At 65.5% G+C, this 56373-nt stretch carries 53 protein-coding genes (2 of these 53 running past the window's edge); 27 read left to right on the top strand and 26 right to left on the bottom strand.

Going from position 1 to position 56373, the window contains the following annotated elements; translation table 11 throughout:
* On the bottom strand, positions 1-1949 hold the 5' portion of the coding sequence (gene uvrB / locus ASE00_RS01065) for an excinuclease ABC subunit UvrB (RefSeq protein WP_056377046.1). Its footprint begins 235 nt before the window's first position; the window shows 1949 of its 2184 coding nt (coding positions 1-1949); the start codon lies at positions 1947-1949; its stop codon lies beyond the left edge, outside the window.
* Between the two features lie 56 nt (positions 1950-2005).
* On the opposite strand from uvrB, the gene ASE00_RS01060 reads away from it, so the two are divergent.
* From ASE00_RS01060 to ASE00_RS01040, 5 genes are read left to right on the top strand one after another with little or no spacing between them, the layout of a single operon-like run.
* Positions 2006-2836, top strand: coding sequence for a 2OG-Fe(II) oxygenase (locus ASE00_RS01060; RefSeq protein ID WP_056377044.1), 831 nt, complete (start codon positions 2006-2008; stop codon positions 2834-2836).
* 60 nt (positions 2837-2896) lie between these two features.
* Entirely contained in the window at positions 2897-3349 is a 453-nt protein-coding gene (locus tag ASE00_RS01055) for a DUF3617 domain-containing protein (RefSeq protein WP_056377042.1), read from the top strand.
* Entirely contained in the window at positions 3340-4173 is an 834-nt protein-coding gene (locus tag ASE00_RS01050; protein WP_056377041.1) for an arylamine N-acetyltransferase family protein, read from the top strand. The genes ASE00_RS01055 and ASE00_RS01050 overlap by 10 nt, the downstream gene beginning before the upstream one ends.
* 13 nt (positions 4174-4186) lie before the next feature.
* Positions 4187-5476, top strand: a complete 1290-nt coding sequence (locus ASE00_RS01045) for an MFS transporter (RefSeq protein WP_200957862.1) — start codon at positions 4187-4189, stop codon at positions 5474-5476.
* Positions 5477-5480: 4 nt separating this feature from the next.
* Positions 5481-6236 (top strand): NRDE family protein, encoded by a 756-nt coding sequence (locus tag ASE00_RS01040; RefSeq protein ID WP_056377037.1) that lies wholly within the window; start codon positions 5481-5483, stop codon positions 6234-6236.
* Here the strand turns inward: ASE00_RS01040 and wbjC are convergent.
* The 3 genes from wbjC to ASE00_RS01025 are packed head-to-tail and all read right to left on the bottom strand — an operon-like array spanning position 6233 to position 10939.
* The gene (gene wbjC, locus ASE00_RS01035) at positions 6233-7339 is read right to left on the bottom strand and encodes a UDP-2-acetamido-2,6-beta-L-arabino-hexul-4-ose reductase (protein ID WP_056377034.1); all 1107 of its coding nucleotides are present in this window, start codon (positions 7337-7339) and stop codon (positions 6233-6235) included. The genes ASE00_RS01040 and wbjC overlap by 4 nt on opposite strands.
* A 3-nt stretch (positions 7340-7342) precedes the next feature.
* A complete protein-coding gene (locus ASE00_RS01030; RefSeq protein ID WP_056377032.1) occupies positions 7343-8377 on the bottom strand; it encodes a polysaccharide biosynthesis protein in 1035 nt (344 codons plus the stop codon).
* Between the two features lie 15 nt (positions 8378-8392).
* Positions 8393-10939, bottom strand: a complete 2547-nt coding sequence (locus ASE00_RS01025; RefSeq protein ID WP_056377029.1) for a tetratricopeptide repeat protein — start codon at positions 10937-10939, stop codon at positions 8393-8395.
* A 136-nt stretch (positions 10940-11075) separates the two neighbouring features.
* Here ASE00_RS01025 and ASE00_RS01020 point away from each other — a divergent pair, with 136 nt between their 5' ends.
* A complete protein-coding gene (locus tag ASE00_RS01020) occupies positions 11076-11822 on the top strand; it encodes a hypothetical protein (RefSeq protein WP_082594383.1) in 747 nt (248 codons plus the stop codon).
* Between the two features lie 3 nt (positions 11823-11825).
* Here the strand turns inward: ASE00_RS01020 and ASE00_RS01015 are convergent, their stop codons facing one another.
* Positions 11826-12899 (bottom strand): MBL fold metallo-hydrolase, encoded by a 1074-nt coding sequence (locus ASE00_RS01015; protein ID WP_056377027.1) that lies wholly within the window; start codon positions 12897-12899, stop codon positions 11826-11828.
* Between the two features lie 34 nt (positions 12900-12933).
* On the opposite strand from ASE00_RS01015, the gene ASE00_RS01010 reads away from it, so the two are divergent.
* Positions 12934-14127, top strand: a complete 1194-nt coding sequence (locus ASE00_RS01010; RefSeq protein ID WP_056379163.1) for a serine hydrolase domain-containing protein — start codon at positions 12934-12936, stop codon at positions 14125-14127.
* Here ASE00_RS01010 and ASE00_RS01005 read toward each other — a convergent pair.
* Positions 14117-14383, bottom strand: coding sequence for a hypothetical protein (locus tag ASE00_RS01005; RefSeq protein ID WP_056377025.1), 267 nt, complete (start codon positions 14381-14383; stop codon positions 14117-14119). The genes ASE00_RS01010 and ASE00_RS01005 overlap by 11 nt on opposite strands.
* 69 nt (positions 14384-14452) lie before the next feature.
* Positions 14453-15976, bottom strand: coding sequence for a fumarate hydratase (locus ASE00_RS01000; protein ID WP_056377022.1), 1524 nt, complete (start codon positions 15974-15976; stop codon positions 14453-14455).
* Positions 15977-16180: 204 nt separating this feature from the next.
* On the opposite strand from ASE00_RS01000, the gene egtD reads away from it, so the two are divergent.
* Both egtD and egtB read left to right on the top strand, forming a co-directional pair.
* Positions 16181-17134: an L-histidine N(alpha)-methyltransferase gene (egtD, locus tag ASE00_RS00995; protein WP_056379160.1), complete on the top strand. Its 954-nt coding sequence runs from the start codon at positions 16181-16183 to the stop codon at positions 17132-17134.
* Positions 17131-18336: an ergothioneine biosynthesis protein EgtB gene (egtB, locus tag ASE00_RS00990; protein ID WP_056377020.1), complete on the top strand. Its 1206-nt coding sequence runs from the start codon at positions 17131-17133 to the stop codon at positions 18334-18336. The genes egtD and egtB overlap by 4 nt, the downstream gene beginning before the upstream one ends.
* Positions 18337-18484: 148 nt before the next feature.
* On the opposite strand, the gene wecB is transcribed toward egtB, so the two are convergent.
* Together wecB and ASE00_RS00980 are read right to left on the bottom strand one after the other, a co-directional pair.
* Positions 18485-19588, bottom strand: coding sequence for a non-hydrolyzing UDP-N-acetylglucosamine 2-epimerase (gene wecB, locus ASE00_RS00985; RefSeq protein WP_056377018.1), 1104 nt, complete (start codon positions 19586-19588; stop codon positions 18485-18487).
* An 11-nt stretch (positions 19589-19599) separates the two neighbouring features.
* Positions 19600-20568, bottom strand: a complete 969-nt coding sequence (locus ASE00_RS00980; RefSeq protein ID WP_056377016.1) for a cation diffusion facilitator family transporter — start codon at positions 20566-20568, stop codon at positions 19600-19602.
* A 266-nt stretch (positions 20569-20834) separates the two neighbouring features.
* On the opposite strand from ASE00_RS00980, the gene ASE00_RS00975 reads away from it, so the two are divergent.
* Both ASE00_RS00975 and ASE00_RS00970 read left to right on the top strand, forming a co-directional pair.
* The gene (locus tag ASE00_RS00975) at positions 20835-22028 is read left to right on the top strand and encodes a type III PLP-dependent enzyme (RefSeq protein WP_056377014.1); all 1194 of its coding nucleotides are present in this window, start codon (positions 20835-20837) and stop codon (positions 22026-22028) included.
* Positions 22029-22152: 124 nt separating this feature from the next.
* Complete coding sequence (locus tag ASE00_RS00970; protein WP_056377013.1) at positions 22153-23205, top strand: 1,9-bis(guanidino)-5-aza-nonane synthase; 1053 nt, start codon at positions 22153-22155, stop codon at positions 23203-23205.
* Between the two features lie 50 nt (positions 23206-23255).
* Here ASE00_RS00970 and ASE00_RS00965 read toward each other — a convergent pair whose 3' ends face one another.
* Positions 23256-23708: a BLUF domain-containing protein gene (locus ASE00_RS00965; protein WP_056377010.1), complete on the bottom strand. Its 453-nt coding sequence runs from the start codon at positions 23706-23708 to the stop codon at positions 23256-23258.
* A 183-nt stretch (positions 23709-23891) separates the two neighbouring features.
* Here ASE00_RS00965 and ASE00_RS00960 point away from each other — a divergent pair, with 183 nt between their 5' ends.
* On the top strand, positions 23892-24326 hold the full coding sequence (locus ASE00_RS00960; RefSeq protein ID WP_056377009.1) for an MAPEG family protein: 435 nt from the start codon (positions 23892-23894) through the stop codon (positions 24324-24326).
* 43 nt (positions 24327-24369) lie between these two features.
* On the opposite strand, the gene ASE00_RS00955 is transcribed toward ASE00_RS00960, so the two are convergent.
* From ASE00_RS00955 to ASE00_RS00935, 5 genes are all read right to left on the bottom strand, one after another.
* A complete protein-coding gene (locus tag ASE00_RS00955; protein WP_056377007.1) occupies positions 24370-24936 on the bottom strand; it encodes a hypothetical protein in 567 nt (188 codons plus the stop codon).
* An 85-nt stretch (positions 24937-25021) separates the two neighbouring features.
* Positions 25022-26227, bottom strand: coding sequence for a class I SAM-dependent RNA methyltransferase (locus ASE00_RS00950; RefSeq protein WP_056377005.1), 1206 nt, complete (start codon positions 26225-26227; stop codon positions 25022-25024).
* The gene (locus ASE00_RS00945) at positions 26224-27591 is read right to left on the bottom strand and encodes a bifunctional ADP-dependent NAD(P)H-hydrate dehydratase/NAD(P)H-hydrate epimerase (RefSeq protein ID WP_056377003.1); all 1368 of its coding nucleotides are present in this window, start codon (positions 27589-27591) and stop codon (positions 26224-26226) included. The genes ASE00_RS00950 and ASE00_RS00945 overlap by 4 nt, the downstream gene beginning before the upstream one ends.
* On the bottom strand, positions 27588-27953 hold the full coding sequence (locus ASE00_RS00940; protein ID WP_056377001.1) for a hypothetical protein: 366 nt from the start codon (positions 27951-27953) through the stop codon (positions 27588-27590). The genes ASE00_RS00945 and ASE00_RS00940 overlap by 4 nt, the downstream gene beginning before the upstream one ends.
* Before the next feature lie 64 nt (positions 27954-28017).
* Entirely contained in the window at positions 28018-28926 is a 909-nt protein-coding gene (locus ASE00_RS00935) for a LysR family transcriptional regulator (RefSeq protein WP_056379159.1), read from the bottom strand.
* A 111-nt stretch (positions 28927-29037) separates the two neighbouring features.
* On the opposite strand from ASE00_RS00935, the gene ilvD reads away from it, so the two are divergent.
* From ilvD to ASE00_RS00890, 9 genes are all read left to right on the top strand, one after another.
* Positions 29038-30891 carry a dihydroxy-acid dehydratase gene (gene ilvD, locus ASE00_RS00930; protein ID WP_056376999.1) on the top strand — a complete coding sequence of 618 codons (1854 nt, stop codon included), beginning with the start codon at positions 29038-29040 and terminating at the stop codon, positions 30889-30891.
* Positions 30892-30919: 28 nt separating this feature from the next.
* Positions 30920-31819: an alpha/beta fold hydrolase gene (locus tag ASE00_RS00925; RefSeq protein ID WP_056376997.1), complete on the top strand. Its 900-nt coding sequence runs from the start codon at positions 30920-30922 to the stop codon at positions 31817-31819.
* A 334-nt stretch (positions 31820-32153) separates the two neighbouring features.
* Positions 32154-33821: a circadian clock protein KaiC gene (gene kaiC, locus ASE00_RS00920; protein ID WP_056376995.1), complete on the top strand. Its 1668-nt coding sequence runs from the start codon at positions 32154-32156 to the stop codon at positions 33819-33821.
* 32 nt (positions 33822-33853) lie between these two features.
* Positions 33854-34147 carry a circadian clock KaiB family protein gene (locus ASE00_RS00915; protein WP_056376994.1) on the top strand — a complete coding sequence of 98 codons (294 nt, stop codon included), beginning with the start codon at positions 33854-33856 and terminating at the stop codon, positions 34145-34147.
* Positions 34144-35604, top strand: coding sequence for a sensor histidine kinase (locus ASE00_RS00910; protein ID WP_056376992.1), 1461 nt, complete (start codon positions 34144-34146; stop codon positions 35602-35604). The genes ASE00_RS00915 and ASE00_RS00910 overlap by 4 nt, the downstream gene beginning before the upstream one ends.
* Positions 35605-35746: 142 nt before the next feature.
* The gene (locus tag ASE00_RS00905) at positions 35747-36826 is read left to right on the top strand and encodes a PAS domain-containing protein (RefSeq protein ID WP_235538488.1); all 1080 of its coding nucleotides are present in this window, start codon (positions 35747-35749) and stop codon (positions 36824-36826) included.
* Positions 36823-37281, top strand: a complete 459-nt coding sequence (locus tag ASE00_RS00900; RefSeq protein ID WP_056376988.1) for a response regulator — start codon at positions 36823-36825, stop codon at positions 37279-37281. Before ASE00_RS00905 ends, ASE00_RS00900 begins: the two co-directional genes overlap by 4 nt.
* A 67-nt stretch (positions 37282-37348) precedes the next feature.
* Positions 37349-38056 (top strand): EI24 domain-containing protein, encoded by a 708-nt coding sequence (locus ASE00_RS00895; protein ID WP_056376986.1) that lies wholly within the window; start codon positions 37349-37351, stop codon positions 38054-38056.
* A 40-nt stretch (positions 38057-38096) separates the two neighbouring features.
* Positions 38097-38333, top strand: coding sequence for a hypothetical protein (locus ASE00_RS00890; protein ID WP_156405221.1), 237 nt, complete (start codon positions 38097-38099; stop codon positions 38331-38333).
* A 10-nt stretch (positions 38334-38343) separates the two neighbouring features.
* On the opposite strand, the gene ASE00_RS00885 is transcribed toward ASE00_RS00890, so the two are convergent.
* The 4 genes from ASE00_RS00885 to ASE00_RS00870 all read right to left on the bottom strand — a co-directional run bounded on the left by ASE00_RS00885 (position 38344) and on the right by ASE00_RS00870 (position 41867).
* Entirely contained in the window at positions 38344-39612 is a 1269-nt protein-coding gene (locus tag ASE00_RS00885; RefSeq protein WP_162256382.1) for an acyl-CoA dehydrogenase family protein, read from the bottom strand.
* Between the two features lie 147 nt (positions 39613-39759).
* Complete coding sequence (locus ASE00_RS00880) at positions 39760-40407, bottom strand: TetR/AcrR family transcriptional regulator (protein ID WP_162256381.1); 648 nt, start codon at positions 40405-40407, stop codon at positions 39760-39762.
* Positions 40408-40443: 36 nt separating this feature from the next.
* Positions 40444-41133, bottom strand: a complete 690-nt coding sequence (locus ASE00_RS00875; RefSeq protein WP_056376978.1) for an N-formylglutamate amidohydrolase — start codon at positions 41131-41133, stop codon at positions 40444-40446.
* Positions 41130-41867 (bottom strand): enoyl-CoA hydratase/isomerase family protein, encoded by a 738-nt coding sequence (locus tag ASE00_RS00870; RefSeq protein WP_056376976.1) that lies wholly within the window; start codon positions 41865-41867, stop codon positions 41130-41132. Before ASE00_RS00870 ends, ASE00_RS00875 begins: the two co-directional genes overlap by 4 nt.
* A gap of 64 nt (positions 41868-41931) precedes the next feature.
* On the opposite strand from ASE00_RS00870, the gene ASE00_RS00865 reads away from it, so the two are divergent.
* On the top strand, positions 41932-43794 hold the full coding sequence (locus tag ASE00_RS00865; RefSeq protein WP_235538487.1) for a DUF885 domain-containing protein: 1863 nt from the start codon (positions 41932-41934) through the stop codon (positions 43792-43794).
* Positions 43795-43814: 20 nt separating this feature from the next.
* Here ASE00_RS00865 and ASE00_RS00860 read toward each other — a convergent pair whose 3' ends face one another.
* Complete coding sequence (locus ASE00_RS00860) at positions 43815-45116, bottom strand: ammonium transporter (protein ID WP_235538486.1); 1302 nt, start codon at positions 45114-45116, stop codon at positions 43815-43817.
* Positions 45117-45282: 166 nt separating this feature from the next.
* Between ASE00_RS00860 and ASE00_RS00855 the strand changes: the two genes are divergently transcribed.
* Positions 45283-45852 carry a nitroreductase family protein gene (locus tag ASE00_RS00855; RefSeq protein ID WP_056376972.1) on the top strand — a complete coding sequence of 190 codons (570 nt, stop codon included), beginning with the start codon at positions 45283-45285 and terminating at the stop codon, positions 45850-45852.
* A 189-nt stretch (positions 45853-46041) separates the two neighbouring features.
* On the opposite strand, the gene ASE00_RS00850 is transcribed toward ASE00_RS00855, so the two are convergent.
* Positions 46042-46470: a VOC family protein gene (locus ASE00_RS00850; protein ID WP_056376970.1), complete on the bottom strand. Its 429-nt coding sequence runs from the start codon at positions 46468-46470 to the stop codon at positions 46042-46044.
* A 65-nt stretch (positions 46471-46535) separates the two neighbouring features.
* A complete protein-coding gene (locus tag ASE00_RS00845) occupies positions 46536-47795 on the bottom strand; it encodes an MFS transporter (protein WP_056379155.1) in 1260 nt (419 codons plus the stop codon).
* 156 nt (positions 47796-47951) lie between these two features.
* Between ASE00_RS00845 and ASE00_RS00840 the strand changes: the two genes are divergently transcribed.
* Complete coding sequence (locus ASE00_RS00840; RefSeq protein WP_056379152.1) at positions 47952-49085, top strand: glycoside hydrolase family 68 protein; 1134 nt, start codon at positions 47952-47954, stop codon at positions 49083-49085.
* On the opposite strand, the gene ASE00_RS00835 is transcribed toward ASE00_RS00840, so the two are convergent.
* Genes ASE00_RS00835 through ASE00_RS00825 form a run of 3 tightly spaced genes read right to left on the bottom strand, consistent with a single transcriptional unit; the run spans position 49027 to position 51570 of the window.
* Positions 49027-49950 (bottom strand): NAD(P)H-hydrate dehydratase, encoded by a 924-nt coding sequence (locus ASE00_RS00835; RefSeq protein WP_056376968.1) that lies wholly within the window; start codon positions 49948-49950, stop codon positions 49027-49029. The genes ASE00_RS00840 and ASE00_RS00835 overlap by 59 nt on opposite strands.
* Positions 49947-50714, bottom strand: a complete 768-nt coding sequence (locus ASE00_RS00830; RefSeq protein WP_200957861.1) for a histidine phosphatase family protein — start codon at positions 50712-50714, stop codon at positions 49947-49949. Before ASE00_RS00830 ends, ASE00_RS00835 begins: the two co-directional genes overlap by 4 nt.
* Before the next feature lies 1 nt (position 50715).
* The gene (locus tag ASE00_RS00825) at positions 50716-51570 is read right to left on the bottom strand and encodes a neutral zinc metallopeptidase (RefSeq protein WP_056376966.1); all 855 of its coding nucleotides are present in this window, start codon (positions 51568-51570) and stop codon (positions 50716-50718) included.
* A 146-nt stretch (positions 51571-51716) separates the two neighbouring features.
* Between ASE00_RS00825 and ASE00_RS24300 the strand changes: the two genes are divergently transcribed.
* Positions 51717-53087, top strand: coding sequence for a methyl-accepting chemotaxis protein (locus ASE00_RS24300; RefSeq protein ID WP_056376964.1), 1371 nt, complete (start codon positions 51717-51719; stop codon positions 53085-53087).
* A 26-nt stretch (positions 53088-53113) separates the two neighbouring features.
* Here ASE00_RS24300 and ASE00_RS00815 read toward each other — a convergent pair whose 3' ends face one another.
* A complete protein-coding gene (locus ASE00_RS00815) occupies positions 53114-54025 on the bottom strand; it encodes a hypothetical protein (RefSeq protein ID WP_056376961.1) in 912 nt (303 codons plus the stop codon).
* A 264-nt stretch (positions 54026-54289) separates the two neighbouring features.
* On the opposite strand from ASE00_RS00815, the gene ASE00_RS00810 reads away from it, so the two are divergent.
* Together ASE00_RS00810 and ASE00_RS00805 are read left to right on the top strand one after the other, a co-directional pair.
* The gene (locus tag ASE00_RS00810; protein WP_056376960.1) at positions 54290-55894 is read left to right on the top strand and encodes a toll/interleukin-1 receptor domain-containing protein; all 1605 of its coding nucleotides are present in this window, start codon (positions 54290-54292) and stop codon (positions 55892-55894) included.
* Between the two features lie 3 nt (positions 55895-55897).
* Positions 55898-56373, top strand: partial view of a nucleotide synthetase gene (locus ASE00_RS00805; RefSeq protein WP_056376958.1) — the 5' portion only. Its footprint extends 19 nt past the window's final position; the window shows 476 of its 495 coding nt (coding positions 1-476); it begins with the start codon at positions 55898-55900; the stop codon falls past the right edge of the window.

The following is a 56373-nucleotide window of genomic DNA, read 5'->3' as shown; positions in this document are numbered from 1 at the left end:
CCGACGAGATGCGGCCGCTCCTCGAGGCCGGTGTCGACGGTCACCTGATCGCGCGAGGCGAGATGGCCGACGATGTCGGTGATGTTGCGGCGGATCGTCTCCGGCGTGATGCCGTTCGCCTCGTTATAGGCCTGCTGCTTTTCGCGGCGGCGCGCGGTTTCCGCCATCGCGCGCTCCATCGATCCGGTGATGCTGTCGGCATAGAGGATCACCCGCCCGTCGACGTTGCGCGCCGCGCGGCCGATCGTCTGGATCAGCGAGGTTTCGGAGCGCAGGAAGCCTTCCTTGTCGGCGTCGAGGATCGCGACCAGCCCGCATTCGGGAATGTCGAGCCCTTCGCGCAACAGGTTGATGCCGACCAGTACGTCATAGACGCCCAGGCGCAGATCGCGGATAAGCTCGATACGCTCGAGCGTTTCGACGTCCGAATGCATGTAGCGGACCTTGATCCCCGCCTCATGCATATATTCGGTCAGGTCCTCGGCCATTCGCTTGGTCAGCGTGGTGACGAGGCTGCGATAGCCGAGCTTCGCCGTCTCGCGCACCTCGTAGACGAGGTCGTCGACCTGGCTCTCGATCGGGCGCACCTCGACCGGCGGGTCGATCAGTCCGGTCGGGCGGATCACCTGCTCGGTGAAGACGCCGCCGGTCTGCTCCATCTCCCAGTCGCCCGGCGTCGCCGAGACATAGATGGTCTGCGGCCGCATCACCTCCCACTCGGCGAAGCGCAGCGGGCGGTTGTCGATGCACGACGGCAGGCGGAAGCCATATTCGGCCAGCGTGATCTTCCGCCGGTGGTCCCCCCGCGCCATGCCGTTGATCTGGCCGATAGTCTGGTGGCTCTCGTCGACGAACAGCAGCGCGTTTTCCGGCAGATATTCGAACAGGGTGGGCGGCGGTTCGCCGGGCATGCGGCCTGTCAGGAAGCGCGAATAATTCTCGATGCCCGCGCAGCTACCGGTCGCGGCTATCATCTCCAGATCGAAATTGGTGCGCTGCTCCAGCCGCTGCGCTTCCAATAGCTGGCCGCCCTCGACCAGCTCCTTGAGCCGCTCGGTCAGCTCGAAGCGGATCGCCTCCATCGCCTGCTTCATCGTCGGCCCGGGGGTGACATAGTGCGAATTGGCGAAGACGCGGACATGGTCGAGGCTGGCGGCCTTCTTGCCTGTCAGCGGATCGAACTCGACGATCTCCTCGATCTCGTCACCGAAGAATGAGACGCGCCAGGCGCTGTCCTCATAATGCGACGGAAAGATTTCCAGATTCTCGCCGCGTACCCGAAAATTGCCACGCGCGAAGGCGGCGTCGTTGCGCTTGTACTGAAGCGCGACGAGCTTGCGGATGATCTCGCGCTGGTCGACCGTGTCGCCTTTCTTCAGGTCGAAGATCATCGCCGAATAGGTTTCGACCGAGCCGATACCGTAGAGGCACGACACCGACGCGACGATCAGCACATCGTCGCGTTCGAGCAGCGACCGGGTGGCCGAATGGCGCATCCGGTCGATCGCCTCGTTCACCGAGCTTTCCTTCTCGATATAGGTGTCCGACCGCGGCACATAGGCCTCGGGCTGGTAATAGTCGTAATAGCTGACGAAGAATTCGACCGCATTGTCGGGAAAGAATTGCTTGAACTCGCCATAGAGCTGCGCGGCGAGGATCTTGTTCGGCGCGAGCACCAGCGCCGGGCGCTGCAGCTGCTCGACCACCTTGGCCATGGTGAAGGTCTTGCCCGATCCGGTGACGCCCAGCAGCACCTGATCGCGCTCGCCAGCCTGCGCCTGCGCGGCCAGTTCGGCAATCGCGGTAGGCTGATCGCCCGACGGCTGATAGTCCGAGACAAGCTTGAATGCCTTGCCGCCTTCGGTCTTCTCGGGCCGCTCGGGCCGATGGGGCACGAAGGTCTGGCCATTGTCGATGTCGTCGAGGCTGGTGCGGATCTGGATGGTCATGGCGCGCCATATGTAGGATAGAGATTACGGATGTTCACCTTTTATCTTCCTTGCGCATGAGCCTGCTCGTCCTGCACGACAGGGACGGGCGCGCGACCTTCGACGCGGAGCAATGCCGCGCGGCGGGCGCGGCGCTCCACGAAGCCTATGCCGCCGCTGCGCCCTTTCCGCATGTCGTGATCGACGATTTCCTCGACCCCAATCTGCTCCGCGCCATGCTACCCGGCTTTCCGGACAGCGAAGGGCGGCGCTTCTTCGACCGCCACCAGGAACGCTTCAAATATCAGATCGCTCCTGACCAGATCGCCGATCCCGCGCTGCGCGGGTTGCTGTACGAACTCAACGGCCCGGCCATCCTCGCCTTTCTCGAAGCGCTGACCGGGATCGAGGGGCTAGTGCCCGATCCCTATTATATCGGCGGCGGGCTGCACGAAACGCGGACCGGCGGCCATCTCTCGGTCCATGCCGATTTCAACCTGCATGAGCAGATGAAGCTGGAGCGGCGCCTCAACCTGCTCATCTATCTGAACGAGGACTGGCGGGAGGTCTGGGGCGGCGATCTCGAGCTCTGGGGCCGCGACATGCGCGCCTACGAGGTGAAAGTGCCGCCGCTCCTCGGCCGCGCGGTGATCTTCGCCACCGATGCGGACAGCTATCATGGCCATCCCGAGCCCCTCGCTTGCCCGCCCGATCGCAGCCGCCGGTCGATCGCCACCTATTATTACACGGTACCGCGCACCGATGGTCCGGCAAGGACCACCCGTTTCCGGGTCCGCCCCGGCAGCGGCGACCGGTCCGACCGGCGCGTCGCGCTGGACCATTTCATCCAGGACTGGGTGCCGCCCCGCCTCCAACGCTATGCGCGGCGGCTGAACCCTTTCCGCTGACCGGGCTTGAACCGTAACCGCGAGCCGCTAAGGATTCGCCGCGGCGAGGAGAAAAGCCTGATGATCAAATGGACTATGCTTCTTCTGGCCGGCCTGGCGGCGCCCGCCGCAGCCGAGGGATTCGCGACCGGCAAATGGCAGCATGAGACCAGGACGATCAGCGCCGACGTGCCCGGCGTGCCGCAATGGATCGTCAAGATGTTCGCCGGCAACAGCAGCCGCAAGAGCTGCTTCACCCCGCAACAGGCCGCGACCCGGCCGGAGGCGCTGCTGACCCAGGATGACGCCGCGGTCTGCACAAAGCGCAAATTCTCGCTCGCCGGCGGCAAGATCGTCTACGACACCTTCTGCACCAACAAGCGCTTTCCCGAAGGGCTGCTGGTCTCCTCGAAGGGCAGCTACACCGCCGACAGCTACGAGATTTCGACGCTCACGACCGGCACCAAGGGCGGCGAACCGGTCAAGATCGTCACCACCGGCACCGGCCGCCGCACCGCACCGACATGCAAATAAGCGCCCCGATCGACCTCGACGCCTATCTCGCCCGGATCGCGATCGGCGTCGCGCCCGATCCCGATGCGGCGGGGCTGGCCGCCGTGCAGCGCGCGCATCGCCTGGCGATCCCGTTCGAAAATCTCGACGTGCGGCTGGGGCGCGGGATTAGCCTCGATCCCGCCCATGTTTTCGACAAGCTCGTCCACAAGCGGCGTGGCGGCTATTGCTTCGAACAGAACCAGCTGTTCCTGCGCGCGCTGACCGCGATCGGCTTCGATGCCCGCCCCCTGCTCGCCCGCGTCTGGCTGATGGCGACCGACATTCCGCCGCGCACCCACACCCTCAACCTGGTCCGGATCGACGGCGAGGACTGGATCGCCGATGCAGGATTTGGCGGCAGCTATACGCCGCCGATGAAGCTGTTCGACGGATCGCAGGCGACCGCACCCGACGGCGCAGACTTCCGCCTGTCGCTGACCGAGGATCATGGCTGGCTGCTCGAACGGCGCGGCGAACCGGCGCTGACCGATGGGCGCACCACCAGCAAGGACTGGCAGGCGCAATATAGCTTCACGCTGGAGAATGTCGCGGCGATCGATCTGGAGATGTCGAACCACTGGACGTCGACCCGTCCCGATACGCTGTTCACCACCCGGTCGGTCGTCAGCCTGTGCCTGCCCTCAGGCTTCGCTTCACTGGTCGACCGGCATTATACCCGCCACAATGGCGACCAGCATGTCGAAGCCGATATCGAAAGCGCGACCGCCTATCGGCTGCGGCTGAACTTCGTCTTCGGCATCGTCGTCGACGATGTCGAAGCGGGCGGGCTGGGGCTGTTTTAACGGGGATGGATCGATGACCGCCAGCCGACCCCGCAACGCCATCCGCTCGGTGGTCGGCGGATCGCTCGGCAATCTCGTCGAATGGTATGACTGGTATATCTATTCGGCCTTCGCGCTCTATTTCTCGAAAAGCTTCTTCCCCAGCGACGATCCGACCGCGCAACTGCTGTCGACCAGCATCGTCTTCGCCATCGGCTTCCTGATGCGCCCGCTCGGCGGCTGGCTGCTCGGTGCGCTGGCCGACCGCTATGGCCGCAAGAACGCGCTGACCTGGTCGATCACGCTGATGTGCGCCGGATCGCTGATCATCACTTTCGCGCCCACCTATGCGTCGATCGGCATCTGGGCGCCGATCCTGCTCACCGCCGCGCGGATGGCGCAGGGGCTGAGCCTCGGCGGCGAGTTCGGCACCGCGGCGACCTATCTGGTCGAGATCGCCCCGCCAGAGAAGCGCGGTTTCTGGTCGAGCTTCCAATATGTCACGCTGATCGCGGGTCAGTTGCTGGCGCTCGGCCTGCTGCTCCTGCTCCAGTTCGTGTTCCTGACCGAGGCGCAGCTGGAGGCCTGGGGCTGGCGCATCGCCTTCGCGACCGGCGCGATCCTGGCGGTCAGTGTCTTCTGGCTGCGGCGCGGGATCGACGAGACGCCCGACTTCCTCGAAGAGGGCGGCGAGAAGCGCAAGGGCGGGCTGCTGACGCTGATCCGCGAGCAGCCCAAACAGGTGGCGCTGGTGTTCGGCCTGTCGATCGGCAGCAATGTCAGCTTCTACGCCTTCACCACCTATATGCAGAAATATCTGGTCGCGAGCGCGGGCTTCGAAAAGGGGCAGGCGTCGCTGGTCTGCTCGGCCGCGCTGATCTTCTACATCGCCATCCAGCCGATCCTCGGGGCACTGTCGGACAGGATAGGCCGCAAGCCCCTGCTCTACTGGTGCTGGATCGCGGGCGTGCTGGCGACCGTGCCGCTGTTCACCGCGATCGGCGCGGCGCAGAGCATGCTCAGCGCCTTCCTGCTGATCTGCCTTGCCTATCTGATCATCTCCGGGTCGAGCGCGACGAGCGCGGTGGTGAAGGCCGAGCTGTTCCCGCCGCACATCCGCGCGCTTGGCGTCGGCCTGCCTTATGCGGTCAGCCAGGCGATCTTCGGCGGCACCGCGGAATCGGTGGCGCTGGGCTTCAAGGCGGCGGGCATGGAAGCGGCCTTCTTCTGGTATGTCGCCGGCTGCATGGGGGTCGCGCTGGTCACCACCCTGTTCCTGCCCGAGACCCGCTGGCCAGGCGGCAAGCCGAAGCGCGCGGCATAAGGCGATGTGCGTCCTCGCCCTCGCATGGCGCGCGCATCCGCGCTGGAAGCTCGTCGTGGCGGGCAACCGCGACGAATATCATAGCCGCCCCGCCGCCCCGCTCGCGCGGTGGGAGGACCATCGTCATATCCTCGCCGGGCGTGATCTCCAGTCGGGCGGCACCTGGCTCGGCGCGTCGGACGCGGGACGCTTCACCGTCGTCACCAATTTGCGGGGCTACGGCATGCCCGAGGAGGGGCGGCCCTCGCGCGGCGCGCTGGTCACCGGCCTGCTCGACGGCGCCTATCCGGATGCGGTGGCGATCGATGCCTATAATCCGGTCAACCTGATCCACATAGCGGGTGATCAGGCGCGTTTCCTGTCGAACCGTCCTGCCCCCGTCCGCACCAGCCTGTCTCCCGGCCTCTACGGCCTGTCCAACGGCACGCTCGACGAGCCCTGGCCAAAGACGCTGCGGATCAAATCGATCCTGCTCGACTGGCTGACCGGTGACGCCGAACAGCCCGCGCGCCTTTTCGACGGCCTGCGCGAGGAGGTTTTGCCCGACATCGGCATCGACCCGGCCACGGCGTCCGACGTGCCGCAAGAACCCAACCATAGCCCGATCTTCATCCGCAGTCCGGTCTATGGCACCCGGTGCAGCTCGGTCGTGGCGATCGGCGGGGATGGCCGGGGCGTCTTCCTCGAGCGGCGTTTTTCGGCGGAAGGCGACGCGATCGGGGACAGCCGCCTGTCGTTCGACTGGCCACGCGCTTCCTAGACCGGACAGGCGAAGGTATCGGGGCGGGCGCGGTCGAACTGCTCGTTGGCCCAGAGCATGACGATCATCTCGTCATCGCCGATATTGGTGATGTCGTGCGTCCAGCCGGGAATCGTCTCGACGATTTCGGGCCGCTCGCCCTCGCTGGTCCGTTCCACCGTCTCGCCCGTGAGCATGTGTCGGAACCTGAACCGCGCCGTGCCCCGGATGACGAGGAATTTCTCGGTCTTGCTGTGGTGATAATGGCCGCCGCGGGTCACGCCCGGATGCGCGGTGAAATAGGAGAATTGCCCCGAATCCGCGGTCTTGAGCATTTCGACGAAGGTGCCGCGGGGATCGCTGTGCGCCGGGATCGGATAGCCGAAGCTTTCGGGCGGCACATGGCTCATGAAGGTCGCGTACAGCGCGCGGACCAGCCCGGTGCCGACACGTTCGATAACGAGCGTATCGCGGACATCGCGAAAGGCTTCGATCTGTGCTGCCAGATCGCCGACTGTCGTCTGATAGACCGGTTCGACCATGGGAAACGTCACGCCCGGAGCGATTTCCGGCAGGGCCCGCAGCCAGCCATCGATGACGTCGTCGATATAGGCCAGCCGGATTTCGGCGGCGGGATCGTGGATCTCGACCGGCAGGCCGCGCGCGATGCTGTGGCAGAAGGTCGCCACCGCCGAATTATAATATGGCCGGCTCCATTTGCCGAAGACGTTGGGCAACCGGTAGATCGCGACGCCTGCTCCGGTGGCGGCGGCATAATCGGTCAGGTGCGCCTCGGCGGCGCGCTTGCTGGCGCCATAGGGATTGTCGCGCTCCGCCTGGATCGAGGACGCGAAGATCACCGGCAGCGCCCGTCCAGCCGCCATAAGCTGCTCGCATAGCAAGGCCGTGTAGTCGCCGTTGCCGGTCATGAACTCGGCGGGATCTTCCGGCCGGTTTATCCCTGCGAGATGGATCACCGCATCCGCTGCCCGCACCGCATCGCTCAGGTCCGACACAATCGAGGCGCGCGTGATGGGCAGCGCCGTATGATCGGGGTGTTCGTCGATCACCAGGCTCAGATTCCTGCCGATGAAGCCATCGGCCCCGGTGATCAACAGCTTCATGGGTCAGATCGCCGGTTCGGGAATGCGCCCGGCGAGGGCGTCGCGGATGAAGTCGAGCTGGAGCAGCAGCGCCTTCATCCCCTCCACATCGAGCCGCACCGCATTATGCGAGGTGTAATCCTCGCTCGACGTGATCTGGGTGTCGCCCTCTTCCAGATATTTGCCATAGTTGAGGTCGCGCTGATCGGCATTGATCCGGAAATAGGCGTCGAGATCGTCGGCGCGGGTGCGCTCCTCGCGGCTCAGCAGCGTCTCATGCTGCTTTTCGCCATGGCGCGTACCGATGACGTTGATCGGATGATCGGGCTTGCCGAACAGCTGGCAGATCGCGCGGGCGAGCGACTCCATTGTCACGGCGGGGGCCTTCTGGACAAAGAGATCGCCGGTCCGGCCATGCTCGAAAGCGTAGAGGACGAGGTCGACCGCCTCGTCGAGGGTCATCATGAAGCGGGTCATCGCGCCATCGGTGACGGTCAGCGGCTGGCCGTGGAGGATCTGATCGACGAACAGCGGGATTACCGAGCCGCGCGACGCCATGACGTTGCCATAACGGGTGCCGCAGATCGTCGTTCGCGCCGGATCGACTCCGCGAGACTTGGCGACGAACACCTTTTCCATCATCGCCTTGGAAATGCCCATCGCGTTGACCGGATAGACCGCCTTGTCGGTGCTAAGGCAGATCACCCGCCGCACGCCGTTCTGGATCGCCGCCTCCAGCACGTTGTCGGTGCCCATGACGTTGGTTTTCACCGCCTCCATCGGGTGAAACTCGCAGGACGGCACCTGCTTGAGCGCGGCCGCGTGGAAGAGATAGTCGACCCCGCGCATGACGTTCGTCACCGCCCCCGCATCGCGGACGTCACCCAGATGGAATTTCAGCTTGTCGCTGGCATAGGCCTTGCGCAGATCGTCCTGCTTCTTCTCGTCGCGGCTGAAGATGCGGATCTCGCGAACGTCGGTTTCCAGGAAGCGGCGCAGCACCGCCTTGCCGAAGGATCCGGTGCCGCCGGTGATCAGCAATATGCCATCTTTGAACACGATTATGCTGAGTCCTTATTGAACCGGGAGGCCCGGCACCCGGATATGATCGGGCTCCATCCCGTTCCAGAAACGGTCATAGGCCATTTCGAACGCGGTCTCGATATGCCTCGTGAAACGCGCGGAATCGAATAGCGGCATCGTCGTGCGGTTGTGGGCAAGGCGGTCGCGGATCTCCACAAGGCGGGCGGGATCGGTCGCCAGCTCCAGCGCCAGCCGCTGATAATCCTCACGCGTGGCCACCGCGAGCTCGGGCAGGCCGACGGCATGGACCACGCTCGCGCCGACGCGCGCCGCATAACCCTGCCCCGGCACGGTCAACACCGGCACGCCCGCCCACAAAGCGTCAGCCGCCGTCGCATGGGCGTTGCACTGGAAACAGTCGAGGAACAGGTCCGCCTGCCTGAGCCGCGCCAGATGCTCGGCATGCGGCATGCGACCGGCGAAGATCAGGCGGGTGGGATCGACGCCCCGGACGGCCGCCTCGCGCCGCAGATTGTCCTCGACGCGGGCATTGGCCTCGAACAGCCAGAGCACGCTGCCGTCGACCTTCGTCAGCAGCCGCATCCAGATGTCGAACTCCGCCGGAGTGATCTTGTGGCTGTTGTTGAACGAACAGAAGACGAAGCCCGTTGACGGGAGGCCCAGCTCGGTGCGCGAAGGCATTCGCCCGGCGATCTGGCGGCGATCGTCGTTCGCCTGATAGCTGTTGGGAAGATAGATGATCTTCTCGGCATAATGCGCCCGCGCACCTTCGGGGATCAGCATGTCATCGGCGACCAGATAGTCGACGAACGGCGCGCCCATCGTGCCCGGATAGCCCATATATTGCACCTGCACCGGCGCGGGACGCATTGAGAAGATCTCAGGCCGGGCATGCCCGGTATAGCCCATCAGATCGATCGCGACGTCGATCCCGTCCGCCCGCGCCAGACCGGCGATCTCGCGGCTGTTCAACCCGCTGACGTCGTGGAAGACGTCGAACGCCTCGATGAGCCGCTGGCGCATCGGCGAGGGCTGGTTGGGCCCGAAGCTGTAGGCATGGATCGAGAAGCGGCTGCGGTCGTGCAGCTCGAACAGGCGGGCCAGCTGGAACATCACTGCGTGATCATGGAACTCGGCGGAGAAATAGCCGATCCGGATCGGCCCGGCGCGCTGGGCCTTGCGCGGCGGGGCGGTGCCAATGGCGGGAAATTTCTCCGATGCATAGCGGGTCGCGCGCGCGTGCTGGAGCTGTGGAGAGTCGACCAGCCAGGTGAAGATCAGCGGGCTTACAGCCTGGCTGACCGCAAGCGCGCCGAGATCGGCCTTGTCGGGGCTGTCCCATTCGCACATCCGGGCGCGCTGATAGGCCAGTTGGGCGATGGCCCCGTCATGATCCGGGTTCAGCGCCGTCACACGGCGATAGCAATCCACCGCCTCGGCGAGCAGGCCCAGCTCCTGCAGGATGTTAGCCAGCGCATAGAGATGGTCCTGGTTGCCGGGATCGAGCGTCACCGCCTTGGCATAGCTTTCGGCGGCCTCCGGCGACCGGCCCAGCTTGAACAAGGCATGGCCGCGATTGCCATAGGCACGGGCATGGTTCGGGTCGCACGCGATCGCCCTGTCGCAGGCAACGATGGCCTCGTCGAGGCGAAGCATCTTCTCCAAGACTACCGCAAGATTATAATGCAGCTCGGCGACGCCGGGCTGAAGCTCGACCGCCTTGCTGGAGCTGGCATGGGCCTCGTCGAGACGGCCAAGCCCCAACAGGGCGTTGCCGAGGTTCGAATGCGCGTCGGCGAACTGCGGATTGAGGGCGATGGCACGACCATAGCTGTCGACCGCCTCCTCCAGCCGGCCGAGCTTCTGCAAGGCGTTGCCGCGATTGCTATGCGCGACGATATAGCTCGGCTGTAGCGCAATGGCCCGGTCATAGCCCTGCACTGCCTCGTCATGGCGCATCAGATCGTCGAGCAGATTGGCGCGGTTATAATGGATTTCCGGCACATCGGGCAGCAGGCGCAACGCGGCGTCATAGGCCGAGACCGCCTCGGTCAGGCGACCGACCTGCCGCAGCGCGATGCCGCGATTGCTGTGCGCCTGAGCATTGCCGGGGGCGATACGGATCGCCGCGTCGCAGCTCTCCAGCGCGTCGCCATGGCGCCCCAGGTTGATCAGCGCGCTGGCGCGGTTCGCATGAGCCTCGGCATAGCCGGGATTGAGACCGATCGCGCGATCATAGGCCGCTATCGCGGGTTCGAACTGGCCGGTTCCGGCGAAGATCGCGCCGGCGAGGTTATGAAGGTCGGGCTCCGAGGGATAGAGGTCTATCAGCAGGCGGACCTTGTCGAGCGCCTCCGCCAGCCGGCCCTGCTCATAGGCGACGAGCACCGCTTCCACCCCGCGCGCATAGGCCTTGGGGTCCTTGGGCGCGGTGAGCGCGCGGATACCGTCGAGCGCGCGCTTGTTGGCCGGAAAGCGTTCGAGCACGTTGCGATAGATCAGCTCCGCCTCGGCGATGCGGCCATTCGCGCTCAGCGACGCCGCTTTGCGCAAATACTGATCGACGCTCTGCTTCATGATGGGATGCCTTCAGGACAGGTCGGGACCCTCGCCGATTAGATCGACTTCCCTAAGATCGAATTAACTATGTTCATCAACCGTCCATGCACCATCGATAGACGTTCTGCCCGGCACCCTCTAAGGGCGGGATCGCATGCGCCGGGCGTTGACATCATGGCTGTCGGACCAGCCGCCCGGAACGGTCCGGCGTCGCACGATCAGCGTGGCCGCCATGGTCGGCGTTCACCTCCTCGCTGTCCTGATCGCCTTCCTGATGTCACCGCCCTTCGATCCGAAGAAGCTGGAGCCCGAACTGAAAAATTTCAGGCTGATGGCGCTGGCGGAAGAGGAGGTCGCGCCGAAGCCGAAGCCACGGGCCAGCGCGGCTGCGCAGCAGAAGCGAGTGGTGACCGAAACCCCGCCGCCACCGGAACAGCCGGTCGCCCTCCCCTCGCCGCTGGCGATGATGCTGGTCAGCCGCGACGTGTTCGCCGCCAGCGACATCTCGCGCATCCAGTCGCGCAGGGCGGAGGGCACGCCGAATATTGCGGACAACAGCAGCGCAGGCCATGACGATGGTCCCGGCGAGGGGCCCGGCGGCGAAAAGCTCTACGACCCCGACTGGTATCGAGAACCGACCGACGCCGAAATGGCCTATTATATGCCGAAGGGGTCGCCTCGCAGCGGCTGGGGCCTGATCGCGTGCCGCACGATCCCGGACTTTCGCGTCGACGATTGCCGCGAACTGGCCGAATCCCCGTCCGGATCGGGCATCGCCCGTGCGGTGCGGCAGGCCGCCTGGCAGTTCCGCGTCCGCCCACCCCGCATCGGCGGAAAACCGATCATCGGCGCCTGGGTCCGCATCCGCTTCGACATGACGGTGGGCATCGTCAAGAAATAGCTTTCAGGGCACCATCCAGCCCTGCCCCGGCTCAGTCGCGACGAACCGGTCCGGCGCGATGCCGGCAGCCTTTACGCTTTCCGCCAGTTCGACGCGCGGTGCGTCCGCGGATTCGTCGGTCAGCCGGAACGTCCCCCAATGCACGCCGAGCGCGTGGCGCGCGCCAAGCGTCCGGAACACCGACACCGCCTGTTGCGGATCGATATGGTGGCCGCCGAATATCTCGCGCGGATGATAGGCGCCGATCGGCAGCAGCGCCAAGCGGAAAGGCCCGTGGCGCGCCGCCAGACGCGGCCATGCGCCATCGCCGATGCCGGTATCGCCCGCGAAGAAGATATTGCCGCCCGGCAGGGTTACGGTGAAGCCGCTCCATAGGGCGCGGTTGCGGTCCGATCCCCAGCGTGCACCCCAGTGATGGACGCGCTCGACGATCACCGAGACGCCGGGCTTGACGGGTACGATACCGTCCCAGTCGCGCGCCACCGCATCGATGCCGCGATCCTTCAGGATGGTCTCGTTGCCAAGGCTGGTGACGATCAGCGGACGGTCGCGCGCCCACAGCCGCTCGAGCGTCGGCAGGTCCATATGGTCGTAATGGTTGTGACTTACCAGAACGACATCGATCTTCGGCAGATCCTCGAACCGCACCCCCGGCGCACGCGCCCGCTTCGGCCCGAAGCGGTTCCACGGCCCGGCGACATCCGACCAGACCGGATCGGTGAGGATGTTGAGCCCCTGGGTCTGCACCAGCGCGGTTGCATGCCCGACCCAGGTGACGCGCATCGCGTCACCCTCGACCCGCGCGGGCGGCCTGGCCGGGTGCACCGGGATCGTCTCGGGCCATCCCGGAGCGCGCCGCCCGGTTATCATCGCCCATAGCCGCGGCAGGATGAACCCGCGGGGAACACCGGCGGAGTCGCCTTCGGGATTGAAAAAGCGCTCGCCGTTGAAATGACCGCTGGCGGGCCCCCGATAATAGGTGCGATCGAGATAGAGCGGGCGAGCGAACCAGGCGACAGCCAACAGCACCAGCAATGCAACGGCGGTCCCCGCCGCCCAGATGGCCACCAGCTTCATTGCCTGTCCCTCGCTTCGCCGCCATGATGCGAGGATGCGCATTGCGGGCTTGCTGATTGTCCTGCTGTCATTCCTGGCACAGGACGCACGCGCCGATCCAGTGGTTCCGGCGGCGGTCCGCCTGTCGTTCGATCGCGCGGCGATTGGCGTGGCTGAGACCCGCGGCGTGGCCGACCGGCAGAGCGGACGGCCCGTCACCGCCGACGATCCGGTGCGGATCGCCTCGATCTCCAAGCTGGCGGTGGCGCTGGGGGTGATGCGGATGGTGGAGGCGGGGGAACTCGATCTCGACCGCGATGTCTCCGCCTATCTCGGCTGGCAGCTGCGCAATCCAGCTTTTCCCGACCCGCCGATCAGCCTGCGTCTGCTGCTGTCGCATCGTGCTTCGCTGACCGATGCCGCCGACTATGCCCTGCCCTTCGACATGTCGCTGCGCGAAAAGCTCGATGATCCCCGCGCCTGGGATGGAGAGCATTCGCCGGGCAGCTTCTTCCGCTACGCCAATCTCAACTTCCCCGTCATCGCTTCGGTGATGGAGCGGGTGAGCGGCGAGCGCTTCGACCGGCTGATGGCGCGGCTGGTGATCGATCCGCTGGGCCTGAAGGCCTGCTTCAACTGGGTAGCCTGCGACAATGCGACCATTGCCCGCGCGGTCACTCTCTACGGGGCGGACGGCACGCCGCTGCGCGACGACGATCATGGCCTCCGCCCCGCCTGCCCGATCGTGCCCGCGCAGGACGGCGGCTGCGACCTCAGCCGCTGGCGACCCGGCTTCAACGGCGCGAGCTTCTCGCCGCAGGGCGGCCTGCGCATCTCGATGCGCGACCTCGCCCGGATCGGCCAGATGCTGCTCAACCAAGGGCGTGTGAAGGGCAGACGCTTCCTGTCGCCCGGATCGGTCGACCTGCTGCTGACCCCGGTCTGGACCTATGATGGCCGCAACGGCGTGACCGGCGAAACGACGCCTGGGACCATCTGCCGCTATGGCCTGGCCAGCCAGACCCTCGCCACCGGCGCGGAAGGCTGCCGGGACGACCTGTTTGGCGACGGCGTGCCGCGGGTTGGCCATGCAGGCGAGGCTTACGGCCTTCGATCTGGCTTATGGATAGACCGCGCGACGGGCTCCGGCACTGTATATTTCGTGACCGCCGTGGATGACGACGCAGCTCTTGGCCAGCATTCGGCCTTTACCCGCGTTGAAGAAACGATCGCTGCCGTCAGGCGCTGACGGCGGCGATCTTGGCTCCGCCGAGACCGCCTGCGCAATCACCCTTACCGCCCTCCGGCCGCGCACGGCCCATCGTCCAGTTGCCGTCCATGCGCACCTGAGGGTTGGGCGCGCACCATATCTCACCGCTATCGTTCAGCGCCGTGACCCAGATGAGATTATGTTCCTGGCCATAGTCGATCACGGCTATGGCATAGCCCTTCCCCTTGCCGAGGACGGACAGGGGAATCGGCGGGTTCAACTGGGTGAACGACATGACGCAAGGCTACTCCGGAAGAATAGCCGATCAACGTTGCGTCAGCTCCGTCGTTCCCAGCCCTGAGGGTCAAACCCCTTCGAGCAGCTTCTCGCGGGCGATCTTCTCGCGCCACACCAGCGGGGCGGTGTGGTGGACGCTCTCGCCGGTCGCGTCGACCGCGACCGTCACCGGCATGTCCTTCACGTCGAACTCGTAGATCGCTTCCATGCCGAGATCGTGGAAGCCGACGACCTGCGCGCCCTTGATCGCGCGGGCGACCAGATAGGCCGCGCCGCCGACTGCCATCAGATAGGCGGCCTTGTGCTTCTTGATCGACTCGATCGCCGCCGGCCCGCGCTCGGCCTTGCCGACCATCGCGATCAGCCCGGTCTTCTCGAGCATCATGTCGGTGAACTTGTCCATGCGGGTCGCGGTGGTCGGGCCCGCCGGGCCAACGACCTCGTCGCGCACCGGATCGACCGGGCCGACATAATAGATCACCCGGCCCTTGAACTCGACCGGCAGTTCCTCGCCCTTGGCCAGCATGTCCTGGATGCGCTTGTGCGCGGCGTCGCGCCCGGTGAGCATCTTGCCGTTCAGCAGCAGCCGGTCGCCCGGCTTCCAGCTTGCCACCACCTCGGGCGTCAGCGTGTCGAGATCGACACGGATCGATTCCTTCGACGGCGCCCATTCGACCTTGGGCCATTCGTCGAGGTTCGGCGGATCGAGGAAGGCCGGGCCCGAGCCGTCGAGATGGAAATGCGCGTGGCGGGTCGCCGCGCAGTTGGGGATCATCGCGACCGGCTTCGACGCAGCGTGCGTCGGATAGTCCATGATCTTGACGTCGAGGATAGTCGAAAGCCCGCCAAGCCCCTGCGCGCCGATGCCGAGCGCGTTGACCTTGTCGAAGATTTCGATGCGCAGCTTCTCGATATCGTTTTGCGGTCCCCGCGCCTTGAGCTGGGCCATGTCGATATCGCCCATCAGCGATTCCTTGGCCATCGTCATCGCCTTCTCGGCGGTGCCGCCGATGCCGATGCCCAGCATGCCGGGCGGGCACCAGCCCGCGCCCATCTTCGGGATCATCTCGAGCACCCAGTCGACGATCGACTCGCTGGGGTTGAGCATCGCGAACTTCGACTTGTTCTCCGAACCGCCGCCCTTGGCCGCGACCGCGACCTCGACATGATGGCCGGGCACCATTTCGACGTTCATCACCGACGGCGTGTTGTCCTTGGTGTTGACGCGGCTGAAGGCGGGATCCTTCAGGATCGAGGCGCGCAACCGGTTCTCGGGGTGGAGATAGGCACGGCGGACGCCTTCATCGACGACCTCCTGCAGGCTGCGCTCGCTGTCGAGCATGCACTGCTGCCCCCATTTGATGAAGACGGTGACGATGCCAGTGTCCTGGCAGATCGGGCGATGCCCCTCGGCGCACATCCGGCTGTTGGTCAGGATCTGGGCGATCGCGTCCTTGGCTGCGGGGCCCTGCTCGACCTCATAGGCCGCGCCGAGCGCCTTGATGTAATCCATCGGATGATAATAGCTGATATACTGAAGCGCGTCAGCGACGCTCTCTATCAGATCGGCTTCCTTGATGATGACGGTCATGGCCCCGGCTCCGGATTGCTGCCCCTATGCGGTGCCCATAGACCCGAAAGCGTGCGGCGGTCAGCCGAAAAAAGCGCCTCGGGCGACGCCACGGCGCATTTCCGCATGTCGATCATCGTGATCATAGCGGCCTGCGGCGATACAGAACGAAACTCGCTGTCCTGGCGCGCGTTGATGCACCGCAACGGCGGGAGCTTCCCAAATATGGAACATATAGTCGCAGAGACTTCGAGCGACTTCGCGCAGGCGGTGCTTGCCGGTCTGGGTCAGCCCCGGAAGACGATCCCGGCGCGTTTCTTCTATGACGAGGCCGGTTCGGCGCTGTTCGAGGATATCACCCGTCTTCCGGAATATTATCCGACCCGCATCGAAACCGAATTGTTGCGGCGCCATGGTATGGAGATCGCCGATCTGGTCGGCCGCGGCCGGCCGCTTATCGAGTTCGGGTCCGGCTCTTCGGCCAAGACCCCGCTCATGCTCGAAGCGCTGGAGACACCGGTTTACGTCCCGATCGACATTTCCGGGGATTTCCTTGCGGCCTCCGCCGCGGCGCTGGCGCAGGCCCACCGGCAGGTTCGGGTCCATCCGATCGCCGGCGATTTTACCGGACCGCTGCGCCTGCCGGTATTGGCGCGGCCGCTGGTAGGCTTCTTTCCGGGATCGACGCTCGGCAACTTCCCCCATGCCGCAGCGGTCGACCTGCTGCGGTCCTTCCGGGGCACTCTCGGCGCGCGCGCCTGGCTGATCATCGGCATCGACACACGCAAGGAAGCGGCGATCCTCGAAGCCGCCTATGACGACGCGAGTGGCGTGACCGCAGCTTTCAACCTCAACCTTCTTCACCGCGTGAACCGCGAACTCGGCGGAACGATCGACGTAGATTCATTCGCTCATCGCGCGCTATGGAACGATGCCGTCGGTCGCGTCGAGATGCACCTGGTCGCTACCCGGCCAATGCGGTTCCGGGCTGCCGGAAGTGTGTTCGAGATGGCCGAGGGCGAGAGCATCCACACCGAGAACAGTTACAAATACACAGCCGAAGAGACGCGGCTTCTCGCACGAACCGCTGGCTGGCAGCCGGTCAAGAGCTGGTTCGATGCCGATCAGCAGTTTGGGCTGCATCTGTGGTCGGCGCCCGAAACCATACTCGAACCATGAAGCTCGTCCATCATTCGTCGGCGAACGAACCCGGGACGCCTTCGCTTGCTGAGCGCTACCGTGCCGTCCGCCGGCATAGCGAACGGCTTGCCGCCCCGCTGTCGGCCGAGGATTGCCAGCTTCAATCGATGCCCGACGCCAGTCCGGTCAAATGGCATCTGGCGCATATTAGCTGGTTCTTCGAAACATTCCTGCTGATCCCGCATCTGCGCGGCTACCAACCTCTCGACCCAGCCTACGCAACCTTGTTCAATTCCTATTATGTCGGCGTAGGCGATCGGCACCCGCGGGCCGGCCGCGGCATGATCTCACGCCCCTCCCTCGAACAGGTCATGGAGTATCGGCGCCATGTCGATCAGGCGATGGCCCGGCTCATCGGAGACGGCGTCGAGGACTTCGAGGCATTGGTCGAACTCGGCCTGCAACATGAGCAGCAGCATCAGGAACTGATCCTGATGGATATACAGCATGCCTTGTCCGAAAGTCCGGGAGGCCCGGTATACGCCGCCGATGCCCCCCACCCAATCGCCGCCTCTGACGCGACAGGCTGGTCATATGTAACCGGCGGCCTGCACGAGATCGGCGATGCCGGTGGCGGCTTCGCCTTCGACAATGAAGGGCCTCGACACCGCGTTTGGCTGGAGGATTTCGAGATAGCGCGCGCCCTGGTGACGACAGGCGACTATCTCGCCTTCATGGGCGACGGCGGTTACGACCGGCCGGAATTGTGGTTGTCGGACGGTTGGGCGATGGCGCAGAGCGAGCGCTGGGAGGCCCCGCTATACTGGCGAAAGGACGGCGGAGCGTGGACGCGCTTCTCGCTTCGCGGTCGGATGCCCATCGATCCCGCCGAACCCGTTCTCCACCTGAGCTATTATGAGGCCGACGCCTATGCACGCTGGCGCGGTGCCCGCCTGCCTCGCGAAGAGGAGTGGGAAATCGCTGCGTCGCTTCCGGGACTGGTGCAACGCGACGACAGCGGTTGGCAATGGACCGCCTCACCCTATGTCGGCTATCCCGGCTACCGGGCGCCCGACGGAGCGATCGGCGAGTATAACGGCAAATTCATGGTCAATCAGATCGTGTTGCGCGGCGGCTGCCTCGCCACGCCGCCGGGCCACGCGCGCCTGACCTATCGCAACTTCTATCCCCCCGCAGCGCGGTGGATGTTATCGGCTATCCGCCTCGCCCGAGACGTTTGAGGTCTAGGGCGTATCGACATTCAGCTCATACCGCCTGCAAATGGCAGTTTCCCGCGCTTCCGGTGCTCACGTACATTTGAGTACGCTGCGCTCCGGGTCACAGAAAACTACCATTTTCGGCTCGATCTGAACTGAATGTCGATCCGCCCTAGGGCCGCTCGGTCGTCCGCCGCCGCAGATCCTCGACACAACGCCCCGCCGTCTTGCCGTCCCAATATCCGGGCCGCTTGCGATCCTGCTTCGGCTGGGCGAGCGCGGCGATCAGGCGTTCGAGCAACTTATCCGCATTCACCAACTGGGCTGTGCCTTCGCTGATCGTGATCGGCCGCTCGGTATTCTCGCGCAGCGTCAGACAAGGAATGCCGAGATAGGTGGTCTCCTCCTGGATGCCGCCCGAGTCGGTGATCACCGCCGCGGCCCCCGCGACCAGGCTCATGAAGCGGACATAGGCGGCCGGGCCGACCAGCTTGACCCCCGCCGTCTCCAGCCGGGCCATGCCCGCATCGCCCAGCCGCTGCTTGGTGCGCGGATGGACCGGGAAGATCAGCGGCAGATGCGCCTGCGCCGCGATCAGCGCCGCGACGAGGCGGTCGAGCTGCTCGGGCACGTCGACATTGGACGGGCGGTGGAGCGTCACCACGCCATAGCCGCCCGGCGCATAGCCGAGCTCGCCCGGATAGTCGGCAGCCTCGATCGCGGGGCGGACCAGCTCATAGCTGTCCATCATGATGTTGCCGACGCGGGTGATCCGCTCGGGCGGAATGCCCTCGGCGATCAGGTTGGCGTCGGCATCGGCCGACGGGGTCCACAGCACGTCAGCCAGAACGTCGGTGACGAGCCGGTTGAGTTCTTCCGGCATGTCGCGGTCGCGGCTGCGCAGGCCCGCTTCGAGATGGACGATCGGGATCCGCAGCTTTCCTGCCGCCATCGACGCCGCCGCGGTCGAATTGACGTCGCCGACGACGATCAGCCAGTCGGGCCGCTCCTCCATCGCCAGCTTCTCATAGGCGATCATCACCTTGCCGGTCTGTTCGGCATGGCTGCCCGATCCGATGCCGAGATGATGGTCGGGCGCGGGCAGGCCGAGATCGGCGAAGATATCGTCGGACATCGCCGCATCATAATGCTGGCCGGTGTGGACGATCACCGGACGGAAATCGCTGGTCGCCTTGAGCGCGTGCCAAAGCGGCGCGACCTTCATGAAATTTGGACGCGCCGCGGCGATAAGATGGACGAGGGCAACCTTGGGCATTTCCGCTCCGGTCAATGATGGTGATCGGCGTGCGCCGCCGGGGTGCAATCGCGTGTTTCGTCGGCGCAGGCGCCCTGCTCTATCTGGAAGGTCGAGTGGCCGATCCGGAACTCGTCGCGCATCAGCTGGGCGCTGCGCGCAAGGAAGGCATCCTGCGACCCGCCTTCGGGCATGAGCAGATGCGCGGTCAGTGCAACCTCGGTGGTGCTGGTCGGCCAGATATGGACATGATGAACCGCCGCTACGCCAGGCAGACTGGCGAGCCGCGCGGTGACCGCGGCGGGATCGATACCGCCCGGCACGCCGTTGAGCGACATCGTCAGCGAGTCGCGGAACAGGCTCCAGGTCCCGGCGACGATCACCATGACGATGACCAGGCTGATCGCCGGATCGATCCACAGCAGTCCGGTCTGCGCGACGAGGAGCCCGGCGAGGACGACGCCGGCGGATACACCCGCATCGGCCGCCATGTGCAGGAAGGCGCCTCGGATGTTGATGTCGTCCTTGCCGCCGCGCAGGAACAGCAGCGCGGTGCCGAGATTGATGACGATGCCGATCGCCGCCACCGCCATCATCGTACCGCTCTCGATCGGCGCGGGATGAAAGAAACGCTGGATCGCACCGAGCGCGATCGCCCCGCAGGCGACCAGCAGAAACACGGCGTTGAACAGCGCGGCAAGGATCGACGATCCCCGCAGTCCATAGGTGAAGCGCTTGCTGGCGGGCCGTTTCGACAGCGCATAGGCCGCCCAGGCCATCAGCAGGCCGAGCACGTCCGACAGGTTGTGCCCCGCATCGGCGATCAGCGCGAGCGAGCCTGATACGAATCCCGCCCCGCCTTCGACGACCACGAAGCCGAGGTTGAGCGCGACACCCAGCGCGAAAGCCCTGCCGAACTCGGCAGGCGCATGGGAATGCCCATGAGCGCCATGGCCATGATCATGGGCGTGGCCCGCCGGGTGATGATGATGATCCGCCATTGTCCTAGCCAAGCCATAGCGTTCGGCCAAAGGCAAGGCCGCTTCCCGATTCGCGCCGATTCGCGCCGTAACGATGCCGTTGCGTCCGCTCGTCTCGTCATCGTTTTCGCCCGTTTTCAGGGCGCTCCGGGCACCACGGGGGACAGGCTGCGGATCGAAACTTTACATCGGGGTTTCAGCACCATATATCCGCGCCTCCGCTGCCCCATGGGACTTCCACCGCAAGGCAGCTTACTTGCCAACGTTACACCCGGAGGTCCCTTGAGTTGCACAAGCATCATAGCGCGCTGGGGCTAGCTGCGTCCCTTCGGCCGGTTCAGCCGGTCACGCTCCTTCGTCCCCACGCCGCTGCGCGGGCCGCCCGGTTCTTCGTCGAGAAGTTCCAGGGACGCTCGATGTATGCGGTCAAGGCGAATCCGTCGCCCGACCTGATCCAGATCCTCTGGGACAGCGGCATCACGCATTATGACGTGGCGTCGATTGCCGAAGTGCGCCTGGTCGCCGGAATCCTGCCGGACGCGGTCCTGTGCTTCATGCACCCGGTCAAGGCCGAGGAAGCGATCGCCGAGGCCTATTTCGACCATGGCGTCCGCACCTTCTCGCTCGACTCGATCGAGGAGCTGGAGAAGATCGAGCGCGCCACGAAGGGCGCGACCGACCTGAACTTGTGCGTCCGGATGCGTGTCTCGTCGGACATGTCGAAGCTCAGCCTCGCGTCGAAGTTCGGCGTCGAGCAGAGCGAGGCCCGCGAGCTGCTGCAGCGCACTCGCCAGGTCGCCGATGCTCTTGGCATCTGCTTCCATGTCGGCAGCCAGGCGATGAGCCCGTCGGCCTATGTCCAGGCGATGGAGCGCGTCCGCGCGGCGATCGTCGCGGCGGCGGTCACCGTCGACATCATCGATGTCGGCGGCGGTTTCCCTTCGGTCTATCCAGGGATGGAACCGCCCGCGCTCGAAGCCTATTTCGCGGCGATCCACCAGATGTTCGAAAGCCTGCCGATCAGCTATTCGGCGGAGCTGTGGTGCGAACCGGGCCGCGCGCTGTGCGCCGAATATGCCAGCCTGCTGGTCCGTGTCGAGCGCCGCCGCGGCGACGAGCTGTACATCAACGACGGCGCCTATGGCGCGCTGTTCGATGCGGCGCACATCGGCTGGCGCTTCCCGGTCAAGCTGCTGCGCGAGCCCGACTCGAACGTACGCGACATGGCATTCAGCTTCTACGGCCCGACCTGCGACGACATGGATCGCATGGCCGGCCCGTTCATGCTGCCCGCCGATGTCGGCCCCGGCGACTATATCGAAATCGGCATGCTCGGCGCCTATGGCTGCGCGATGCGCACCGGCTTCAACGGCTTCACCGCCGGTGAGCGGGTCATCATGTCGGACGAGCCGATGGCGAGCCTGTATCTGGGCGAGGATGAGGATCGCGAAGCGGTTCCGTCGAACGTCATCAAGCTGTAAGGGCAACCCCACAAATAACCGTCATGCTGGCGGAGGCCGGCATCTCGCGAGGCAAGGATACGCCTTCTCCTCCTGAGATCCTGGCCTCCGCCGGGGCGACGCTGTTTTGAGTAAGGATCAGACTATGACCGAAGCCGCCATCAACGACACGCGCAAGGCCGAACTGCTCTCGACCGTCGTCGAGCATGTCGACATCAAGAGCTTCGACGCGCGCCCGATCATCGACGCGATGGGCAAGATGAGCTTCACCAGCCGCGATCTCGCCCGCGCGACGCGCATCTACAACGACATGCTGCAGGATCCCGATTGCACCATCTTCCTGGTGATCGCGGGGTCCACCTCGGCCGGCGGCTGCATGGACGCCTATGCCGAGCTGGTCCGCAGCGGCATGGTCGACGCGATCGTCGCCACCGGTGCCTCGATCGTCGACATGGATTTCTTCGAGGGCCTCGGCCACAAACATTATCAGGCGCTCGAAGTGCCCGATGACGACACGCTGCGCTCGCTGCTGATCGACCGCATCTACGACACCTATATCGATGAGGAGCAGCTTCAGGACTGCGACTTCACGATCAACAAGATCGCCAACTCGCTCGAGCCGCGCGCCTATTCGAGCCGCGCCTTCATCCGCGAGATGGGCAAATATCTCGTCGAGCACGGCAAGAAGGAGAACAGCCTCGTCAAGCTCGCCTATGAGCATGACGTGCCGATCTTCTGCCCGGCTTTCGTTGACAGCTCGGCGGGCTTCGGCCTCGTCAAGCATCAGGTCGACTGCATGAAGGCGGGCCGCCCCTATATGGTGCTCGACGCGATCGCCGACTTCCGCGAACTGACCGACATCAAGATCAAGGCCGGCACGAGCGGCCTGCTGATGATTGGCGGCGGTGTGCCGAAGAACTTCATCCAGGACACCGTCGTCTGCGCCGAGATCCTGGGCCATGACGATGTCGAGGTGCACAAATATGCGGTGCAGATCACCGTCGCCGACGTGCGCGACGGTGCCTGCTCCTCGTCGACCCTCCAGGAAGCGGCGAGCTGGGGCAAGGTCAACACCGGCATCGAGCAGATGGTGTTCGCCGAAGCCGGATCGGTGATCCCGCTGCTCGCATCGGACGCCTATCATCGCGGCCATTGGAAGGGCCGCGCGAAGCGCGCGTGGGGCAAGATCTTCGACTGATTTCCGGTTCAAGCCCTCCCCTATCGCTGCCGATGGGGAGGGCCATCCTCTCATTCCTTCGATGGCCTGCCGATCGGCCCTTCATGATCGTGGCTTTCGTGGGAAAGCCGCTGGATCAGTTCGAACAGCTGCGCCGTCTGGCCGCTCGCATTCACCGCATCCTGCTTGTGCAACACGGTCGAAATCTTGCGGTCCATGTAACTGGCATTGCCCCAATAGGCGAGGCCCCAGTCGGAGAAGCGATAGCCATCGATCGGCTTGCGCTCGATGATGGTTATCTGGTCGTGGCGGGGGTCCTGGATGATGCTTTCCATCACCTCCTCGACCGCCGTCTCCGGCCCTTCCAGAAGCTGTGCGAAATAAACCTCGGTGAACAACAATGCACCGCGCACGCCAAGCCGGCCGTTACGTTCGGTCGACGCAGTAACGATGCTCTCGATCTCATCCTGCTCGGAACCCGTGGGGATGAGGCTATGGCTGACATAGATGAGCGATATGAACATGGCTCGAATATGCCATGTTCCACCCAAGATAGCAGCCGATATGATGGTAAAACATCGTCACATTTCGGGCTTTTGTACATCCAAAGTATAACGTCTATGGGGTTTGGCCGGAGGTTGCGCCAAGATTTGACCGCCCCCTCTATAAGATCCAGACTTGACCTGTAATTTAGGAAAAATGACGGAATGCACACGCCGATCTTGAGCGCAGTCATCGCGCTGGTACTGTGGACCTTCGTGATGTGGTTCTGGCTCTACGCCACGCGAATACCGGCGATCGTCAAGGGCAAGATCAAGTTCGACCCTTATCGCCCGGTCAGCGAGTTCCTGGACAAGATTCCGCCCAGCGCCCGCTGGAAGGCCGACAACTATAATCATCTCCATGAACAGCCCACCGTCTTCTATGCGGTCGCGATCATGCTGGCTCTGCTGGGTGCGGGCGGCGGGCTGAACGCGACGCTCGCCTGGGTCTATGTCGGACTGCGCGTGATGCACAGCCTGGTGCAGGCGCTGGTCAACAAGGTGGAGGTCCGTTTCGCGGTGTTCGTCGCGGCCTCGATCGTGCTGATGATCCTCGCGGTCCGCGCCGCGCTGATCCTGTTCGGCGGGCCCAGCGCCTAGGTCTGATCCGTTCAAGCGGATCACGGTACAGCAAAGCTGAAACCTAAAAGCGATATCCCGCGGACAGGCGCAGGACAGGCTTCAGGCCTCGATCATCGTCGCGGCCGCGCGACGCCATCTCGACCGGCGTGACCAGCACGCCGTCGCGAGCGCCCGAGACATCCTTGCCGAGCAATCCCAAATCGCCGCCGAGCGACAGTCCATCGCCAACTTCTTCGGCATAGCCGAAGGATATCGTCGGCGCATATTGTCCGGTCGAGATGTCGGCGCGGTCGTTGCCGCTGCGCAGCAGGCGGCGATTGGCATCCTCGCGCATGCCCAGCGACAGGCGGAAGCCGTCACCGAACGGATGGATGTCGCCGGTCATCGCATAGGCGCGCGGCCGCGCCCGAGCGGGCATCGGCGCCGCGGCGGCATCGGCGACCGGATCAGGCCGGACGAAGGCGAAGCTCCGCCGGATCGTCAGCCAGCGGCTGGGATGATAGCTGACCTCCGCGCCGTCGAGCGTCCGCAGGTTGAGCGACAGCCGGGCATTCGTCCCCGGCGCAGCCTGTCCCCCGCCCGCCATCGCCAGACATGCCACAGCAAGGATCACACGGCCGACCGCCATCACGCACCACCTTGTCAAAGGGATGCGCCGTCGTAGCCGTGTGCCTATAAAATATGGTTAAGCGATCGTTACGGTAGCGTGTAGATCAGCGGGCGAACGCCGCCACCAGCTCGACATGGGTCGACCAGCGGAACTGGCCGACCGGCGTGATTCGGTCGAGGCGCCAGCCACCTTCGGCCAGCGTCCGGGCGTCACGCGCGAAGGTCGACGGATTGCAAGAGACATAGGCGATCCGACCGAGCTTCCTCGCCGCCGCCAGCGCCGCGACCTGCTCGCGGGCCCCTGCGCGCGGCGGATCGAGGACGACTGCGTCGAACCGGTCGAGCTCGGCCGCGTCGAGCGGACGGCGGAACAGATCGCGATGATCGACCGCCACAGTGCGCTGCGCCCGGTCCGCCGCCGCCTTCAGCGCGAGGACGGCGTCGCGCGCGCCCTCCGCCGCATAGACCCGACGGGTGCGCGACAGCGGCAGCGCAAAGGTGCCGAGACCGGAGAAAAGGTCCGCTACGATCGCAGCATCGCCGACGATCGACTCGACCGCCGCGACCAGGGCCGACTCTCCTTCCGCCGTAGCCTGCAGGAAGCCGGCGGGCGGGAAGCCCACCTGGACCCCGCCCAGCGTCACCGTCGCGGGCTCGGGCTCCCAATGCGGCTGCGGGCCATAGCCGTCGTCGATCGACAGCCGGGCGAGCTTATGCTGGACGGCGAAGTCGTTGAGCGCCTCGACCGCCGCCAGCCCCTCGACCTCGACCTTTTCGATCAACAGGTCGACGCCTTGGTCGACCAGCGTCATTTGTACCCCGGCGGCCCTGCGGTCGCGCAGCATCGGATGCAGCAGTTGACGCAACGGAGCGACCAGCGCGAACAGCACCGGGTGCAGGATCGCGCACATCTTCAGGTCGACGATATGGTGCGTCTGCGCCTCGTTGAAGCCGAGCAGCATCTTCTTGCCCTGCCGTTCCGCGCGCAGCGAGGCGCGGCGACGCGTCTCGGGTGCGGAGAGGATCGCAGGGGCGAGCGAAGGCGCATCGATCTTCTGCTGCGCCAGCGCGCCGACGATGCGCTGGCCGAGGAAGCCGGCGTAGCTGGCGTCGTCGATATGCTGCAGCTGGCAGCCCCCGCATTTCGGGAAATGACGGCACGGCGGATCCACATGATGCGGCCCATGGACCAGCGATCCGTCCACCGCGAGCAGATCGCCCGGCGCGGACAGCGGCGAATGGCGGCCGTCTTCGGTGATCCCTTCGCCACGCGCGGCGATGCGGACGATGGGAACGAGATCGGTCGTCACAGGCACTCCGCCAGGGCTTGCGGCACATGCGCGATCAGGTCATCGGCGATCAGCCCTGCCCCCGCCAGTTCAGCGGCGCGACGATGCAGCCAGACGCCGGCGCAGGCGGCCTCGAAGGGTTCCAGCCCGCGCGCCCGATTGGCGGCGACAAGTCCGGCCAGCACGTCGCCGGTGCCCGCACTGGCCAGCCAGCCGGGCGCGGGCGCGGATATCGCCGCGCGGCCATTAGGAGCCGCAATCACCGTATCGGCGCCCTTCAGGACGATCACCGCCCCCATTTCGGCGGCGGCAGCACGGGCGCGCTCGATCCGGCTGCCCGGCAGTTCGCCGAATAATGCGGCGAACTCCCCTTCATGGGGCGTCAGGACCGGCACGCCTGGCATAGGGCGCCGCGCCGACAGCAGCACCAGCGCATCGGCGTCGAGCACGAGAGGCTTATCGCTTTCAAGCGCGACATCGAGCAATGCGCGGGCGGCGCCATCGCGGCCCAGCCCGGGCCCCACCAGCACGGCGCCGACGCGCAGGTCGGCGAGTATCTCCGCAAGGCCGCCCTTGCGGCGCACGATCGAAGCTGGGCCACCCCGCCCCTCGCCCACAAGCGTCACATAGCCGGCGCCGCCGCGCTGCGCCGCCATCGCGGCGAGCAGGGCCGCGCCCGGCATCGCGCCTTCGGCAACGACGGCATGGCCGCGCGTATATTTGTGATCGGCCGGACCCGGCGCGGGAAGATGCGGCCGCGCGAGATCGGATAGCCGCGACTGCCCTGCTATGCCGATATCGGCGACGACCAGCCGGCCCATCAGCGCCGCGGCGGGTTGAAGCCGGTGGGCGGGCTTGAGCACCGCCAGCGCCACCGTAACGTCGAAACGCGCGTTAGCGCCGAGGAGCGCGCCATCATCGGTGCCGACGCCGCTCGGCAGGTCGACCGCGATACGCATCTGCGCGCCTGCCGCCAGCCTTTCTAGCTGCCCCGCGGTCGCCGGGTCGAGCGGCCGGACCAGACCGGTGCCGAACAGCGCATCGATCAGCAGCCGGGCGGGCTTCGCATCGGCGAGCGCTTCGACCGGCTCTCCCCAACGGTCCCGGTTGGCGCGCGCCGCATCGGTCCTTGGCTCGCCGCTCGCCGCTACGCGGACCTTGAAGCCATGATCGCGCAGCAGCCTGGCGATCACATAGCCGTCGCCGCCATTGTTGCCGGGCCCGCAGATCACCAGCGCCGGCACCCGCCCCGCGTAGCGCCACGCCACCTCCGCCACCGCCGCGCCCGCGCGCTCCATCGCCTGTTCGACGGTGACGCCGCTCGCGAACACCGCCTCCTCGGCGGCGCGCGTCTCGGCGGCGGTGAGGATGGAACGGCCCGTCACGGCGTGATCTTCGCGGGCAGGCGGTAGACGATGTCGCCTGCGGTCACCGCGATCCCGTTCGGTCCGGCGGGCTGGACCTTGACCTGCTCGGCCCCATCGGCGGGGGCCACGCCGCGCCCGTCATTGACGACCAGCAGCCGCCGGAACGCGCCATCCGGCGCGCGCACCGTCAGCACGGTGCCATCGGGCGTCACCATCCGGTCGACGGTGCACAGCATCTTGTAATCGCTCGATCCTGGCAGCAGGCAGGCGATCGGTTCGCTGCCCTCGACCTGATCGTCGCCACTGGCATTGCAGGCGCTGAGAACCGCGATCATGGCCAATCCGCCCGTCCATGAGAGCCGCTGAACGCTACCGGTCATAAGGCCCTCCTTCAGGCAGAGGCCTCTAGGCGGAGGGCCGTGACGAGGCAAGGGGCGTACCGAATCATGCTTCCGGATCGAGGGTCGATGCGATCTCGATCATGGCGGACAGGGTGGGCAGATTGTCGGTCCGTCGCCAGGCCAGCCCGGTTTCGAGCTCGGGGGTTTCCCCCGCGATCGGAATATAGCGAACGCCGGTCCTAGCGAGATTGCGCAGCGACGCCGGCACCAGCGCCATGCCGAGTCCCGCGGAGACCAGGCTGATGATCGTCTGCATCTGGATCGCTTCCTGACGAATGAACGGCTGATGCCCGCGCGCGCGGTAGAAACCCAGGACGAGATCGTGGAAGTCCGGCGCGACGCGGGCCGGGAAGATGATCAGCGGATGCGCCATCCACCCATCGCCCTGCAGGTGGCCGTCGACCACATCGAGGCGGCCATCCTCAACCCAGGCTTCGGGCACGGCGGCCACCACGGGCTCCTTCAGCAGCGGACGATAGTCCAGGACCGGCGGCAGGCTCGATCGTGTGGAAATGAGGATACCGGCGTTGATCCGTCCCTCGCTCAGCGCCCCTAGCTGGATGTCGCTCGTCGCTTCGACAAGTTCGAGCTCCACTTCGGGAAACGCCGCCGAATAGCGCTCGACCAGCCGCGGAAGAAGGCTGTAATCCGCCGTGCTGACGAAGGCGAGCGACAGCCGCCCCGCCATCCCGGTGCGCAGCCGCAGCGCGACATCGGTGAGCGCGGCGACCCCTTCGACCGCGGGCCGGACATGGTCGAGCCATTGCCGGCCGAAGGTGGTGAGCGCGACGCTGCGCTTGGAGCGCAGGAACAACGCCGCGCCGAGCATCTTCTCCAGGCTGATGATCGACTGGCTGAGCGGCGGCTGGGTCATGCCCAGCTGCTCCGCCGCCCGTCCGAAATGCAGTGTGTCAGCCACTGCGAGAAAATGGCGAAGCTGGCGCAGCTCGATCATCATTGATATCCAATACGACCTAATCTGGTTTCAATAATATATTTCCCAACTTTCCGCGAGAGGCGTAAGCCCCACCGGCAATAAATCCGGATATCGAGGATCGCCCGCATGCCGCATTACCGCTCCCGCACCAGCACCCATGGCCGCAACATGGCGGGCGCCCGCGGCCTGTGGCGCGCGACAGGCATGACCGACGAGGATTTCGGCAAGCCGATCATCGCGGTCGCCAACAGCTTTACCCAGTTCGTGCCGGGCCATGTCCATCTGAAGGATCTCGGCCAGCTCGTCGCGCGGGAGATCGAGGCGGCGGGCGGCGTCGCCAAGGAGTTCAACACGATCGCGGTCGATGACGGCATCGCCATGGGCCATGGCGGCATGCTCTATTCGCTGCCCAGCCGCGACCTGATCGCCGACAGCGTCGAATATATGGTCAATGCGCATTGCGCGGACGCGATCGTCTGCATCTCGAACTGCGACAAGATCACGCCAGGCATGCTGATGGCGGCGATGCGGCTGAACATCCCCGTGATCTTCGTATCGGGCGGGCCGATGGAAGCCGGCAAGGCCGACATCCGCGGCGAGACGCTCGCGCTCGACCTGGTCGATGCGATGGTCGTCGCGGCTGACGACACATATAGCGACGAAGAGGTCAAGGTCATCGAGCGGTCGGCCTGCCCGACCTGCGGCAGCTGCTCCGGCATGTTCACCGCCAACAGCATGAACTGTCTGACGGAGGCGCTGGGCCTGTCGCTGCCGGGCAACGGATCGGTCCTCGCCACCCATGCCGACCGCGAAAAGCTGTTTCGCGAGGCAGGCCGCACCATCGTCGATCTGTGCAAACGCTGGTATGAACAGGACGACGCGCGCGCCCTGCCCCGCACCATCGCCAGCTTCGCCGCCTTCGAAAATGCGATGAGCCTCGACATCGCGATGGGCGGATCGACCAACACGGTGCTGCACCTGCTCGCCGCCGCCTATGAGGGCGAGGTGCAGTTCACCATGGCGGACATCGACCGGCTCTCGCGCCGCGTGCCCTGCCTCTGCAAGGTCGCGCCGGCCAAGCAGGACGTCCATATGGAGGATATCCATCGGGCCGGCGGCATCATGGCGATCCTCGGCCAGCTCGACAAAGCCGGATTGATCGACACCTCGCTCCCCACTGTGCATTCGACGACACTTGCCGAGGCGCTCGACCGATGGGACATCAGCCGTACCCGGAGCGAGAGCGTGCGCGAATTCTACAAGGCGGCGCCCGGCGGCGTGCGCACGACAGTGGCGTTCAGCACCAGCAACCGCTGGAAGGAGCTCGACCTCGATCGCGATACGGGCGTGATCCGCAGCGCGGAGAACCCCTTCTCCAAGGACGGCGGGCTCGCCGTGCTGTTCGGTAACATCGCCCCCGAAGGCTGCATCGTGAAGACTGCGGGGGTAGATGATTCGATCCTGACCTTCCACGGCACCGCACGCGTCTATGAGAGCCAGGACGCCGCCGTGGCAGGCATCCTCGGCAATGAGGTGAAGGAAGGCGACGTCGTCGTCATCCGCTACGAAGGTCCCAAGGGCGGTCCGGGCATGCAGGAGATGCTCTATCCGACGAGCTATCTGAAATCGAAGGGCCTCGGCAAAGCCTGCGCGCTGATCACCGACGGCCGCTTCTCGGGCGGAACCTCGGGCCTGTCGATCGGCCATGTCTCGCCCGAGGCGGCGGAGGGCGGGCTGATCGCCTTGGTCAACACCGGCGATCCGATCGTCATCGACATCCCAAACCGGTTGATCCGCCTCGACATAGACGATGCCGAGATCGCCGCCCGCCATGCCGAGATGGTCGCGCGTGGCACGAAGGCGTGGAAGCCTTTCGGCCGCAAGCGCGACGTGTCGCCCGCGCTGCGCGCCTATGCCGCGCTCACCACCAACGCCGCGCGCGGCGCGGTGCGCGATGTGGGCCAGGTCGAGAAGGACTGATCGCGATGACCGGCAGGAGAGAGGCGCAATGACCATCTCCGCCGGGCTTATCGACGGCTTCGAGCGGCGCAGGCTGCCGGGTGCGGGCGTGGAGATCGACCTGCTGGTCGGCGGCTCGGGCCCGCCGCTCCTGCTGCTCCACGGCTATCCGCAGACGCGGATGATGTGGAAGGCGGTCGCGCCGCTGCTCGCCGGCCGCTTCACGCTGGTGATGCCTGACCTGCGCGGCTATGGGCGGTCGGACAAACCTGCAGACGACCCCAATCACGACAATTATTCCAAGCGCGTCATGGCGACGGACCAGATCGCCGTCATGGCGGCGCTGGGGTTCAGCAGCTTCTTCGTCGCCGGCCATGATCGCGGCGGAAGGGTCGCCTACCGGCTGGCGCTCGATCATCCGCAGACGGTAAAACGCCTCGCCTTGCTCGACATCCTGCCGACCGGCGACATGTGGGCCAATGCCGATGCGGCGTCGGCGATGACCTATTATCACTGGTATCTGCTTGCCCAGCCCGCGCCCATTCCCGAACGGCTGATCGGCGCGGACCCACGATATTATTGCACGACGATGCTGCAACGGCTGGCGGGCGCGGGGTTCGCCTTCGATCCCGAATGCATCGAGGATTATCTGAGCTGCTTCGCCGATCCTGCGAGCCTCCACGCGACTTGCGAGGATTATCGTGCCGGCTGGGGCCCCGATCGCCGCCATGACGAGGCCGATCGCGGCATCCGGACGATCGCCGTGCCGACCCTGTTGCTGTGGAGTGCGATCAACAGCATCACCCGTTCGGGCCCGCTCGACGCCTGGCGGCGATGGGCGCCCGACCTGCGCGGCCATGGCCTCGATTGCGGGCATTTCATAGGCGACGAGGACCCGGCGGGCGTGGCCCGGGCCCTGACCGATTTCTTCGATGAGCGGCCGCTTTGAATCGGGGCATGGCTCTCCCCTGCCGCGGTTGAGTGGCCTCCCCTCACCCGTTATACGAAAAGACGCCTTTTCTTTGGCTCGCCTCGGCATCCGATCGACGTGATCGGATAACCTATGACCACTGCCGCTTACAGCTTCCGCGCGGCGGCTGCTCGCTTCAATGGCGGCACTACGCGCTGCCTTGATCCACATCAGCGCGCGCGTCGCGCGTCTTCGGCTATCAGGGTGCGGCACTAGATTGTTTCGGCCTGGAACCGAAAAGCCGGAAAGGCGTTACGCCATTTTTTGGGGCGATCCCTGAACAGGTGATCATACAGCTTTTTTTGGGGATTTCATGGCCGCAGGCATCGACAAAGCCCTGACCGGGATTGAGGGTTTCGACGATATAACGATGGGCGGATTGCCACGCGGCAGGCCCACATTGGTGTGCGGTTCGGCCGGTTGCGGCAAGACGCTGTTCGCATCGACCTTCCTCGTCAACGGCGCGCGCGCGGACGAGCCGGGCGTCTTCGTCACGTTCGAGGAACGCCCCAAGGACATCGTCGACAACGTCGCTTCGCTGGGTTTTGATTTCGAGAGCCTGGTTGAGCAAGGCAAGCTCCATATCGAACATATCGCGATCGATCCGTCCGAGCTGGCCGAAGTCGGCGATTATGATCTTGAAGCCCTCTTCCTCCGCCTCGAGCTGGCGGTCGATGAAATAGGGGCCAAACGGATCGTACTCGACACGATCGAGAGCTTGTTCTCAGCCTTCCAAAATCCTGCCATCCTGCGCGCCGAAATCCGGCGGCTGTTCGACTGGCTGAAGGAAAAGAATCTCACCGCTGTCATCACCGGCGAACGCGGCGACGGCTCGCTTACCCGCCAAGGGCTCGAGGAATATGTTTCCGATTGCGTGATCCTGCTCGATCATCGCGTCCATAACCAGGTATCGACGCGCCGGCTGCGGATCGTGAAGTACCGCGGCACGGCGCACGGGACCAACGAATATCCGTTTCTGATCGGCACCGATGGTTTCAGCGTGCTGCCGATCAGTTCGCTCGGTCTTGGCCACAAGGTCTTCAACGAGCGTATCTCGAGCGGAATCCCCGACCTCGATTCCATGCTGTCCGGTGGCGGCTTCCATCGCGGCAGTTCGATCCTGCTTTCGGGCGTGGCCGGGTCAGGCAAGAGTTCGATCGCGATGTGCTTTGCCGAGGCGGCATGCCGACGCAATGAACGGGCGCTCTATTTCTCGTTCGAGGAGGCAGCCGAGCAGACGATCCGTAACATGCGCTCGATCGGTCTCGACGTCGCGCCATGGATCGATAACGGCCTGCTCAAATGCGTTGCCGCCCGCCCGACCTTCTACAGCCTCGAAATGCACCTCGCGATCATGCTGCATGAGATTGCGCGGTTCAAACCGGACTTGGTGGTGCTCGATCCGCTTTCGGCCTTCCTGGAGAGCGGGGAGTCGCTCGAAGTTCAGGCGATGCTGCTGCGGATTGTCGATTATCTGAAGTCTAACGGCATCACCGGCATCTTCACGCATCTTACCCACGACCAGACGATTGCACGGACCGATGCCGGCCTGTCATCGCTGATGGATGCCTGGCTCCTCCTGCTCAACCGTGAGGTCAACGGGGAATTCAATCGTGAACTCTATCTGCTGAAGGCACGCGGCACCTCGCATTCCAATCAGGTCCGCGAGTTCGTCATGAGCGACGAGGGTATCAGGCTCGTCGAGCCCTATCTGGGCGAAAACGGCGCCCTGACCGGATCCGCTCGCCGCTTCGAGGAGGCCCGGGCGCGGCGGGCCGAGATCGACCGGCGCATGAAGGTAGCGACGCTCCAGGAGAGGGTCGAACAGCGACGGCGCAAGGCGGAGGCCGACATCGCGGCCTTGCAGGCCGAAATCGCTGCCGATGAAGCCGAAATGAAGCGGCTTGCCCAGGCCGAGGAAGATTATCGCACCCAGGCCGCCTCCGATCTTGCGGACATGGCCGTCGGCCGCCACGCATGAAGCTACACCTTGCCCAGGAAAGAAGTGACGATATGACCAGCCCCGGCGTGAAACCGACCGAGCTCACGCTCTATGTGGCAGGACAGACCCCCAAGTCCGTCGCGGCGATCCGCAACCTGGAGAAAATCTGCGCGGAGCATCTCGACGAGAGTTACATCGTCAAGGTCGTGGACCTGAAGGAAAACCCGAAACTTGCGCGAGAACATAATATCGTAGCGATACCGACCCTGGTGCGCCAGCTGCCTGTACCCATCCAGAAGATCATCGGCGATCTTTCCGACATCGAAAAGGTTCTCGTCCATCTGCAATTGGCCGAGGCAAGATGACCGAGCTTCTCGATGATCTACCTCCTGATGAGCTGAAGCGCCGCCTGTTCGAAGCGGAAGAAACCCTGCGTGCGATCCGCGATGGCGAGGCGGACGCCGTCGTCGTACGCGCAGCCGAAGACGATGCCATATTCGCACTGGCCGGCGGCGACGACAGTTATCGCGCCATCATGGAGGCCATGGACACCGGCGCGATAGCGCTCGATGCCCAGGAAGGTCTGCTCTACGCGAACGCAGCCTTTTGTGCGCTGGTCGGCTGCGCCGCGGCGGACCTCGAGCAGTCCGGGTTGTTCGCCTATCTCGACGCTGTGTCCGCGAAGGTGGTGCGCGATACGATCGCCCAGGCGGAAAGCGGCCGGCACCAGACACAGTTCGTCCAGACGCACAAGGGCCGGACCCGGCATCTCGTGGTCACTGCAGCCCCCCTTCCCCTCGCCTTTGGAACAGGTTCGGCACTCACCTTCACCGACGTGACGGCGCGGATCGAGGCGCAGGCAGCGGAGGAGTCGGCGCGGATCGGCCGCGCGGTGATGGCATCCGCCAACGAGGCCGTGATCGTATGTGATCGCGAAGGCCGGGTCATCAACGCCAATGCGGCCGTAAGCACCATTGCCGATGCCGATCCGGTCGGCCGGATGTTCGAAGACGCTTTCCCGCTGGATTTTCCGATCGGGTCAGGCGTCATGCATCCGGACGAACTGATCGCCATCGCCAATGACGGCAACGCGATCAAGGGCCTGGAAGCATCCGCGTCCTTCACCCGGCCGCCAAAGGATCTGCTGGTCAGCGTCGCGCCGCTGCGGCTTGCCGGGGAGGCGATCGGCGGCAGCGTCATCACGCTGATCGATCTGACGGAACGGAAGACTATCGAGAAGCGGCAATCGCTGCTGATGCGCGAACTCGACCATCGCGTGAAGAACACCCTGACGATGGTGCTGTCGATTGGGAGCCGCACGATCGCCGGCGCTTCCGATCTGTCCGACTTCCGGCACAAGTTCACCAGCCGCATCCAGGCGCTGGCGGCGACGCACAACCTGCTTGCCGATGCGGCCTGGACCGGGCTCGGCCTGGCAGCACTGATTCAAACAGAACTGGCGCCCTATGTGTCAAGCGCGGGGCCGAAGCTGGTCATGCGCGGGATGGATCATTCGGTTTCCCCCGATGTCGGAATCGCATTCGGTCTCGTCATTCACGAGCTTGCGACCAACGCCGTCAAATATGGCGCGCTGTCGCAGGAGAGCGGTATCATAACGGTCACCGGCCGGCAGCTGGACAGCAAGTTGTTCGAGGTCGTCTGGACCGAAAGCGGCGGACCGGCGGTCGTGCAACCGACCAAGCAAGGCTTCGGCCAGACACTGATCGCGCGGAGCCTGAAACGCGGTGAAGGAACCGGCGCAACTGTGAATTTTGCACCCGGTGGCCTCATCTGCCGGCTGGTATTCCCGATCGAGGCCTGATCGTGATCTGCGTTGAATTACCGCTGGATCGCGATCGGCGGGAACGTCGCTGCAACAAGCGAGTTCTGTCTCGTTCGGAGGCGGGCGCCGGATTCATCTCGCTCCTTCGGAGTGACGGATGAGCGATCGCGATAATGGGAAGATGATCGACGACATTGCGCATGAGCAGGGCTCGGGCGATCCCTTTTTCGCGGCCGTACGCGCGACGCGCATGCCGATGGTCATCACTGACCCGAGGCAGCCGGACAATCCCATCGTCTTCTGCAACAGAGCCTTTCAAACGCTGAGCGGCTATACGCGGGACGAAATCCTCGGCCGGAACTGCCGTTTCCTGCAGGGTCCGGAGACCGATCGCGCGACCGTCCGCGAGATACATGATGCCGTCGAGGCCGGGCGCGACTGCGCGGTGGACCTGCTCAATTACCGCAAGGATGGCTCGACTTTCTGGAACGCTCTTTATCTCAGCCCGGTGCGCGGTGCGACGGGCGAGATACAGTTCTTCTTTGCATCTCAGCTGGACGTCACCGACCGGATCGAAGCGCACAGGACGGTGGCCGCGCAAAAGGCCGAGGTGGAACGCGAGGTGGTCCGCCGCACCGCTGCGCTTCAGGCTGCGCTGGAAGAAAAGACGATGCTGCTGAACGAGGTCGATCATCGGGTGAAGAATAACCTCACCATGGTCGGATCACTACTGCGCCTTCAAACACGGCAAAATCGTGATCCTTCGGCGGAGAAGCCGCTGAACACCATGCTGCAACGCATTGATGCGCTGGCAAGCGTGAATCGCGGCCTTTATCAAGGCGCCGACGTGAAGCATTTCGACGTCGGGGCATTTGCCCGCCGGCTGGCCGACGATCTCGTGGAAGCCAGCGGCCAGCCCGACGCGGACGTGACGTTGAACCTGCAGCCGGTCACGATCCCCGCCGAACATGCAGCCGCCTTTGGGCTGATCATGAACGAGCTGCTGGCCAACGCGCTCGACCATGGCGGTACGGCGGATGCGCCGCTCAAGATCGTGATCTCCATCCTGCGGGATGACGATCACGGCGAACTGGTCGTGTCCGACAACGGACCTGGCTTCGACGCAAACTCTTCCGCGGAAAACGGTATGGGAATCATGCTGGTCCGCCGGCTGGCGAAGCAGTTTGGCGGCGACGTCTTCTGGGATTCCGACGCAAAAGGAGGAAAAGTGACGATGAGCTTCCCGTTGGAGTTGGCATGATGGGAACCGGCGCACCTCTCGCCGTGCTGATCGTCGAAGACGAGGCGCTTCTGGCCATGGACATCGCGGCCACGATTGAAGATTGCGGCCATGAGGTCGTCGGCGAAGCGGCTTCGCTGTCGGACGTCGACGCCATGCAAGACATTCGCCCGGACCTCGCGCTGATAGACCTCCATCTCGCCCATGGAAGCAGCGGAATCGACGTCGCCCGGCTGGTGCGAACGCGCTGGCCTTCCAGCCTCGTCGTCTTTGTGACCGCCAATCCCCGGAAGATTCCGGAGGACTTTGCCGGCGGGCATGGCGTCATTCCCAAGCCCTTTTCCCGCGATGGCCTGATAGCAGCGCTGCGTTATATCGAAGAGGCCCGCGACGACCGGCAACCTTTGTCCCCGCCGAACAGCTTCACGCCATCGCCCCAATTGTCCATTCGGTCATCGGCCTTCTCCGCCCGCTGATCATCGCACCTTGCGTGCATAAGGATAACCGGCGGGAACCAGCCCCTCGCCCCCGCGTCTGTCTGCCATGACGCACATCGTTTCTCTCGCGCTGATCGACCTTGCCGACAGCCGGATAGTCGGGCTGCTGGTCCGGTCGGTTCTCGTCACTCTCCTCATCTTCTTACTGCTCGGCATCGCGATCGGCTGGGCGTTGGCGGGGAGCGATCCCTGCGCCATGCTCGGCGACATGGAGTGTGCGCTCGACGCCACGGCGTCGGGGATAAGCGCGGTGGTGCTGACCCTGCTCGGGCTGTGGTTCCTGTTTCCGGCGGTCGCACTGGGCGTGATGTGCGCCTATGTCGATCGCATCGCCGCGATCATCGAAGCGCGGCACTATCCAATGGATGCGGCGCGGGCGCGCAAGACGGGGATCGGCGGCGCGGCGCTTCTGGGGCTGCGCTCGGCGGGGCGGGTGCTGCTCTATAATCTGGTAGCGCTGCCGTTCTATATCCTGCTGCTGGTGACGGGCATCGGTCCGCTGATCCTGTTCGTTCTGGTCAACGGCGCCACCTTCGGCCGTGATCTGGGAGAAATGGTCGCCGGGCGGCACGCAGACCGGGCCGGGCGTCGCATCTGGCTGCGGGAAAGCCGGGCGTCGAGGATGCTGATTGGATCGTCCGTGACTGCGCTGTTCCTGGTCCCTTTCGCCAATCTGATCGCGCCGGTGCTAGGGGTGGCAATGACGACACATCTCTATATGCGGACGCGCCGCGCTGAACCTCCGCCGCTATGATGCGTTCTGAAAATATCGGTCCGTTGCGTAGGAGGTTCCGGTGAGTGCTGAGAGTGTCTGTCGGTCGCTGCGGCGCAGGTCGTTGCTGATCAGCCTGCGGGCGACGCGAACCGCCTTCGCGCGGAGTGGCGACTTCGCCCGCGCCTCGAAGGTCGAACTCGGTATTCAGATGCTGCTCGACCAGCAGGTCAGTGACCGCATGCTTGACCTGCTCGACGAAAGCGCCGCCGTCGCCGCGCGCGATGCGGCCGACCTGGCCAACATCCCGCGCGGCTGAAACCCACCCCTCAGAACATAGGCCCGGCGGGGGCGAGATCGAGCAGCGCGCGGCCATGCGCTTCATGGTTGGCGTCGGGCTCGTAGAGCGCATGGGTGACGACGACGCTGCAATCGCGCTGATAGCGCTGGATCGGCACGTCGAGCGCATGCGCGCTGGCCCCCGATCCATCCATCGCCAGTACGATGGCATCGCGGCAAAGATGCACGCCTTCGCTGATCTGCGCACGCACACGGCGGCGCCAGACACTGTCGAACTGATTGCCGGCCTCCACCTCGCGCTGCATCGTGCGACATCCGTCGCGCACCAACAGTTCGGCGGTGCGCGCCAGCATGTCGGCGCGGCCAAGGCGGATCTGCACCGCCTGCGTGTCCATCGCCTTCGTCTGGGTACCCATGAGGATTCGGGTCCTGCTCTTGTCGCGATAATAATCGACCGCCGCCCGCGCCGCGCCGAGCGCGGGAATGGCACAGGCAACCGCGGTGAACGGCACCATCGCGCCGCGGTACATGATATTCTCTTGCGACAGCGCGCCGGGCCCGTCGCAATTGATGAAATGCCGCGACGGCAATACCCGATGCTCGGGCACGAAGATGTCGTTGACGACGAAATCATTGCTGCCGGTGCCGCACATGCCCGACATATGCCAGGTGTCCAGGACGGTGCAGTCCTCGATCGGAAAAGCAACGAAGGCCATGTCGGGCATGCCGTTCATCGGCGTCCCGTCCTCGATCACGACCTGCGCCATCACCCAGTCGGAGTTCATGATTCCCGAACCCCATTTCCAGTGGCCCGAGACGCGCAGGCCGCCGGGGGCTTTGCGCGCCTTGCCCGGCGGGCTCGCGGTGCCCGGGGCGATCATATAGGGCAGCTTGGCATAGACCTCGTCCTGCGCTTCCTTTGGGAATTGTGAGAAGATGTAATTATGCTCGACGCAGAAGGTGGCGGCCCAGCCGGTCGAGGCACAGGCCTCCGCCACCGGCATCATGATGTCGACCATATCCTCGAAACCGAACTCCAGCCCGCCGTAGCGCTTGGGCACGAAGTGATAGAAAATTCCCGCACGGGCCAGCGCCGACCAGACATCAGGCAGCGGACGGCGGGCCAGCTCGGTCTCGCGCGCTTTGGCGGCGATCATCGGCTTCAGCGCCAGCGTCCGTTCGCGCAGGATCGCAGGGGTGAGCGCGGCTACTTCCTCACGCGGAAGATAATCTTCCGGCTTCGGCAGATCGACCTGGGCGACCGGGGGTTCGAGCGAGGCGAGGCCAAGGTCGGCCATGAAATCCTTCTCCCTGAATAGCATCAGATCGGCGGCGTGCGTGCGACTCCGCCGTTGCTCGGATAATTACCAAACTGATTAGTATTGTAAATAGCCGAAGCCGATCAGCCTCGGAGTTCGAGGTCGGCATTTTTGCCTGCAAAAGGATCAGGCCGGCTGGCTTTTGCCGAAAAGCCGCATGAACAGCCGTACCCCGCGATGCGCATGCCGTTCGACTTCATCCGCGCTGACCTCACGCAACCCGGCCTCGGCTTCGAAGATGAAAAAGCCGCCCCACAGGCCGATCAGCGCGTCGGTGGCATCTGAGATGTCGGGTGCGTCGATATGGCCTTCGTCATACGCCCTGGTCAGCACGGCGGACAATATCCGGTGTATGCGCCGCGCCGCCGCGTCGAACATCCGGTCGCGCAGATGCGGATGCCGGTCGGCAAGTTCCGCCACCAGACGGCGAAAGCCCAGGCCTTCCGCCGTCACCTGGTTGGTGATGAGCTGCCGGCCGATATCGGCAAGGGTCTCCTCGAAGCTCATCCCCGCATGTTGGGCGAGCCAGTCGTCGGCCAGCAGGCGGCGCGACTCCTCACGGACCGCGGCCTCGATGATCGCGTCCTTATCCTTGAAATAGAGATAGAGCGTGGTCTTAGCGACCTTCGCCTCGGCGGCGAGCTGGTCCACCGTCACCCCCGCCGCACCATTGGCGAGCAGCAGCCGATGCGCGGCAACGATCAGCGACGCCTGTTTGTCGGGGTTGCGCGGACGCCCCCTGCCCCGCTTTATTATGTCCTGCGTCGCGCTCACATGCATCCGATAGCATGATCCGCGATGATGCTAAGCCTAAAGCGCGTCGGCCACCGCGCGGATCACCGGGGCCAGCTTGTCCGCCCAGGCCGAGACCCCCGCATCGTCGCCGATCAGGTCCTGTCGCACCTCCAGCCCCAGATAGGGGATCGCGTTGCCCTCGGCATGGCGGTTCATCGTCGCGTTGAGGACCTTGCCCGAATAGGGTTCGTTGTCGCCGGTGATCACACCCGCCGCGCACAACGCCGCGATGCCGGGCCGGGCGGCGCGGTCGTCCTGGTTGTAAAGCACGCCGACCTGCCAGGGGCGGGATTCCTCGGGCCGGGTCGAGAGGCGCGGCGTGAAGCTGTGCAGCGAGATGATCAGGCGTGGGCGGTCAGCAGCGATGCGCGTGGCGATGCCGTCATGATAGGGCCGCCAGTGCTGCGCGATCCGCGCGCGCCGCCCTTCGGCATCGAGCAGCCTGTTGCCGGGAATCGCGAAACCGTCGCTCTCCAGCGGGATCAGCCCGGGAGCATCCTCCTCGCGGTTGAGGTCGATCACCAGCCGCGAGACCGGCCCATATATACCGTCCATGCCCAGCCGGTCGCAGAGCAGCCGACCCAGGGGGGCGACGCCGATGTCGATCGCCATATGCTGGTTGAGCAGCGCGGGATCGATATCGAGGTCGATGTCGGCCGGCACATGGTTGGAGGCATGATCCGCGATCAGCAGGATATCGCTCATCGCGCGAACACCGGCCGCCGCCGCGCCCGGAAGGCCGCGACGCCCTCCAGGAAATCATGCCCGCCGAAAGCGTCCTCGAACAGTTCGTCCGCCGCCGGATCGCCCGCCAGGATGCGCTTGAGCCCCGCGACGCTCGACCGGCTGTTCGCGGCGATCGTCTCGGCCAGTTCCAGCGAAGCCTGTTCCGCTGAGGCCGCACGCTCCTCGACCAGCCGGATGGCCAGAGCCTGATCGGCGTCGACGGTCATGCCGGTGGCGAGCAGCCGCGCCGCCTGCCCGGGACCGACCAGCGCCTTCAGCCGGGCTACGTCGCCCGCGGGATAGACGATCCCGACCTTGGCCGGGGTGATACCGAAGCTGGCCTTGGGCCCCGCGATCCGGATGTCGCAGGCGAGCGCCAGCGCGACCCCAGCACCATAGCACCCGCCCTCGATCGCCGCGATCGTCGCGATCGGCAGACTGGCCAGCGCATCGAAGGCCGCCGCCATCTCGGTGCGGAAGCGCGTCCGCATAGCCGGGTCCGCGCCGAGCGCCTCGAGATCGCCGATATCCGCGCCCGAGCAGAAGATGTTCGGGGCCATGGAGCGCACGATCAGCACCCGCGCGTCCGATGCCGCCACCTTCGCGATCGCCTCGCGCAGCAGCGGCCAGTGCTGGATCGCAATGGCGTTGCGCGCCTGGGGCCGGTCGAGGCTGATCCGCGCGGTACGGTCGATCGAATCGATGATGAACATCGGGCCCTGTTGCCGTCCCCGTCCGAAAATGTCACCACATCTGACAGACAGAACGGGACATTGGATGTCGTCACAGCTTTCGCGCCGTCAGTTCGCCCTCCTACTCGGCAGCGCTGCCATCGCTCCCGCTCTTTCAGCAGCGCCTCCGTCCAAGCGTCCCGGCCCCTGCCCCATCGTCACCCCGATCGACGCCATCACCGACAGGCTGCTCGATCATACGCCCGAAATCGGCGTCTATGGCGGGGTATCGCGGGCGGCCGGTGGCGGCCCGCTGGCGCGGCGGATGGACGATTATTCGCCGCAGGGCGAAGAGGCGTGGCGTACCGCGCTGGGCGAGGCCGGCATCGCGATCGAGCAGATCGAATGCCGCGGGGATCCGTTGAGCACGCTGCGCCTGAAAATCGCGGCCAAGGTGATCGAAAATGGTACGCGATCGGCAGCGATCGGCTATGGCCGCCCCAATCCCTTCTGGTTCTCCGGGCATGAGCCCTATGTGATCAATCAGATTTCGGGCCCGGCGATCGGCACGCCCAATGTGATGATGGCGCAGCAGCCGGTGTCGACACCGACCGAAGTCGACGCCTGGATCGAGAAGCTCGACGGCTTCGCGAACGGTTTCGACGGGGTGATCGAAAAGAGCCGGTCCGACGAGGCGCTGGGATGCATGCCGCCGCGCGCCCTGCTGGAAAAAACGTTGCCGGTGATCGAGAATTTCCTGGCTGGTCCGCCCGCCAGCCATCCGCTGATCGTCTCACTGCGTGATCGTATGGCCCAGGCCGGGCTGGACGGCCGCACACGCGCCGCCGCCGAGCAGCGCGCTATCACGGCACTCGAGAAGCGCGCCCGCCCGGCCTATGCCAAGCTGCGCGCCCGGGTGCGCGACATGCTGCCGGAAGGGCGCGACGAGGCCGGCATATGGGCGCAGCGCGACGGCGGGGAACTCTACGCCGCCAATGTCCGCTCGGTCGGCGACAGCCCGCTGCCCCCCGAGGAGATCCACCGCATCGGCCTCGAACAGGTTCGGCTGGTCAAGTCGCGCATCGAAGTGCGGCTGGCGCAGCTCGGCTATCGCAGGGGCGGGCTGCGCCAGCGGCTCGACGCGTTGTCGGCGGACCCGAAGCAGCATTTCCCTGATACACCCGCCGGGCGCGAGCAGGTGCTCGCCTATCTGCGCTCGCTGGTCGCGGGCATGGAGGCGCGCCAGCACAGCTTCCTGCTCAGGGCGATGATCCCCAACCAGCATCTCGAAATCCGCGCGGTGCCGGAGGCGACCCAGGATTCGGCCCCGGGCGGCTATTATGACGGCCCGTCGCTCGATGGCTCGCGGCCGGGCATCTACTGGATCAACCTGCGCGACATGCACGGCATCCAGCGTTTTGCGATGCCGACTCTCAGCTATCATGAAGGCGTGCCCGGCCACCACACCCAGGGCGCCACCCTGCTCGCCCTCCCCCAGGCGCCGCTGATGCTGCGCATCGCCAGCTTCAACGCCTATCAGGAAGGCTGGGGCCTCTATGCCGAGCGGCTCGCCTCCGAGCTTGGCCTGTACGCCCATGATCCCGCCGGCGATGTCGGACGGCTGGCCGACGATCTGTTCCGCTGCGTCCGGCTGGTGGTCGACACCGGCATGCACCAGCTCAAATGGACCCGCGAGCAGGCGATCAGCTATATGCAGGCGAACACCGGATCGCCGATGAGCGAGATCGTCGCCGAGATCGAACGCTATATGGCCTGGCCGGGACAGGCGCTCGGCTACAAGCTCGGCCAGCTCCGCCTTCTGGCCTTGCGCGACAAATATCGCGCGCGGATGGGCAAGCGCTACGACCTCAAGCAGTTCCACGCGCTGGTGCTGGGCAATGGCGCGATGCCGATGGACCTGCTCGAAAGCGTGGTGTTGCCGCCTAATCAGAAAACCCGCTCATCCTGAGGAAGGGCGGGTTTTGGTGCTTAATCGAACTCGTAGGCGCGTTCACCATGGCTCGACAGGTCGAGGCCGTCATGCTCGGCCTCGCCGTCGACGCGCATCGGCACCAGCAGCCCGGCGAGCTTCGCAAGACCATAGCTGGCTACCGCCGACCAGAGCATGATCAGCACCACGCCCATCGCCTGAGCGCCGAGCTGGCCTAGGATCGTACGGCCTTCCGCAAGCCCGACACCGCCGAAAGCACTGCTCGCCAGCGGCGCGAGCAGCAGCGAGCCGACGATGCCGCCGACGCCGTGCACCGCGAACACGTCGAGCGAGTCGTCGACCCGCCAGCGCTGCTTGATCGACAGCACCGCCGCGAAGCAGACGCCCGCGCCAAAAAGGCCGCAGACCACCCCGCCGAGCGGTGAGATATAGCCCGCCGCCGGGGTCACCGTCGCCAGCCCGGCGATCGCGCCGGTGACCAGGCCGACCGAGGTCGCCTTGCCGATCTTGATCCGTTCGAGCAGCGCCCAGCCGAGCGCGGCGGTCGAGGCGGCGAGATGGGTCGCGAGCAGCGCCCCGCCTGCCGCGGCATTGGCGGCGAGCGCCGATCCGCCGTTGAAGCCGAACCAGCCGACCCACAGCATGCCCGCGCCGATCATCGTCATCGCCGGGCTGTGCGGCGGGATCATCGTTTGCGGGAAGCCGCGCCGCTTGCCGATCATCATCGCGATGACCAGCGCCGAAATGCCTGCCGTCGTGTGGACGACGATGCCACCCGCAAAATCGAGCACCCCGCGCGCCGCCATCCAGCCGCCGCCCCAGATCCAGTGTGCCGCCGGGATGTAGACGACTAGCAGCCAGCCCGCGGTGAACAGCATCAGCCAGCCGAAGCGGACGCGTTCGGGGAAGGCGCCGATGATCAGCGCGGGGGTGATGATCGCGAACATCATCTGATAGAGCGCGAAGACATTCTCGGGGATGCTGAGCCCCGCGCGCGCCGCCGCGAGCCCACTCAGCCCCGCCATCGACAGATCGCCGATCCACGGCGTGCCCGTGGCGAAGGCCAGGCTGTAGCCGCCCGCCACCCAGAGCAGCGAGACCAGCGCCGCAATCGCGAAGCACTGCATCAACACCGACAGGAAATTCTTGGCGCGGACGAGACCGCCATAGAAGAGCGCCAGCCCCGGCAGGGTCATGAACAGGACGAGAGCGGAGGCAATGATGATAAAGGCGGTGTCGCCGCTGTCGGTCGGCGCGGCGTTCGTCTGCGCGCCGGCAACCCCTGCCTGCAGCATCAATGCACCGCCCATCGCCGCCCGCGACGTGCGCGTCATGCCCATCACCCTCTCCCCCATTATATATCCGGCGGCGTCTTTGCCGGTTGCAGGATTTGCACGCAAGATCGTTCTGCTTTCTCGAACGAACTGTTTCCACCGATGGGATGGCCGGAGCTGCGCGCCGCCGCTAAGCAGCTTGTGATAGCAACGCCATCGCCACGGAGCAGATATGACCGACCGGAGCACCGATACCCAGCTCGACCGCCTCTTCCTCGACCGCTGGTCGCCACGCGCCTTCGACGGATCGGCGCTGAGCGAAACCGAACTGCACACCCTGTTCGACGCCGCGCGATGGGCCCCCTCAGCATTCAACGTTCAGCCATGGCGGCTGCTCTATGCGGTGCCGGGCGACGCCAATTGGGAGCGTTTCCTGGGCCTGCTGGTCCCGTTCAACCAGGGATGGGCGAAGGATGCTTCGCTGCTGGTTTTCTTCGTGTCCGCGATGACGGCCCATGACAAGCCGTCGCACAGCCACAGCTTTGATACCGGCGCGGCGTGGATGTCGCTGGCATTGCAGGCGCAGCTCATGGGGTTGCACGCGCACGGCATGACCGGCGTCGACTTCGACGCTGCGCGTGCCGAGCTCGGCGTGCCTGAAGATTTCCGCGTCGAGGCCGCCGCCGTCGTGGGCCGCAAGGCCGACGCATCGATCCTGCCCGAAGGGTTGCGCGCGAAGGAGGCACCGAGCAGCCGCAAGCCGATCGAAGAGATCGCCTTCGCAGGCAATTTCGTGAACTAAGCCGGAAAATCCTCCCTATGTGCGGCATGCGGAGGATTGAAAATTAGGCCGGATCGACATTCAGTTCAGACCGAGCCGAAAATGGTAGTTTTCTGCGATCCGGCGCACAGCGTACTCAAATGTACGTGAGCACCGGATGCGCGGGAAACTGCTATTTGCAGGCCGGTATGGGCTGAATGTCGATCCGCCCTAGAAGGTCACGACCACCGAAGGGGCGCTCTTCTTCGCCGGTCCGTGGAACACCGCTTCGATATTGTTGCCGTCGGGGTCGAGCACGAAGGCACCGTAATAACCCGGATGATAGGCGCGCTCGCCGGGCGCGCCATTATCAGTGCCGCCCGCCGCCAGCGCCGCTTTGTAGAAGGCGTCGACGATTGCGCGGTCCCGCGCCTGGAAGGCGAGATGGTGGCGGCCGGTGAGCCTGCCCTGGGCGGCTTCGCTGTCGGCGGTCGATATGAACAGCTCGTCTGCCCAGATATAGTCATCCGCCCGGCCGCCGACCGGTATGCCCAGCACCCCTAACACCGCCTCGTAGAAGGTCCGGCTGGCCGGAAAATCCTTCACGACCAGATGGATGTGATCGATCAGCCTTCCACGGTGCAGTTCCTGCGTCTCCATCGTGGCACCTCACTCGCTATCGATCGTCGATGTCTCGCCTTCAACCGCCGAAGTCCGATTTGGGTTCACGTCCTTGGCGCGCGCACCGTCATCGTCGCCATCGCCGCCGCCAGCATCAGCCCGCCCGCGAGCAGCAGCACGTTGCGCGGATCGCCGCCCAGCAGCGGGCGATAGACCAGCCACATCGTCACGCTTTCCAGCAGCATGGGAATGACGATGAACATGTTGAAGATGCCCATATAGATGCCGGTCCGCGCGGGCGGGATGGCGTCGGCGAGCATCACATAGGGATTGCCCATCATGCTCGCCCAACCGAGGCCGATGCCGGCCATCGGTACGAACAGCGCCGCCTCGCTCTCGAACCCAGGCAGGCTGAGCATCGCCAGACCGGAAAGCGCGAGACAGGCGGCGTGGACCGGCTTCGCACCCAAAGCGCGGGCGGCCGGCACCATCGCGAACGCCGCGATAAAGGCGATGAAATTATAGAAGGCGCCGAGCTGGCCGCTGACCAGCACCGCCTCGCGGAACCCCGGGCTGGCCGGGTCCGACGTGCCGTAAAGCAACCGGGCCAGCGCCAGTGCTATATATTGCCAGTAGGCGAACATCGCATACCATTGGAACAGCATCGCAAGCGCGAGCTGCCGCATCGCCGGCGGCATCTCGGCGATCGCATCGATCAGGTCGCGAAGCGTCTGGCGCGCCGACAATGGGGCCGCCCTGATCGCCGCGCGCTCGGCCTTGGGCAGGGGACGTTCGGGCACGCGCCACACCGACCAGAGGATCGTAACCAGTGAGATCATGCCGCCGGCGATGAAGGCGATCCGGGTGATCGCCGGAACGCCGTTCGCGTCGACCGCATCGCTGCTTATTCCCCACCAGACGAGCAGCGACGGCGCGAGATAGGACAAGGTCTGGGCCAGTCCGGTGAAGGCCGACTGGCTGAGGAAGCCCAGGGGACGCTGCCGCGCGTCGAGCCGGTCGCCGACATAGGCGCGATAGGGCTCCATCGTCACATTGTTCGCGGCGTCGAGCACCCAGAGCAGGCTGGCGGCGGCCCACAGCGAAGGGCTGTACGGCATCGCGAACAGACACAGGCTGCACAGCAGTGCGCCGATCAGGAAATAGGGGGTGCGGCGGCCGAGCCGCGTGACGGTCCGGTCGCTCATCGCGCCGATGACCGGCTGGACGATCAGGCCGGTCACCGGCCCGGCCAGCCACAGCAGCGGCATCGTGGCTTCGTCCGCCCCGAGATAACGGTAGATCGGTCCCATATTGCTCTGCTGGAGGCCGAAGCTGAACTGGAGGCCCAGAAAACCCAGATTCATCTGCAGGATTTGCGGGACGGAGAGTTGCGGCTTGAACTGGGTCGCGGTCACATGGCCCCCCGGAGCCCCGCGCGGGCTGTGGGATGGTCCTAACACATGTCGTAAATGGTTGAAAATCCGCGTTACTCGAATGCCCGGTCGCGCTATCGCTGCAGCATGCGGACCATCGAGCCTTACCACTGGTCGCCAGCGGATGTCGCCCGGATCGACGCCGGGTCCGCCGCTGCGCCGCTGATCGGCAGCAACGCAGTTGCGCCACCCGTCGCGGGGCTCGATCTCTGGGATCATTGGCCTGTCCTCGAGGAAGATGGCGCCATCGCACGCATCGCCGGCGGGACGATGGTGATCGCGCTGTCGGCACCGATGGCCGGCGATCCAGAAGAGCGTCATGCGCTGGCAAGGCTGCGGCTATTCCACACGCGGGACGATGGCTGGCGCGACCTAGGCAATCTGCTGCCCGATGGCTTCTCCCCCGGCAGCCGCGAATGGGCCGGATCCGCAACCGTCGATCCCCGGCACGACCGGCTGACCCTCCATTTCACCGCCGCCGGCTTCCGGGGAGAGGCCGAGCCCAGCTTCGCGCAGCGGATATTCATGACCAGCGCCGCGCTGGTTGCGTCGGGTCCGGCCCCTACGCTGTCGGGCTGGACCGCCCCGGCCGAAACGGTGACGCCGGACGGCGCGATCTACGAGACCGACATGGCGGGCGGCGGCGCGGCGGGGACGATCAAGGCCTTCCGCGATCCGTTCATCTGGCGCGATCCGGCCGACGGCGTCGATTATCTGCTGTTTACCGCCTCGCGCGCCGAGGCTGCGTCACGCTGGAACGGGTTGGTCGGTCTTGCCCGCCGCGAGGGCGCAGACTGGTCACTGCAACGGCCTCTGGTCGATGCGACGGGCCTCAACAATGAACTGGAGCGGCCGCACATAATCGTCGTTGCAGACCGCCGCTACCTGTTCTGGTCGACCCAGGCCAAGGTCTTCGCCGAAGGCGGCCCGGCTGGTCCCACCGGGCTCTATGGCCTCGTCGCGGACGATATAGCCGGGCCATGGTGCCCCCTCAACGGATCGGGGCTGGTATTCGCCAACCCGCCCGCAGCGCCCTTTCAGGCGTATAGTTGGCAGGTGCTGAAAGATGGCAGCGTATGGAGCTTCGCCGATCTGGTCGGCCTGTCGCATCCGCCCGTCGACACCGCCGAGGCCCGCGCCCATTTTGGCGGCGCGCCCGCGCCTATCCTTCAGCTTCGCTTCGACGGGGAGCGGGTGATGCTGATCCAGCCTCGTTCATAAGCGCCGGTATCTCGAAGATCAGGTCGCGGGCGAGGAAGCCGATCGGGCCGACTCGCGCCGAAGCCCGCAACCCCGCCTCGCCATGCAGCCATACGCCCCAGACCGCAGCGGTCAGCGGATCGGCCCCGCGCGCGGCGAGCCCGGCCATGATTCCCGCGAGAACGTCGCCCGACCCGCCGGTGGCGAGGCCGACGCAATCGCTTGCATAACGCAACGCAGTGCCATCGGGCGCGGCGACGATCGTCGCACCGGCCTTGAGCACCACCACCGCATTGCAGACCGCCGCGACCGAACGGGCGCAGTCGATCGGGTCGGCGGCGATCTCCTCGATCGCCATGCTGGTCAGACTCGCCATCTCGCCGTGATGCGGCGTCAGAATCGCGCGTCCGTCGAGCGCCGCGATCCTTGGAGCCATGCTGCGCGCGCAGCTCAGCGCCGCGGCGTCGAGGATCGCGACCTGCTCGCCGTCGAGTTGGCCGAGCAGCTCCTCGACCATCGCCTGAGCGCTCGTCTTGCTGACCATGCCCGGACCGATCAGCAGCGTGTCGCAATGGCTGGCGGCGTCCATCAGCCGATAGGCCGCATTCTCGGCGATTTCCCCCTCGGCATCGGTGGGTAGGCCGATCATCGCTGCTTCGGGCACCAGCACGCCCAGATGCATGGCGGCCTGATCGACCGTCGCGATCTGGAGCTTGCCCGCGCCCGCGCGCAACACCGCCTCGCCCGTCAGCCCCAAAGCGCCCGGCACGAACATGCTGCCGCCGACCAGCAGCACCCGGCCGCGGGCATTCTTATCGGTGCCGCGCCCATGATCGGGCAAGGAATGCGCCGCGAGCCAGGCGGGATCGATCGGCTCGGCGCTCATCCCCGCGCCGCCACGATCGGATCGCGCGCGCGGGTGACGGGCGCATTCTCCGCTTCCATCGGTGCAGTCGCATTATAGCGGACGAGGACGAGATTGCCGTGCTTGCCCGCATTAGGATCGAAGCGATATTCGGTGACCGAGCAATTGGCGACGTCGGCCTGCCGGTCGATCGCCAATATCCCCTCCTCGTCCAGATTTTCGATGATGTAGCGCATGCACAGCACTACCACCTGATGCGCGAAGATCATGACCCGCCGTCTGGGATAATGGAGCGATACGGTGTCGAGCAACGAACGGAGCCGAAGGATCACGTCGCACCAGCTCTCCCCGCCCGGCGGGCGATGGTAGAATTTGCCAAGCGTCTTCCGGAAATCGGCCTGCTCGGGAAAGGCGTTGCCAATCCCCAGCGTGGTCAGCCCGTCGAGAATGCCGAACTCCTTTTCGCGCAGCCTTTCGTCCATGCAAACGACTTCGTCGGGCTCGGCGCCGCCGGCGTCGCGGAACAGCCGTGCCGTCTGCAGGGCGCGGCGATAGGGCGACGAGATCAGGACATCTGGCCGCTCGTCCGGCCCGTTCTGCGCGAACCAGTGGCCGAGCGCCTCCGCCTGCTGCTCGCCGAGAGCGCTTAGCGGGACATCGACGTCACGACCGCTGATCGCGATCCGGTCGAGCATCGCCTCATGCGCGGCGTCGCGCGCGACATTGCCGGCGCTCTGGCCATGGCGGATGATCCACAGGCGGTCGGGCCAACTCTGCTCCACCACGTCAGCCGCCGAACGTATCGCAGCGCGCGGGATCGCCGGTCGTCAGCCCGATCTGCAACCATCTCTGCCGCTCGGCGGCGCTGCCATGGGTGAAGGCTTCGGGGACGACCTGGCCCTGACTGGCCTTTTGCAGCGTGTCGTCGCCGACCGCCGCCGCGGCGCGCATGCCAGCCTCGGCGTCGCCGGGCTCAAGCAGGTTCTTGTCGTTCGCAGCCCAGACGCCGGCATAGCAGTCGGCCTGAAGCTCGACCTTGACCTGTAGGGCATTGGCCTCGCGCTCGCTCAATCGCGACTGCGCCGAATGAACCTTGTCCAGCGTGCCTTCGAGGTCCTGGACATGATGGCCGACCTCATGCGCGATCACATAGGCCTGCGCGAACTCGCCCGGCGCACCAAAGCGATTGGCCAGTTCGTCGAAGAAGCTCGTATCGAGAAAGACGCGCTTGTCGGTTGGACAATAAAAGGGACCCGCCGAGGCATTGGCGCTGCCGCAGCCCGACTGCGTGCCGCCAGCGTAGAAAGCCAGAATCGTCGGCGAATATTGTCCGCCCTGATCGGCGAAGAGCTTGCCCCACACCCGCTCGGTCGACCCCAGCACCTTGAGCGAACGACGCTGCGTCTCGGTCAAGTCCTGGGGAGCCCCGCCGGGCTCGCCCTGCTGGACAACGGGGGCGCCATCCTGTGAGAGCAGAGAGAGCGGGTTCACCCCGAAGATGAGCGAGATGACGCCGATCACGATCAGCGATCCGCAGCCCAGGCCGCCGCGGCCCAGCGGAATCCCCATCGGCAGGCCGAAGCCGCCCCCGCCCGAGCGCACCTCATAGTTGCTGCTTTCGCGTTCGTCGTCGAGCCGCATGCAATCCTCCCTGTCCGAGAAACAATGCACTGAGCCCGTAATGGTTGCGCGCGCGGCCGATGCCGGCCGCCAAATCTCCACCGCCCGGCAGGATTACAGCTTGTTAACCATATGCGCCCTATGGCCCATGTTGAGAGGAGATTGTCATGGATATGTCGGCTACGCCGGTCGCCCCCAATGAGAGCATGCTGACCGATGCCGAGATCGCCGAACGGGCCGAGGCCTATGGCGGCGATGGCACGCTGCGTGCGCGGCTCGCAACCATGTGGGACCGCGCTTCCGACATCATTCTCCAGAACGCCCGCGATTACTGGACGCCGATCTTCGACGAGCTTATCGCCGAGCTCGAGCTGCATGGTGTCGAGCAGGACGTGATGATCGATATCGATACCTATGTCGAACGCCGCCGCTACATCTATACCCGTCCGATCGACGCGAACTGGATTCGTCTGCTGTCGCGCATCGGCGTGATCATCCATCAGCTAAAGGTTCCCATTCCACGCGTCGTGCTGCGCCGGGCGCGGGAGAGCGAACTGCTCGTCGACCGGGTCAAGGCGGCCTATCCCGACGATCCCGACTTCGCGCTGGAATGCCAGCGGACGCTGAACCTGCTCGGCTCGATCGAACTCGACCTCGACCTGTCCTACATCAATTCGGTGCGCCGCCAGAAGGCGCTGGCGATGCAGGAAGCCGCGAGCACGATTTTCCGCACCGACATCAGCGATATATTGGCCGCCTCGCTCAGGAACTCGAACGCGCTGCGCGATCAGACCGGCGATGCCGCCCGCTCGGCGCGCGGCATGCTCGGCAAGACATCGGAAGTAGCCTCAGCCGCCGAACAATCGGCAACCGCGATGCGCGACGCGGCGCATACGGCATCGGGGCTGATTCGAGCGATCGAGGAAGCACGCCGCGAGGTCGACGTCGCCGCCGAGGTCGCCACCCGCGCGGCCGGCCAGTCGACACAGGCGGTCGAAGTCTCCGAAGCGCTGTCGACCCACGCCCGCGCGATCGAATCGATCCTGGGCCTGATCCGTGACATCGCCGGCCAGACCAATCTGCTCGCGCTCAACGCCACGATCGAGGCGGCGCGCGCCGGGGACGCCGGCCGCGGCTTCGCGGTAGTCGCCCAGGAGGTGAAGAATCTCGCCAGCCAGACCGCGCGCGCGACCGACGACATCGCCCAGAAGATCGCTTCGATCCAGGCGGCCACCCGCCAGGCGGTCGAGGCCAATGGCTCGATCCGCGAAACCGTGGGCGAGGTCGAAAATCTCGCCAGCCGCATCCGCGAGGCCATGGACACCCAGGCGCAGACCGTGACGATGATCACCGCAGCGGTCGACCAGACCGCGATGGCGGCGGATTCGATGTCGTCGACGATCGCCGAGATCCGCGCCGATACCGAAAGCGTCGCTGCCGACATCGACAGGCTCGACGCGGGCTTCCGCACCGTCGACGATCAACTCGGCCAGCTGGAGACTACCGCCCACGGCTTCGCGGCGCGGATCGCCATCTGAGACGGCGTCCGCCCGGGCAGAGCCTGTCAGCCCTCTATGCCCAGCCGGTCGATCGCCATGTGCAATATCCGTCCCGCCTGGACGAGATCATAGTTGCGCCGGTCGTAGAAGGCGATCGCATGCCGGGCAAAGCTGCGCGGGTCCTGCGCGCGGTGCGCCATCATCGCGTCGCACCATTCGAACGATGCGAACAGATGCTCGTCGAAGCCGCGCCGATGCACGATCCGCGGCACGAAACCCCGTCCCGCCGCGATGTCGACCGGATCCAGCGCGAGGTTGACGATGACTTCATCGATCGCCCAGCTCCGTTGCGCCGCCGATAGCCGCCCCGGGGTGCCCAGCCCTCGTCCGACGATCAGCGGCCAGCGCGACGCGTCGCCCGCAATATAATAAAGCAGGTCGACCGTATCGGCGACCACCCGCTCGGACGACGCGCTGTGGCAGCGCACGCGCAATACATTGCGCGCGAAATGGACGCGCCGAAACTCCATGGCGTCGCCGAACACGTCGCCGAGATGATCGCAGGCAATGATCGCATCCTCCAGCCCGCGCTCCGCCTCATCATGCCGGCCCAGCCGATATGCCAGGAAGGCCTCGGCGGCGCGCTGAAAGGACAGGCCGGCGATGCGGGCGTGATCGGATAACAACCCGTCGTCGCACAGCGCCGCCGCGCGGCGCAGCTGCACCATCGCGTCGGCCAGATCGCCACGGCGCGCGCGGGCCAGCGCGCGCTCGCGGAGTTCCTCGGCCGACAGCATGATCGCCATCTCGGGTTGGGGCAGCACCTGGGAAAGCTTCAGCCGGTAGGTCTGGCTGAACATCTTGTCGACATCGAGCCGCAACTGGGCAGGCCGATCGCGCTCGAACGCGCGCCGCGCGTGCGCCAGCCGCGCCAGCATCGCGACCTGTGTCGCACCAGAATTCGCCAGAATCACCATCGCATGCCCGCCTCCTCACCGCGGCCCGATCCCCATCCGCGCGGGAATTATCGTCGAGGTCCCTTTGCCCCGAGCGTGACGGCCGTCACGCGTTCGAAAGATCGTATCGCTCGCGCACCAAATATCGCGTTATTGTCGCGCCTTGGCCCATTCGGGGCGGTCATGCCGCGATCCGCCCTTCCCTTGCCGCCCGCAATCGCCTTAAACGGCATACGCCGTCGCGGCACGGACCGGCGCCACGAAAGACCGGTTGGGGGCCGGCGAATGACTATGCCAGTGGGCGAGCTGACCAGGACATTGCCCAGTGCGCCATCGGACGCCGCGGGGTACCGCGCCTTCATCAGCTATGCCCACAAGGACGAAGCATCTGCCCGGCGCCTTCATCGCTGGCTCGAATCCTATCGCATGCCGCGCCGTCTGGTCGGCCGGACCACCCGGCTCGGTACCGTCGCACGGCGGCTGACCCCAATCTTTCGCGACCGGCTCGAGCTTCCCGCATCGTCGAGCCTCGACGCGGCGGTGGCCAATGCGCTCGCGGCGTCGGACGTACTGCTCGTGCTATGCTCCCCCGCCGCCCGCGCCTCGATGTGGGTCAATGCCGAGATCCGGCTGTTCCGCAGCCTCCATCCCGACCGGCCGATCATCGCCGCGCTGCTGTCGGGCGAACCGCGCGACAGCTTCCCCGAAGCGCTGACCGAGGCCGACGCGCTGGGGGTCGTCAGCGAACCCGTGGCCGCGGATTTCCGCCGCAACCATGACGGCCCGCGCCTGGCCCGGCTCAAGATCGTCGCCGGGCTGACCGGCCTCGCGCTCGACGAACTGATCCAGCGGGAAGCACAGCGCCAGCTTCGGCGTGTGATCGCCGTCACGCTCGCCGCGATGGTATTCGCCTTATTGATGAGCTTCCTGCTGATCCTCGCGGTGATGGCGCGGCGCGAGGCGGAGCAACAGCGGCGGCAAGCGGAAGGCCTGATCGAGTTTATGCTCACCGATCTCAGAACAAGGCTGCAGGGGGTCGGCAGGCTGGATGTTCTCGGATCGGTCAACGACCGTGCGCTGGCCTATTATGGCGAACAGTCGGACCTGTCGAAGCTGCCCGTGGAATCGCTCGAACGACGTGCGCGCGTGCTGCATGCAATGGGCGAGGACGACCAGAAGCGCGGCAAGAATGCCGCCGCGCTCGCAAAGTTCGTCGAGGCGCACCGCACCACCGCCGCGCTGCTCGCCGCCAATCCGGACGATCCGCTGCGCATCTTCGCCCACGCCCAGAGCGAGTTCTGGATCGGCTATGTCGATTTCGCCCGCGACCGTCTCGACAAGGCGCTGCCGCGCTTCGTCGCCTATCGGTCGCTCGCCCGGCGGCTCACCGAGATCGAACCCGCCAACCTGAAATATTGGCGCGAGCTCGGCTATGCCGAGGGCAATATCTGCACGATCGCCATCGCGCGCAAAGGCCCCGCCGCCGATCTCGATGCCTGCCGATCGGCATTGCAGACGATCGAGCGGGTAGCGCGGGCGCAACCGGACGACGCAACGATCCAGAGCGATCTCGCCAACCGCCACGCCTGGATGGCGGACGCACTGCGGCTGGGCGGACGGGATCGGGACGCGCTGGCGGAGCGCGAGAAACAGATGGCGATCATCGACAGGTTGCTGACGCAGGACGCCAAGAACGCCAGCTACCGCCAGGACTGGATGCTCGCCCGCTTCTCGACGGCGGCGCTGCTCCGCGCCCTGGGCGAGCATCGGCGGGCGGACGCGATGGTCGCGGATTCACGCCGCCTGATCGACGAACTGATCGCATCGGACCCCGAGAACAAGGACTGGCGCATATGGCGCCAGGAATTCACCCATTCCATGACCAATTAGGAGATGCCTGTGTGCCGTCCGTCCTATGTCCAGCATCCGATCGCGGTGCTCGCGCCTTCCGGGGTGACGCCTGCGGAAACGGTCCGCTTCGTCGTCGTCCTGGGGGTCGAGGACGGGCGGATCGCCCTGCGCTATGAGCAGGACAAGACCCGCAACCAGGACTATATCGCGATCGCCCGGGATGCGGTGGTCGAAATCGAGCTGCAGGGCGAACAGCTCTATTTCTCCAAGGATGCCGACGGGGTGACCACCAAGGACGCGCTCGGCGTCTTCTATGGCGGGCTCGAATATGACGGCTATGACGAGAAGCTGGACCGGTACAGGATCGCGCGCTTCACGGCCCGCTACAATCGCGGCGGCAAATATGACACGACGCACGGGTTCAACATCAATGCCGACTTCCTTCAGGGCTATTGCCCCGAAGGCGGCCCGAAGTGGATCGCGATCACCATCGATCCGGACATCAAGAACCCGCCGCC

Source organism: Sphingomonas sp. Root710 (assembly GCF_001429065.1).
In the GTDB taxonomy this organism is placed as follows: Bacteria; Pseudomonadota; Alphaproteobacteria; order Sphingomonadales; family Sphingomonadaceae; genus Rhizorhabdus.
This window is presented reverse-complemented; position numbering and strand designations above follow the sequence as displayed.

Bases quoted from the DNA above. Each gene is read 5' to 3' on its own strand.
- ASE00_RS01040 (WP_056377037.1), top strand. From the start codon at position 5,481: ATGTGCGTCCTCGCCCTCGCATGGCGCGCGCATCCGCGCTGGAAGCTC.
- ASE00_RS00905 (WP_235538488.1), top strand. From the start codon at position 35,747: ATGATCGACGACATTGCGCATGAGCAGGGCTCGGGCGATCCCTTTTTC.
- ASE00_RS01025 (WP_056377029.1), bottom strand. From the start codon at position 10,939: ATGAAGCAGAGCGTCGATCAGTATTTGCGCAAAGCGGCGTCGCTGAGC.
- ASE00_RS00895 (WP_056376986.1), top strand. From the start codon at position 37,349: ATGACGCACATCGTTTCTCTCGCGCTGATCGACCTTGCCGACAGCCGG.
- ASE00_RS01000 (WP_056377022.1), bottom strand. From the start codon at position 15,976: ATGACCGTCATCATCAAGGAAGCCGATCTGATAGAGAGCGTCGCTGAC.
- ASE00_RS01015 (WP_056377027.1), bottom strand. From the start codon at position 12,899: ATGAAGCTGGTGGCCATCTGGGCGGCGGGGACCGCCGTTGCATTGCTG.
- ASE00_RS01045 (WP_200957862.1), top strand. From the start codon at position 4,187: ATGACCGCCAGCCGACCCCGCAACGCCATCCGCTCGGTGGTCGGCGGA.
- ASE00_RS01010 (WP_056379163.1), top strand. From the start codon at position 12,934: ATGCGCATTGCGGGCTTGCTGATTGTCCTGCTGTCATTCCTGGCACAG.
- ASE00_RS00825 (WP_056376966.1), bottom strand. From the start codon at position 51,570: ATGCGGCTCGACGACGAACGCGAAAGCAGCAACTATGAGGTGCGCTCG.
- ASE00_RS00900 (WP_056376988.1), top strand. From the start codon at position 36,823: ATGATGGGAACCGGCGCACCTCTCGCCGTGCTGATCGTCGAAGACGAG.
- wecB (WP_056377018.1), bottom strand. From the start codon at position 19,588: ATGCCCAAGGTTGCCCTCGTCCATCTTATCGCCGCGGCGCGTCCAAAT.
- ASE00_RS00835 (WP_056376968.1), bottom strand. From the start codon at position 49,950: ATGAGCGCCGAGCCGATCGATCCCGCCTGGCTCGCGGCGCATTCCTTG.
- ASE00_RS01020 (WP_082594383.1), top strand. From the start codon at position 11,076: ATGCGCCGGGCGTTGACATCATGGCTGTCGGACCAGCCGCCCGGAACG.
- egtD (WP_056379160.1), top strand. From the start codon at position 16,181: ATGGAACATATAGTCGCAGAGACTTCGAGCGACTTCGCGCAGGCGGTG.
- ASE00_RS00960 (WP_056377009.1), top strand. From the start codon at position 23,892: ATGCACACGCCGATCTTGAGCGCAGTCATCGCGCTGGTACTGTGGACC.
- ASE00_RS00910 (WP_056376992.1), top strand. From the start codon at position 34,144: ATGACCGAGCTTCTCGATGATCTACCTCCTGATGAGCTGAAGCGCCGC.
- ASE00_RS00845 (WP_056379155.1), bottom strand. From the start codon at position 47,795: ATGAATCTGGGTTTTCTGGGCCTCCAGTTCAGCTTCGGCCTCCAGCAG.
- ASE00_RS01005 (WP_056377025.1), bottom strand. From the start codon at position 14,383: ATGTCGTTCACCCAGTTGAACCCGCCGATTCCCCTGTCCGTCCTCGGC.
- ASE00_RS01050 (WP_056377041.1), top strand. From the start codon at position 3,340: ATGCAAATAAGCGCCCCGATCGACCTCGACGCCTATCTCGCCCGGATC.
- ASE00_RS00925 (WP_056376997.1), top strand. From the start codon at position 30,920: ATGACCATCTCCGCCGGGCTTATCGACGGCTTCGAGCGGCGCAGGCTG.
- ilvD (WP_056376999.1), top strand. From the start codon at position 29,038: ATGCCGCATTACCGCTCCCGCACCAGCACCCATGGCCGCAACATGGCG.
- ASE00_RS00965 (WP_056377010.1), bottom strand. From the start codon at position 23,708: ATGTTCATATCGCTCATCTATGTCAGCCATAGCCTCATCCCCACGGGT.
- ASE00_RS00810 (WP_056376960.1), top strand. From the start codon at position 54,290: ATGACTATGCCAGTGGGCGAGCTGACCAGGACATTGCCCAGTGCGCCA.
- ASE00_RS00940 (WP_056377001.1), bottom strand. From the start codon at position 27,953: ATGACCGGTAGCGTTCAGCGGCTCTCATGGACGGGCGGATTGGCCATG.
- ASE00_RS01060 (WP_056377044.1), top strand. From the start codon at position 2,006: ATGAGCCTGCTCGTCCTGCACGACAGGGACGGGCGCGCGACCTTCGAC.
- ASE00_RS00840 (WP_056379152.1), top strand. From the start codon at position 47,952: ATGCGGACCATCGAGCCTTACCACTGGTCGCCAGCGGATGTCGCCCGG.
- ASE00_RS00870 (WP_056376976.1), bottom strand. From the start codon at position 41,867: ATGTTCATCATCGATTCGATCGACCGTACCGCGCGGATCAGCCTCGAC.
- ASE00_RS00885 (WP_162256382.1), bottom strand. From the start codon at position 39,612: ATGGCCGACCTTGGCCTCGCCTCGCTCGAACCCCCGGTCGCCCAGGTC.
- ASE00_RS00875 (WP_056376978.1), bottom strand. From the start codon at position 41,133: ATGAGCGATATCCTGCTGATCGCGGATCATGCCTCCAACCATGTGCCG.
- ASE00_RS01055 (WP_056377042.1), top strand. From the start codon at position 2,897: ATGATCAAATGGACTATGCTTCTTCTGGCCGGCCTGGCGGCGCCCGCC.
- ASE00_RS00815 (WP_056376961.1), bottom strand. From the start codon at position 54,025: ATGGTGATTCTGGCGAATTCTGGTGCGACACAGGTCGCGATGCTGGCG.
- ASE00_RS00955 (WP_056377007.1), bottom strand. From the start codon at position 24,936: ATGGCGGTCGGCCGTGTGATCCTTGCTGTGGCATGTCTGGCGATGGCG.
- ASE00_RS24300 (WP_056376964.1), top strand. From the start codon at position 51,717: ATGGATATGTCGGCTACGCCGGTCGCCCCCAATGAGAGCATGCTGACC.
- ASE00_RS00860 (WP_235538486.1), bottom strand. From the start codon at position 45,116: ATGGGCATGACGCGCACGTCGCGGGCGGCGATGGGCGGTGCATTGATG.
- ASE00_RS00855 (WP_056376972.1), top strand. From the start codon at position 45,283: ATGACCGACCGGAGCACCGATACCCAGCTCGACCGCCTCTTCCTCGAC.
- ASE00_RS00970 (WP_056377013.1), top strand. From the start codon at position 22,153: ATGACCGAAGCCGCCATCAACGACACGCGCAAGGCCGAACTGCTCTCG.
- egtB (WP_056377020.1), top strand. From the start codon at position 17,131: ATGAAGCTCGTCCATCATTCGTCGGCGAACGAACCCGGGACGCCTTCG.
- kaiC (WP_056376995.1), top strand. From the start codon at position 32,154: ATGGCCGCAGGCATCGACAAAGCCCTGACCGGGATTGAGGGTTTCGAC.
- ASE00_RS00865 (WP_235538487.1), top strand. From the start codon at position 41,932: ATGTCGTCACAGCTTTCGCGCCGTCAGTTCGCCCTCCTACTCGGCAGC.
- wbjC (WP_056377034.1), bottom strand. From the start codon at position 7,339: ATGAAGCTGTTGATCACCGGGGCCGATGGCTTCATCGGCAGGAATCTG.
- ASE00_RS00850 (WP_056376970.1), bottom strand. From the start codon at position 46,470: ATGGAGACGCAGGAACTGCACCGTGGAAGGCTGATCGATCACATCCAT.
- ASE00_RS00980 (WP_056377016.1), bottom strand. From the start codon at position 20,568: ATGGCGGATCATCATCATCACCCGGCGGGCCACGCCCATGATCATGGC.
- ASE00_RS00915 (WP_056376994.1), top strand. From the start codon at position 33,854: ATGACCAGCCCCGGCGTGAAACCGACCGAGCTCACGCTCTATGTGGCA.